This window comes from Pedobacter nototheniae (assembly GCF_032678625.1).
Lineage (GTDB): Bacteria > Bacteroidota > Bacteroidia > Sphingobacteriales > Sphingobacteriaceae > Pedobacter > Pedobacter nototheniae_A.
On the sequence record NZ_JAVTSO010000004.1, the window covers coordinates 57,672 to 115,342 of the forward strand.

The 57,671-nt window shown below is 37.4% G+C and carries 43 protein-coding genes (2 of these 43 cut by a window edge); 7 read left to right on the forward strand and 36 right to left on the reverse strand.

Going from position 1 to position 57,671, the window contains the following annotated elements; all coding sequences use genetic code 11:
* The 12 genes from R2Q77_RS13200 to R2Q77_RS13255 all read right to left on the reverse strand — a co-directional run.
* Positions 1-924, reverse strand: partial view of a PAS domain-containing sensor histidine kinase gene (locus R2Q77_RS13200; RefSeq protein ID WP_316804193.1) — the 5' portion only. Its footprint begins 168 nt before the window's first position; the window shows 924 of its 1,092 coding nt (coding positions 1-924); it begins with the start codon at positions 922-924; the stop codon falls past the left edge of the window.
* 215 nt (positions 925-1,139) lie between these two features.
* The gene (locus R2Q77_RS13205; RefSeq protein ID WP_316804194.1) at positions 1,140-3,188 is read right to left on the reverse strand and encodes a glycoside hydrolase family 2 protein; all 2,049 of its coding nucleotides are present in this window, start codon (positions 3,186-3,188) and stop codon (positions 1,140-1,142) included.
* 42 nt (positions 3,189-3,230) lie between these two features.
* Positions 3,231-4,685, reverse strand: coding sequence for an alpha-L-fucosidase (locus R2Q77_RS13210; RefSeq protein WP_316804195.1), 1,455 nt, complete (start codon positions 4,683-4,685; stop codon positions 3,231-3,233).
* A gap of 27 nt (positions 4,686-4,712) precedes the next feature.
* On the reverse strand, positions 4,713-6,305 hold the full coding sequence (locus tag R2Q77_RS13215) for a beta-N-acetylhexosaminidase (protein ID WP_316804196.1): 1,593 nt from the start codon (positions 6,303-6,305) through the stop codon (positions 4,713-4,715).
* Positions 6,302-7,690 (reverse strand): alpha-L-fucosidase, encoded by a 1,389-nt coding sequence (locus R2Q77_RS13220; protein ID WP_316804197.1) that lies wholly within the window; start codon positions 7,688-7,690, stop codon positions 6,302-6,304. The genes R2Q77_RS13215 and R2Q77_RS13220 overlap by 4 nt, the downstream gene beginning before the upstream one ends.
* Positions 7,691-7,777: 87 nt before the next feature.
* Positions 7,778-9,217 (reverse strand): hypothetical protein, encoded by a 1,440-nt coding sequence (locus tag R2Q77_RS13225; RefSeq protein WP_316804198.1) that lies wholly within the window; start codon positions 9,215-9,217, stop codon positions 7,778-7,780.
* 106 nt (positions 9,218-9,323) lie between these two features.
* Positions 9,324-9,602 carry a hypothetical protein gene (locus tag R2Q77_RS13230; protein WP_316804199.1) on the reverse strand — a complete coding sequence of 93 codons (279 nt, stop codon included), beginning with the start codon at positions 9,600-9,602 and terminating at the stop codon, positions 9,324-9,326.
* Between the two features lie 50 nt (positions 9,603-9,652).
* Entirely contained in the window at positions 9,653-11,419 is a 1,767-nt protein-coding gene (locus R2Q77_RS13235) for a RagB/SusD family nutrient uptake outer membrane protein (protein ID WP_316804200.1), read from the reverse strand.
* An 11-nt stretch (positions 11,420-11,430) separates the two neighbouring features.
* Positions 11,431-14,571: a TonB-dependent receptor gene (locus R2Q77_RS13240; RefSeq protein ID WP_316804201.1), complete on the reverse strand. Its 3,141-nt coding sequence runs from the start codon at positions 14,569-14,571 to the stop codon at positions 11,431-11,433.
* Between the two features lie 16 nt (positions 14,572-14,587).
* Entirely contained in the window at positions 14,588-16,336 is a 1,749-nt protein-coding gene (locus tag R2Q77_RS13245; protein WP_316804202.1) for a RagB/SusD family nutrient uptake outer membrane protein, read from the reverse strand.
* Between the two features lie 16 nt (positions 16,337-16,352).
* Positions 16,353-19,226: a SusC/RagA family TonB-linked outer membrane protein gene (locus R2Q77_RS13250; protein WP_316804203.1), complete on the reverse strand. Its 2,874-nt coding sequence runs from the start codon at positions 19,224-19,226 to the stop codon at positions 16,353-16,355.
* 29 nt (positions 19,227-19,255) lie between these two features.
* On the reverse strand, positions 19,256-20,068 hold the full coding sequence (locus R2Q77_RS13255) for a CHRD domain-containing protein (protein ID WP_316804204.1): 813 nt from the start codon (positions 20,066-20,068) through the stop codon (positions 19,256-19,258).
* A gap of 845 nt (positions 20,069-20,913) precedes the next feature.
* Between R2Q77_RS13255 and R2Q77_RS13260 the strand changes: the two genes are divergently transcribed.
* The 4 genes from R2Q77_RS13260 (at position 20,914) to R2Q77_RS13275 (ending at position 23,501) form a co-directional block, all read left to right on the forward strand.
* Positions 20,914-21,294: a hypothetical protein gene (locus R2Q77_RS13260; protein WP_316804205.1), complete on the forward strand. Its 381-nt coding sequence runs from the start codon at positions 20,914-20,916 to the stop codon at positions 21,292-21,294.
* Between the two features lie 79 nt (positions 21,295-21,373).
* Complete coding sequence (locus R2Q77_RS13265; RefSeq protein WP_316804206.1) at positions 21,374-22,270, forward strand: cation diffusion facilitator family transporter; 897 nt, start codon at positions 21,374-21,376, stop codon at positions 22,268-22,270.
* Entirely contained in the window at positions 22,267-22,842 is a 576-nt protein-coding gene (locus R2Q77_RS13270; protein ID WP_316804207.1) for a cytochrome b/b6 domain-containing protein, read from the forward strand. The genes R2Q77_RS13265 and R2Q77_RS13270 overlap by 4 nt, the downstream gene beginning before the upstream one ends.
* Before the next feature lie 128 nt (positions 22,843-22,970).
* Complete coding sequence (locus R2Q77_RS13275; RefSeq protein WP_316804208.1) at positions 22,971-23,501, forward strand: OmpA family protein; 531 nt, start codon at positions 22,971-22,973, stop codon at positions 23,499-23,501.
* Positions 23,502-23,572: 71 nt separating this feature from the next.
* On the opposite strand, the gene R2Q77_RS13280 is transcribed toward R2Q77_RS13275, so the two are convergent.
* The 18 genes from R2Q77_RS13280 to spt form a co-directional block, all read right to left on the reverse strand.
* Positions 23,573-24,040 (reverse strand): hypothetical protein, encoded by a 468-nt coding sequence (locus tag R2Q77_RS13280; RefSeq protein WP_316804209.1) that lies wholly within the window; start codon positions 24,038-24,040, stop codon positions 23,573-23,575.
* 55 nt (positions 24,041-24,095) lie between these two features.
* Positions 24,096-25,373, reverse strand: coding sequence for a DUF4861 family protein (locus R2Q77_RS13285; RefSeq protein WP_316804210.1), 1,278 nt, complete (start codon positions 25,371-25,373; stop codon positions 24,096-24,098).
* 152 nt (positions 25,374-25,525) lie between these two features.
* Positions 25,526-27,964, reverse strand: a complete 2,439-nt coding sequence (locus R2Q77_RS13290) for an outer membrane beta-barrel protein (protein ID WP_316804211.1) — start codon at positions 27,962-27,964, stop codon at positions 25,526-25,528.
* Between the two features lie 117 nt (positions 27,965-28,081).
* A complete protein-coding gene (locus R2Q77_RS13295) occupies positions 28,082-29,194 on the reverse strand; it encodes an energy transducer TonB (protein WP_316804212.1) in 1,113 nt (370 codons plus the stop codon).
* Position 29,195: 1 nt separating this feature from the next.
* Positions 29,196-29,564, reverse strand: a complete 369-nt coding sequence (locus R2Q77_RS13300) for a BlaI/MecI/CopY family transcriptional regulator (RefSeq protein ID WP_316804213.1) — start codon at positions 29,562-29,564, stop codon at positions 29,196-29,198.
* 107 nt (positions 29,565-29,671) lie between these two features.
* The gene (locus R2Q77_RS13305; protein WP_316804214.1) at positions 29,672-31,180 is read right to left on the reverse strand and encodes an arylsulfatase; all 1,509 of its coding nucleotides are present in this window, start codon (positions 31,178-31,180) and stop codon (positions 29,672-29,674) included.
* A 71-nt stretch (positions 31,181-31,251) separates the two neighbouring features.
* Positions 31,252-33,309, reverse strand: a complete 2,058-nt coding sequence (locus tag R2Q77_RS13310; RefSeq protein WP_316804215.1) for a sulfatase-like hydrolase/transferase — start codon at positions 33,307-33,309, stop codon at positions 31,252-31,254.
* A gap of 178 nt (positions 33,310-33,487) precedes the next feature.
* Positions 33,488-35,860 (reverse strand): ABC transporter permease, encoded by a 2,373-nt coding sequence (locus R2Q77_RS13315; protein WP_316804216.1) that lies wholly within the window; start codon positions 35,858-35,860, stop codon positions 33,488-33,490.
* A 335-nt stretch (positions 35,861-36,195) separates the two neighbouring features.
* A complete protein-coding gene (locus tag R2Q77_RS13320) occupies positions 36,196-37,137 on the reverse strand; it encodes a phosphatase PAP2 family protein (protein WP_316804217.1) in 942 nt (313 codons plus the stop codon).
* Between the two features lies 1 nt (position 37,138).
* Complete coding sequence (locus R2Q77_RS13325; protein WP_316804218.1) at positions 37,139-37,759, reverse strand: sterol desaturase family protein; 621 nt, start codon at positions 37,757-37,759, stop codon at positions 37,139-37,141.
* 3 nt (positions 37,760-37,762) lie between these two features.
* Positions 37,763-39,052, reverse strand: coding sequence for a DUF4833 domain-containing protein (locus R2Q77_RS13330; protein ID WP_316804219.1), 1,290 nt, complete (start codon positions 39,050-39,052; stop codon positions 37,763-37,765).
* Between the two features lie 9 nt (positions 39,053-39,061).
* Entirely contained in the window at positions 39,062-41,617 is a 2,556-nt protein-coding gene (locus R2Q77_RS13335) for a DUF5686 and carboxypeptidase-like regulatory domain-containing protein (protein ID WP_316804220.1), read from the reverse strand.
* Positions 41,618-41,992 (reverse strand): GtrA family protein, encoded by a 375-nt coding sequence (locus R2Q77_RS13340; RefSeq protein WP_316804221.1) that lies wholly within the window; start codon positions 41,990-41,992, stop codon positions 41,618-41,620. It abuts the gene before it with no gap.
* A gap of 4 nt (positions 41,993-41,996) precedes the next feature.
* The gene (locus R2Q77_RS13345; RefSeq protein WP_316804222.1) at positions 41,997-42,452 is read right to left on the reverse strand and encodes a phosphatidylglycerophosphatase A; all 456 of its coding nucleotides are present in this window, start codon (positions 42,450-42,452) and stop codon (positions 41,997-41,999) included.
* Complete coding sequence (locus R2Q77_RS13350; protein WP_316804223.1) at positions 42,452-43,774, reverse strand: inositol-3-phosphate synthase; 1,323 nt, start codon at positions 43,772-43,774, stop codon at positions 42,452-42,454. The genes R2Q77_RS13345 and R2Q77_RS13350 overlap by 1 nt, the downstream gene beginning before the upstream one ends.
* 27 nt (positions 43,775-43,801) lie before the next feature.
* Positions 43,802-44,791, reverse strand: a complete 990-nt coding sequence (locus R2Q77_RS13355; RefSeq protein WP_316804224.1) for an NAD(P)-dependent oxidoreductase — start codon at positions 44,789-44,791, stop codon at positions 43,802-43,804.
* Positions 44,788-45,909: a hypothetical protein gene (locus R2Q77_RS13360; protein ID WP_316804225.1), complete on the reverse strand. Its 1,122-nt coding sequence runs from the start codon at positions 45,907-45,909 to the stop codon at positions 44,788-44,790. Before R2Q77_RS13360 ends, R2Q77_RS13355 begins: the two co-directional genes overlap by 4 nt.
* Complete coding sequence (spt, locus tag R2Q77_RS13365; RefSeq protein WP_316804226.1) at positions 45,906-47,111, reverse strand: serine palmitoyltransferase; 1,206 nt, start codon at positions 47,109-47,111, stop codon at positions 45,906-45,908. Before spt ends, R2Q77_RS13360 begins: the two co-directional genes overlap by 4 nt.
* Positions 47,112-47,689: 578 nt before the next feature.
* Here spt and R2Q77_RS13370 point away from each other — a divergent pair.
* Complete coding sequence (locus R2Q77_RS13370) at positions 47,690-48,595, forward strand: helix-turn-helix domain-containing protein (RefSeq protein WP_316804227.1); 906 nt, start codon at positions 47,690-47,692, stop codon at positions 48,593-48,595.
* A 225-nt stretch (positions 48,596-48,820) separates the two neighbouring features.
* Complete coding sequence (locus R2Q77_RS13375; protein WP_316804228.1) at positions 48,821-49,825, forward strand: YncE family protein; 1,005 nt, start codon at positions 48,821-48,823, stop codon at positions 49,823-49,825.
* Positions 49,826-50,484: 659 nt separating this feature from the next.
* Here R2Q77_RS13375 and R2Q77_RS13380 read toward each other — a convergent pair.
* Genes R2Q77_RS13380 through R2Q77_RS13400 form a run of 5 tightly spaced genes read right to left on the reverse strand, consistent with a single transcriptional unit; the run spans position 50,485 to position 57,001 of the window.
* A complete protein-coding gene (locus R2Q77_RS13380) occupies positions 50,485-53,520 on the reverse strand; it encodes an efflux RND transporter permease subunit (RefSeq protein WP_316804229.1) in 3,036 nt (1,011 codons plus the stop codon).
* 48 nt (positions 53,521-53,568) lie between these two features.
* On the reverse strand, positions 53,569-54,495 hold the full coding sequence (locus R2Q77_RS13385) for an efflux RND transporter periplasmic adaptor subunit (RefSeq protein WP_316804230.1): 927 nt from the start codon (positions 54,493-54,495) through the stop codon (positions 53,569-53,571).
* Between the two features lies 1 nt (position 54,496).
* On the reverse strand, positions 54,497-55,744 hold the full coding sequence (locus R2Q77_RS13390) for a TolC family protein (protein WP_316804231.1): 1,248 nt from the start codon (positions 55,742-55,744) through the stop codon (positions 54,497-54,499).
* 49 nt (positions 55,745-55,793) lie between these two features.
* On the reverse strand, positions 55,794-56,588 hold the full coding sequence (locus R2Q77_RS13395; RefSeq protein WP_316804232.1) for a phosphatase PAP2 family protein: 795 nt from the start codon (positions 56,586-56,588) through the stop codon (positions 55,794-55,796).
* A gap of 2 nt (positions 56,589-56,590) precedes the next feature.
* Complete coding sequence (locus R2Q77_RS13400; protein WP_316804233.1) at positions 56,591-57,001, reverse strand: hypothetical protein; 411 nt, start codon at positions 56,999-57,001, stop codon at positions 56,591-56,593.
* Between the two features lie 204 nt (positions 57,002-57,205).
* Between R2Q77_RS13400 and R2Q77_RS13405 the strand changes: the two genes are divergently transcribed.
* The gene (locus R2Q77_RS13405; protein ID WP_316804234.1) at positions 57,206-57,343 is read left to right on the forward strand and encodes a hypothetical protein; all 138 of its coding nucleotides are present in this window, start codon (positions 57,206-57,208) and stop codon (positions 57,341-57,343) included.
* Here R2Q77_RS13405 and R2Q77_RS13410 read toward each other — a convergent pair.
* Positions 57,327-57,671, reverse strand: the end of a protein-coding gene (locus R2Q77_RS13410) for a HAMP domain-containing sensor histidine kinase (protein ID WP_316804235.1). 915 nt of this gene lie beyond the right edge of the window; only the last 345 of its 1,260 coding nucleotides appear in the window; its start codon lies beyond the right edge, outside the window; its stop codon occupies positions 57,327-57,329. The genes R2Q77_RS13405 and R2Q77_RS13410 overlap by 17 nt on opposite strands.

Here is a 57,671-nt window from a genome sequence, read left to right on the forward strand (position 1 = left end):
ATGTGGTTTTAAGTGATCTGGTATACCGATTCCATTATCGCTCACCGTAATCAACACGGTGGTATGATGGTCTTCAATATGTATTTTAATTTCACCATGATCTGCCGTAAATTTTATAGAATTAGAAATCAGGTTATTAATTACCTGTAAAAACTTCATGCTGTCTATATTCAAATACAGTTTATCTACTGAGCTGCTGAATTCAAAGCTTTTAACATCACTTAAGCGCGAACGCCTGTAAAACTGTAATACATCTCTAATTTCAGAAACAAGCTCAGCCCTTTCTTTTTTAATTTCGATTTCTGCTGATTTCAGGAACTCGTAATTAATCAAGCTTCTGATAAACAATATATTGCGCTCGCACATATCCTGAATAAAATTCAGGGATTTTAACATGTAATCGCTGCCAATTGCCCTTACTTCACTCTCGATGGATGATGCAGCCATTTTCATCATGCCTAAAGGTTCTTTCAAATCATGCGAAAGGATTTCGAGCGTTGTATTTTTCCGTGCATTAATTTGCTCAATATGGATTTTATTATGTTTTACAGCCGTATGGTCTTCAGCTATCCCTGCTACAATGATTTCTCCTTCCCATTCTAAGGGATATATGCTGATTCTGATGTATTTTTCAGTTCCATTGGCTACACAAATCCTGAATTCGTATTTTTTCGGACTAAATTCTTCCAGGCATTCTTCATAACAATCTTCTACATGCTGCCTGTCTTCACTATATACGCTATTGATTAAAAGTGCAGGAGATTGTACGACATCGTTTAAACTTAATTCCCAAATTTGTTCAAAGGCCTGGTTGAGGTAAATAAATTTGTTGTTCTTTACTTCATAAATAAAATAAGCGTCAATAGAATGTTCTCCCATTGCACAAAAAAGTTCTTTATTGATTGATGGTTTTTCGTATATCATAATATAGGAATGCTTTATTTTGCCTGATTATAAATTCACAGTTTGTAAGTATCAAATCACAAACAGCAGGTATTCTTAAAAGTTTTCTTTAACCGCCCTTTTATTGATAAATTATTACCCGTATAACATTATTCTACTAAGCGGCCAAAAACAATAAATCCTGAAAGTTTATTATAAATTACTTTCAGGATTTAAAATTCAGAAGAATTTAAGCATTATTTCAAATTCCAGGTTATTTCATCATTATAAACCTGGCCATTTGTATTGGCTTTGGTTTTAATTACGTTTTTACCTTTTTTCAGGTTAACATTTTCGAAACGATACAGAACACCTTCGGGTTTTGTGGCAGGCAATTTCTTCCCATTTATAAAAACATCTGGCGTACCTATATTAGAGTAAACTGTAATTTGGGTAATGGCATTTTTACGCTCAGTGGCACGGCGCTCCGTTAAATATAAAACCGGATTTTTGCTCCAATTGGCTTTATACCAATAAAAAGCATCTTTCTTTAGTTTTCTGTCGAAAGTTACCAAACCTTTCATATTACGTGCAGGCATGCTTCCCCTGTTCCACATTGGCGTGGCAAAATCAAACATATTCCAAATGTACGAAGCTGCTATATAAGGGTGTTTTGCAATAATGGGCCATTGTATTTCATGCGTTTTTGTTTCGTAAGTTTCGGGGTAAAATGGAGAACCGTAATCAAATGTATCTTTTAACTCGGCTTGTTCCTGTTGCTGAAAAACGTTTCCATCGGCGCCATATTCGGTAAGCATTACTTTATTGTCGGGATATTTACTTTCCAACCCTGAAGCCCATTTTTCCAAATCCCCGATTTTCCCTTCGTACCAGCCGTAATAGCGGTTCATGCCCTGGATATCCGCATTTAAATTAGTTGGCCGTGTCATTTCACCATATCCGCTTACACTTACGGTATATCGGTCAGGATCGAGTGTTTTAGCAATATCATCCAGGTCGCGCGTGAGTACTGCAGGATAATCGGCTATGGTTTTGCCATAAACCTCATTATGCAAACCCCAAACATAAATAGAGGGATGGTTAAAATTTTGTTTAATCAACTCATTCATTTGCTGTTTTGCATTTTCGCCTTCTTCTCCTGTGGATGTATTTACAAAAGGAATTTCTGCCCAGATTACAAAACCCATACTATCGCATTGCGAATACAAATATTCTGCCTGCTGGTAGTGGGCAAAACGAATGGTGGTGGTACCCATTTCCTTAATAATATCCAAATCTTCTTTATGCTGCGCATTGCTTAAAGCATTGCCAAACTGCCAGCGATCCTGATGCCGGGCCACGCCATACATTTTATATGGTTTGTTGTTGAGCAACATGCCCTTACCTGCAACAATTTCGAACTTACGAATGCCCAGCGGCTGGGTAACTTCATCAATAACCTCATTATTTTTAATAATTTGTGTAACTACTTTATACAGGTACGGGTTGTTAAAACCATCCCAAAGCGTTGGATTTGATAAAGTAAAATTCTGCGTAAAATTTTGCCTGCCTTGTGTAGTAACATGTTCCAGAGTTGTTTTTTCCAATACCAGTTTTCCATCTTTATTAAACACAGTACTTTTAAGCTTAATATCTTCAGCCAGCGGCGATCTGTTTTCTACTTTAACCAATAGGTTCAAATCTGCTGTTTCATTACTTACATTCTTTTGCGAAATATAAATACCCGGAGATGCATAATCAGTAGTACTAATGTTAATCTGGTTGGTTACTATTAAGCTAACCGGACGGTAAATACCACCATAAATTCCGAAAAGGAAATGGTTTACCGGAATAACATCTTTTCTGGCTGTATTATTGGCCTTAACTACAATTTTATTGCTTTTACCTAAAACAACAGCATAGGTAATTTCAACGCAAAAAGCGCTGTAAGAACCTTTGTGCGTACCCACCAATTTATCGTTAACATATACTTGTGCAACCTGACCGACACCTTCAAAACGCAGAAAAAGTCGTTTATTTTGATACTCATTACCAAAAACCATGTCTTTTTTATAAATGCCCTCACCTTCATAAAAGTTTTTGCTTAGCTGCATATCGGTTGCATTCCAGGTATGCGGTAAGGTAACTTTTTCCCAATTCAGGTTATGGTCGGCGGTATCTTTCGTTTTCTTAAAAGACCAGTCTGAATTGAAGGTAAGCGTTTTTCTGGATTGCGCATTTGCGGTTATTTGCAGTATAAAGCATGTTATAAAGAGTATTAAGTGTAGTTTCTTAAAATTTTGCATTTATAATAAATTATTGGTTTTGGGTTTTGATTAAAGTGGAGCTTATATTTTTGCTTTTTCGTAAGTACCGTTTGTACTTCCTGCTTTTTTATTCAAATCGAGCACAATTACAAAGGGTTTATGATCTGTTTGCGCCGAAGCATGAATAAAATATTGATTTTCGCTTATCTCTTCAATTTTTAACGCTGTATTTGGCTGTGCCATTAACGATGCCGTTTTTATAGCTGTTTTTGCCGGGAGTTTTACCCTGAAAGCCCCTGATACAGGAACATTGAAAACAATCATATACACTTTATTTGAACCCGTTTTGCTGGTAAAATAACCCCAATCTTGTTTCTCTAAACCTGCATACTGACAATTGTAAATAGCCTCGTTATTAATCTTCATCCAGTTGCCAATGCCTTCTGCTAAATCAAGTTCTTCTTTACGGATAGAACCATCGCCTTTTGGACCAAAGTTCAACACAAAATTACCACCCAGCGAAACGCATTTGGCAGTCATTTCAATTAATTCATTAACGGTTTTAATATGGCCGTTCCAGGCTTTATTGTAACCCCATTGATTTTCCGGAACCGTCATTACGCAATCCCAGTCGTTGCCATGTACATCCTCTATTTTATTTGGGATTTTACGCTCCCAGCCTTGTTCATAATCGCCCATCAGCCTTCCATTAGAATCGTTGTGCCGCTTACCATAATCATCTGGTCGGAAGCGACTTCCAATAATCATCCCTGGCCTTAAAGCCCGCATTTCTTTTTCAAGTTCATCCGCAAATGCTGCTTGTTTAACCCACGATTTATCCCAGGTTCCATCAAACCACAATCCTTTTGCGGTTGGGTATTTATTTAGAAGTTCGAGAAGCTGATTTCTGGTAAATTTTTTAAATCCTTCAAAAGCAATGCTATCTTCTTTCGTTTTAATCTCATATCTCCATCCTGGCTGGTTCCAATCCATTATAGAAAAGTATAAAATTACATCTATTCCTTCTTTATTATAGGCGTTTACCAATGGCCCGATAATGTCTTTTTTATATGGAGAATTGGCTACCGTATACTTGGTGTATTTACTTGGCCAAAGGCAAAATCCATCGTGGTGTTTGGTTGTAATGGTTACATATTTTGCGCCCATTTGCTTGGCCGTTTTTGCCCAGCTTTCGGCATTGAAATTGGTAGGATTGAATTTATAGATTAGAGAATCGTAGGTAGATTTAGGTATTCCATTCCATGAACGGATCCACTCTGCTGCACCGTTATAGGTTTTTCCATTCCATTCTCCACCTGGAATTGCATATAATCCCCAATGAATAAACTGCCCCAGGCCATATCCACGCCATTTAGTCATTACACTATCTGTACGTTTGCCAATGCGATGTGCACCGTGTTGCAAAGGAATTGTATCTGTTTTAACGGTTTTTTCCTGGGCCTGTAAAATACCTAAGCTGAAAACCGATATGCCAAGCATTAAGCAGGTTTTTTTTATATTAAAATAATTCTTCATATCATCAGGGATTGTGTATTGTTCATATTAGTCTTTATAATTTAATGGTAGTTTCTTCCCTCCTGCCGGTTCAGGATTTTCAGTCGGATTGAATGGATTGTAGTAGTATAAACCTGCAGCCCGGTAAAAAGGTAAATGTAATTTAAGGCGTTCCATAAAGTTGTCCAGGTTTTTATTTTCATTGCTCGTCCACGCGGTTTCTGCAAGTGCCGCCAAACGTGGAAAAAGTAAATAATCCAATCGTTTGTTATCTGCTATGGTTTCTGACCAAAGATTGGCCTGCACACCTAAAATATTGTTTTGATTAATATCGCTTAATTGTGCGGGGTTAAACTGATATACAGACTGTACCGGATTGAACTTCTTATCCCATTTGCGACCAAATTTATGTGTACTATCTTGTACAAAATCAAAATAAAAAGGCAATCTTGGACATATAATTGTTTTATAGCCTTTTGCCAGCGAAGCTTTTAAAACTTCAGGGTGGTCGTGTCTCCACCAAAACATAATGGTTTTATCTGCAGGCAAACCTGCATCAACCATTTCATCCCACACTAAAACCTGCGATTTCAGTTTATAAACAGAATCGGCCATTCTTTTCATGAAATATTTTTCGACTTCCTTTTCATCTTTCAAACCATATTTCATTTTTAAAGCCTGGATTTCAGGATTTATTTTCCACTTTTCATTTCCGAAACTCACTTCATCACCGCCGAGGTGAATTTTATTGGAAGGAAAAAGGATCTGTGTTTCTTTAAGAATATCATTTAAATAAGTGTACGTTTTTTCATAGCCTGGATTAAAAGTAAAATCAGGATGACCGGCAGAGCCACCACCAGAAAACTCGGGATATGCTTTATTGGCTGCAGTTGCATGTCCGGGCATATCAATTTCAGGAATAATCTGAATAAATCGTTCTGCAGCATAGGCTACAATTTCTTTAATATCGGCTTGGGTATAATATTGTGCGGGCAAATTTGGATTCAGGTAATCGCCTTTGCCGCCTGTTAGTGTGAGTTCAGGGTATTTAAGAATCTCTATTCTCCAGGCAGGCTCATCCGTTAAATGCCAATGAAAAGTATTCAGTTTATAAAAGGCCATCCAGTTTAAAATAGATTTAACTTTATCCTTTCCAAAGAAATGACGCGATTCATCGAGCATAAAGCCCCTCCAACTGTATACAGGTGCATCCTTGATGTTGCAACCCTGAATTACAGGCTGATTTGAACTTGCTGAGAGTTGCAACAGCGAAATTATGCCGTAGAAAATACCTTTATCACTTGAAGCCGTAATGGCTATTTCTTTTGAATTAACCGATAACTGATAAGCTTCATCCTTACTATTTTTAGCCTCGCCTACCAGTTTTAACACGATTGCCGGGCCTTCAATTCTGGTTTTTACGGAAAGCTTAATTTTCTTTTGTACTGCAAGTTCATTTTTTAAATATCGGGCAAGTTGATTAAGCTTAGGATTATTTACCACAATAGCGGTATGGTTATTCATTTCAAAAACACTTTTTCTTAGCACAAAAGATTGAGGCATCGGAATTAGTACCGGTTTCTGGCGGGCAAATGCAATTTGTGTTATAGCAAAAAAAGCAACAAGCAATAAAATTCTCATGGTTTCAAAGTTATTTTTAATACGTAAACAGGCACAGCAACATTTTGGTTATAATCAGCCGGTAGACTTACTTTTAATCCTGAATTTGACAAAGTCCAGCTTAATTTTTTAACGTTTCCCAGTAAAACCACTTTTTTAACTGAAACATTCTGGCTGTTTATTTTATCCAGAATTACTTCAGGCTTCTGCCAGCTTCTTAAAAATGCATATATCGCATTTTCTTTTGCTGTAAAATATACATCCGGTTTAATGGCCGATGGGGTACCATCAAAAACGGCATCTTTTATGGTATTTTTGCTATTGTTTAGTTCTGGCTTTTTAGTTTCAGAATTTTCTTCCGCAACATATTTCCATGGATGGGTATCATAAATGGCTTCGTGGTTAACAGACATCCACAGTCCAATTGTTTTTAATCTTGCGGCAGACCAGTTTGCAAAAGTTCCATCGCTCATTGGTCCAACGTTTAACAATAAATTACCACCGTTAGCTACAACTTCGACCAGGTGGCGCACTAAAACTTCAGGCGATTTCCACACACTATCGTGCCTGTTGTAACCCCAATTTTGCCCAATGGTAATACAAGATTCCCAGGCCTTTTTTGAAGAAGGTGTTAAGGTTTGTTCTGATACAGAAAAATCGCCATAGCCATTTCCGATACGGTTATTAAACAAGCAATTGGGTTGCAAACGATTAACCAACGCTTTTAATTCTGCACTTTCTGCTTTACTAATCATTTCAGGCGTATCAAACCACAATACACCTATTGGTCCGTATTTGGTCAGCAATTCTGTAACCTGAGGTTTAACTTTACGTTCGAAATAACGATTAAAAACTTTCGAATCTTCATCAGGATAATCCCAGGTATTGCTTCTGCCCGCTTTTACAGGCCAGTTGGTCGGCACATCAGGATCTGCCCAATCGCGGCCTAACGAATAATACAAACAGAGTTTAAGCTTATATTTTTTACAGGCTTTGGCCAGTTCCGCTATAGGGTCGCGCTTAAATGGTGTTCTCTTTACGATATTATAATCATTGTTTTCGGATGCATACATAGCAAAGCCATCGTGGTGTTTCGCGGTGAAAACAATATATTTCATACCTGCTTGTTTTGCTGTTTTAACCCATTGATCGGCGTCGAACTTAACAGGATTAAACTGATCTGCAATGTGTGCATATTCCTTAACGGGAATACGTTCGTATAACATGAAGTGCTCTCCACCTTTCACAGCATGCCCTTTCCAATCGCCCGCAGTTTGGGCATATAAACCCCAGTGTAAAAAAAGGCCAAATTTATCTGCCTTAAACCAGTCCATACGATTTGCCTGAGCAAACACACCCGTTGTTAAAAACGTCAGGAACAAGGCAACGATGTATAATTTCTTCATTAAGTAATAATTGTACGCACCGGAAAATTTCCGGTGCGTGATTTGTTTAATTTAGTAGCCTAACCCAGGAGTACTCCTGTTTGGATATTAATTTACGGCAATTACTTTAATTGATGATGCTTGATCATTAAAAGTAGATAAGAAACTGGTGCTTGAAGTTACTTCATAACTGGTTCCGGTAAAATTATCTCCATTATACAGAATTGCCTTTACGCCTAAACCCAATTTAACCGATGATATATCATTATCGGTAATGCCTTTTGCAATTAAGTTTGCCGTGGTGTAATTACCCACAGGAAGTTCTACAGCATAACCTCCATAACTTCCATTCTGATAAAACGTTGCTGATCCATTGGCTCCAATTTGCGGTACACCGTTTAAAAAAGAGAACGAATACGTTTTGCTTACCACGTTTCCATTCTTTAATAAAAGCTTAACGCGGATGTTATAAGGTTCGTTTGTTTTGTACTGAAGATCGTTAAGGGCTATATTTCCAGAGAAAGTATTGCCTGTAGCGGTATTAAACCTCCAGGTAACGGCATTGTAATCAGCATCGCTGCTGCCCAAATCAGGATCCATGTAAACCAATATATCGCTTACTTCTTTGTTGCTTGTAAAAGAACCTGTTACATTAAAAGATTGACTGGCAGAACTGTAACTAAATTGCGCATCAAATGTTGCCGTTGCAGCTTCGTAAGGAATTTCGGTTGGCAATGGATTTTGAAAAATCTCATTTCTATTTAAAATAGCTGCATCAACAGGGGTTAAAAATGTGGGTTGACCTTTGCTAAAGGTTACATTTCCATTTGCCATTAATGAAGTGCCCAGCGTTGGCCTTTCTGTTGTGTATTTGCCTGCATCATGCGGTAAATTTAAACCATGACCTAATTCGTGTAACATTCCGCCCAGGTAGTTAGAGGATGGATTGGGAATTTTATCGACCGCCATATTTACATTATCCAAAGCGAAACAATTTTTACCATATCCATAAAAAGGCTGGTCGCCACCATCTGTTCTCATCGGCAACAGAATTAACGTATGCGATGAATTAGAAAACTCGGCAGGATGCGCAGCTTTATATGTATTTATTTCTGCTAAAATTTTATTGGCCGATACACTCGAACTGTAAGGGTATGCGGATTGGCCAAACTGGGCTGGAATTTCTATAATATTAACCAGGTTTGTTGATGTATTGATGGGCAACCCCATATATTTATCATAGCCGTACCTCAACATTTCTGTATGAAACCAATCTTGAAAATGAATGAAGAGCGTGCTTAAACGTGTTTTATAATCAGGCAATGCCGGATTATCTGTTGGAACGAACATCACAATATTTAAATTTTTGGTATTGGTTGTAAATGAGGCCCCGCTACCAAGGCCCATGGCAGATCCATTTTTTTTAAGCGCCGGTACTTCTTGCTCTGCAACGGCTGCCTTTTTACAAGCGCCCATTAAAACGCCACTTGCGATGAACAGCATCACAATTAAAATGCGTTGTTTTCTTCTAATTTTAGTTGTTTTCATAGGTAATGAATTGGTTTTTAGTGATTGATTATTTATTTATTTCAAATTTTTATGGTTTAATAGCTTAATGGGTATATAATTAGTAATAGAAGTAAAATGCTCAGGCTTAATCTTTAAACCTTACTTTCAAAATGCGCACATTGTTATCCGGAACAGGAAGCTGGTTAGGTACATTTATTTTAAGTCCGTTTGTATCCTGGTGCCAGCTAATTTCAACCGGATCATTATCCAGCGTTACATCACTTACTTTCATAATCTCCGTGGTTAAAGACCTTACAATCAGCTCTCCTGTTTCAGCAGCCTTTAATAGTATCTGTACTTCGTCTTGTTTTCCGGAATAAAAAATCATTGGATTTACTTCCTTAATCGTTAATTCATTAGTCATGCGCAATTCAATATGTTTTTATAGATTGTGTTTTTATTCTTTTTAAAGCTTTACCAGCCAGGGTTTTGAATCAGTGTTGCTGCTTTATTAATTTCTGCTTGTGGTATAGGCGCAAAATACGCGCGTTGCTGCCAGTTCACCACCACGGCATTTCCCGGTGTATAGGTAAAAGTTCCGTTGGTTTCTCTGTTAACCAGCATCGATCCTGTATTCATCTTTTCTGTTATTTCTGCCGTCCTCCACCTTCGAGTATTGTACCAGAATAAACCTTCCTGAAAAAATTCTGTAACGTAATCTCCCTGAATTACCTTACGTAAATCGGCCTGCGAAATGCCGGCAGCAATGCCATAGCGATTATCACTACCAGGATCAATTCCGGAGCGTTCTCTTAATTTATTTAAATACGTTACGGCCTGTTCTGTTTGCCCCATTTCATTCAGTGCTTCTGCATAACCCATCACCATTTCTGCCAGTCGTATTACCGGATAAGCCCTGTTTGAATTTGCAACACCTCCCGGAGCAATAGAATCATTACACATCTTCCTGGAGTAATAACCCGTTCGGGTGTAGTAAGCCTGTATCCCATCGGCTGTCATGGCTCCTGTAGATTTGTTAAAATAAATATCTATCGGAACCAGTGTAGTACCCGAACCACTTTTCCAGATTGGGGCCTGGTTATAAATAATCGAATAATAAAAACGTGGCTCTCTGCCTACATAAGGATTTGCCGGATTATAACCTGAAGTTGGGTCTGTTATGGCCTTTCCGTTTTTCATACCAAAGTATGCTACGGCATTTTCACTTGGGTTGCTATAGCCACCTGATCCATTACGGCTTCTTGGAAAACGTAAAGATTCCAAAGCACTTCCACTCCAAAAATACGGGGTAATTAATTCTGGATTTCTACGGCCCTTTAAAAACATTTTCCAAAATCCGTGTCCAGGTCTGGTGGTGTTGTCAATTACCAAACTGTAATCAGGCATGTCAATTACCGCTTTCAAAGCATCAGCCGCTTTTTGCCACAATGCACTATTGTAATTTGCAGAATATGTGATATATGGAAGCATACCCGCATCTGAAGAAAAGGATTTGCCATTAAACAACGGACTTGCCGCTGTGAGTAAAATTCTTGCTTTTAAGGCTAAGGCCGATCCTTTTGTAGCGTGCCCATATTCGCCGGCATCCTGTGCTGAGGCTGCTGGTAAATCTACAGCAGCAGCATCGAGTTCGCTAACTACATAATCAACGCATTCTTTATAGGTATTTCGTTTAGAAATCAGCGGATCTTCTACATCAAGTGGTTCATTTGGCATAATCTGTATGCCACCATAAAAACGGATTAAACCGGTGTAAAAAAATGCGCGCAAATACTTTGCTTCTGCCATGAGGCGTTTCTTTCTGGGCGCAGAAATAGGGCTGTTAACTGCCTTCTGCATAAATAAGGATGCCTGTCTTATTTTTTTATAATAGGTTATCCAATAATTGTTAAAAGCATAATTGGCAGCCGTATAGGTACCTTGCATTACGCTTTTGGTTGGATCATCCCAATAGCCCATTGAAAGTGTGGTTTGGTCATCTAAGCAACCATATTCGTTATTTACAGGCGTCGTAATCATCGTATACCTTGCCGGAACCACATCCTGACCGGTAAAAGCGTACATATCTGTAATTAAAGCAGAAGTTAAGGCACTATCGGCAAAGACTTTATCCTCGGTAAGTGTTTCGGCTTTTTTATCCAAAAAACCTGCCTTTTTACAGGCTGAAAAAGCAGTGATGACTACTATAGCTAAACTGCCTAAAAGATATTTTAATTTCATATTATTTATGATTATAAGCCAAACTGAATTCCAAAATTGTAAATGCGTTGTTGCGGATATTCATTTAGATCGCCAATATTGGTTGTGGTTGAAGAACCGGTAACAGATTCGGGATCGATAAATACAGGTAATGCAGTGTAGATTAAGCCCATATTATATCCGTTGGCATAAACCCTGATGTTGTTTACATGGAGTTTTTTTGCAACAGAACTTGGTAAACGGTACCCAATTTCTACGTTCTTCCATCTTACATAATCTCCTCTTTTTGCCCAGTAGGTAGAATATGGCGAACTTGTAGAACCGCTTCCGCTTAATACCGGAAAGGTTGCGTTTTCTGCAGTAACCGGAGTCCATCTGCCTAAATTGTACGGAATAGACTGATTTTCAGGGCGGCTGTAGTTAATAATACCACGCTGAATATTAATCAGATATTTAAATGAGCTTTGAAATAAGGTACTGAAATCAAACCCCTTATACGAGAATCCAAAACTTAATCCTGCAATATATTCGGGCTGGTTTGTACCAATATAACCCATATCGTTCTGATCGATAATACCATCACCATTTAAATCAACCAGCTTAACCCCGCCCAAACTGGTATTGGATAACGGCGTTGAGGTTATAAGTTTTGGGCTGGTGTATAAATCGGCAAGCGACTGGTAAAGGCCTGCATCCTGATATGCAAATAAAGCCCCTACCGGCCTGCCCGTTAAACCCAACCAGGGATATCTTGCTGAGCCTTCATCTCTGAAAACCACTTTATTTTCTGAATGACTGATTTGTGCATTAACAAAATAACTTAGTTTGTTGGAAAGCGCATTGTCACGGTAAGTCAGTTCAAACTCATAACCTTTATTATCTACTATCCCCAGATTAACATAAGGCAATGATGCCCCAAATGAGGAAGCAACAGATGCTCTTTGTGTTAAAATATCTTTTCTTCGCTTTTTATAAAAATCTGCTGTAAAAGCTAATTTTCCTTTAAACATTTTTAAGTCCAAACCTATATTGGCGTCTTGCTGGGTTTCCCAGGTAATGTTATTGTTGGCTAAAGTAGGCTCAATTAAACCTGTAGAACTTGTGCCTGGCGTTTCTCCAAAAACATAAGGCTTTCCACTACCTGATGAGTATGTTTTCTCATAAGCATATACAGTAGTTCCTATCCCATCATTACCAACCATACCATAAGAACCTCTTATTTTTAAGTTATCAATAAACTTAATGTTGTTCTTAAAAAACGGTTCCTCGCTAATGTTGTACCCAACACTAACTGAAGGAAAAAACTGGTATAATTTACTGGACTGAAATTTATTGGAACCATTATAAGCGCCATTAAAATCAACTAAGTATTTTTGCTTAAAGTTATAACTCACTCTTCCGGTTATCCCCCTAACATTATAAGGATCGTAGGTAACCAAGGTATTGCTTACAATGGTTTCTTCTGATTTTGTAGTTTGATTTAACAGCGCAAGTGCACTTACATTATGCGATCCGAAACTCCTGTTATACTTTAAAGATGCCTGCAAATTAACCAGCCTGTTTGAACCCGTGTAACCACCAGTACGGGATAACTTACCCAAACGGTACAAATTATTAACCACAGGCATATAACTGTTTAAATTCGGGTCCCAATAATAGGTTGGTATTTCTGACGAGCTCCTGGTAAGGTTGCGGCTAAATTTATAATCGCTTGCATACGAAACTAAAAAGTTAGCAGCCAAGCCATCGGTTATAAAATTAAGCTTGTGATCTATTTGAGATACAAAGGCCAGGTTATTGGTGTAATCTCTATTATAGCCAGACCACCTCAAATTTGCTATTGGATTTATTTTGGTTGCACCACTGGTAGAACCCCCATAACTGCCATTCTGGTTGTAAGCAGGATAAGCAAATGCAGATAACTGCCCATTCCATAAATATTGTAAAGTTGGTGCCCCACCATTTCCCGGCGAATCGTTTGGTGAATTGGTTACACCAAACCTGCCCGATAAATCAAACCTGATGTGGAGGTCTTTTGTTGGATCCAAATCTACATTTGAACGGAAATTGTAACGATCAAAATTATAATTGGCATTATAACCCTCATCTTTGGTAAAATCCTTGTATAAACCACCCTGATTAAAATAGCCCAAAGAAACAAAGTATTTGGTTTTTTGAGTGCCCCCGCTAATGTCAAAATTAGTACGGTTTTGCATGCTGAATTTTTGGGTCAGTTCTTTCCACCAGTCTACAAAAGGGAAATTATAAGGATCATCTTTTAAGCGGTAATGTTCTAAATTATTGCCCCCAAAATACTTAGGGTATTGAGTAGCAGGATCAAGATATTGTTCGGATGTTGTTTCTCTTAATAAAGCTAATGTGGTATACCCGTCATTGGTATCAAAATTCATAGCAGAACTGTTTAAGCCTGTTTCCTGCCTGAAAGTTAATTGAGGCTTACCTGCCTGCCCTCTCCTGGTTTTAATAACCACAACACCATTGGCACCACGAACGCCATATAATGCAGTTGTGGAGGCATCTTTTAAAATGGTTAAACTTTCTATTTCATTCTGATCAATCATGCTGATCTGGTCTGAAGTAACCTCAATATCATCTACCACAATTAATGGCGTAGTTGACCCCTGATAAGTACTTATTCCCCTGATTTGAAAAGAGGCTCCGTCTTTACCCGGCTGCCCGCTTCTTTGCTGCGAGAAAAAACCCGGTAAGCGGCCGGCAAGTGAATTTTGCAAACTCGATGTAGGACTCTGTCTGATTTCCTTTCCTGTAATAGAACTAATGGAACCTGTACTGGTTATTTTATTGGTTTTCTCGCCAAAACCAAGGATTACAACTTCTTCCAGCCCTTTTGAATCTTCTGCAAGCGTAACATTTACGGTTGCTCTGCTGCCAACATTAACTTCCTTTTTCAAGTAGCCAATTGAAGAAAATATAAGAATTTTAGAAGCTCCTCTTAATGTAAGCCTGTACCTTCCATTTTCGTCAGTAACCGTTCCGTTGGCAGTAGCCTCCTTCTCGTAAATGTTGGTACCGGGTACCGGACCATTATCATCAGAAACAATTCCTGAAACAACCTGAGCTGTTTGAGCTAAGGCTGTATTTTTTAAAAAAAGGGCTAAGATTAGGCATAGCCCATATATATATCTTTTCATACGATTATTAATAGGATTACCAGTTTGGATTTTGAACCATTTTATTGTTAGCGGCAGATTCCTTAAATGGAATTGGAAACAAATACATTTTTGCGGCTTCGAATTTTGCTGGAGCCGCATCAACAATTTTATATGTTGTTGTACTTCCGTTCAAAGTTGCCTGGATGCCATGAAGTGTACCGTTTAATACATTTTCGGCAATTTTCCAGCGGCGGATATCCCAAAAGCGCTGCTCTTCAAAAGCCATCTCTACCCGACGTTCGTGGCGAATACGCGAACGCATATCCATTTGGCTTAGCCCGGCAGGAAGTGCCGGCATATTTACCCTGCTTCTAATTGCATTTATTACCGCATACACATTGTTATCAGGCCCAACAGCTTCATTCTGAGCCTCTGCATAATTCAAGAGTATCTCCGCATACCTGAAAATTGGAAAATTGTGGTTTTGAGCCGTATAAGAACTTTCACTGGTGGTTCCGGTCATGAACTTCCTCATGTAATACCCTGTCCTGGTTTCGCCGGATGTAGCATTACCAAAACCTTTTGGCCGATCCAATCCCCCATCATAGATTTGTACATTCCGGGTTAACCAGTAAAGCCCGTTAAAAGAAACAGAACTGGCCAAGCGCGGATCGCGGTTGTAATAAGGATTGGTAAGCGAGTAACCTGAAGTGTTATCGCCTATCATTTTCCCTTCAAAAGTTTCAAATTCATTAACCAGTTCTTGTGTAGGGTTGGTTTTACCCAAACCACCACGTGTGTAACCTATAGGTTCGTTATTGTATTCTACGCCGGTGTTGGTTGACTGTAAATAGGGTAAAATAATTTCGGCACTGTAGCGGTTAGAAAAAATATTCAAAAACTTATTTACACCGGCAACATAATTAGTCAGCGTTGCTGATGGAGCCAAAGCAGCCATATTGGTTGTTGTGTAATGTGCAGTTGTAGTAGCGGTAGATAATCCATAAACATACTTGCTCGCGGTAACGCTGTCCATTACGCTTTTTGCGGCAGCGGCAGCGGCAACCCATTTAGATAAATCATTTGACGGGTTATTTAACGGACTGGCCGCGTAGAGCATTAACCTTGATTTTAGCGCCAGTGCTGCCCCTGTGGTAAACCTTCCGAAATAAATAGTAGTATAACTGCTAGTTGTATTTGGCGAAATCAAAAACGGTAAAATGGCCTTAATTTCGGCATTTATATAGTCTACGCATTCCTGGTAACTGTTTCTGGCTAAATTTAAGTTACTGCTTAAGTCATAAACCTGATCGCCTATAATAGGCACACCGCCCCATCTTTTTATAAGTTCGAAGTAAAACATAGCCCTTAAACCTCTCGCTTCTGCTTTCCATCTTTGTTTAAAACCTGGTGTTTTTAAAGGAACCTGATCAATATTTGCTAAAAACTCATTTACCTTTCTAATTCCGGCATAGTTTGCATCCCAGGTATTATCAGGAAGATTTACCTGGTTAAAAGCACCGTTAGAATAAAACTGAACCACATCGGCTGTTGAAGATGGTAAGACGTCATCAGAACCGGCATCAAGCAGGTTATTTCCAATTCTGTTATACCCCTTTGGTAAGGCGGCATAAATGTTATTTAAAAACTCTTCGGCGTATTTGCCCAAAGAATCTGTTTTATCAAAAACCAAATCCTTGTTTGCGTTTTCAAGCGGGCCATCCTCAATCATTTTCTTACAACCCGTAGTTAACATTAAGAATGAAAAGAAGACGAATATTAGTGTATATATAAAATTTTTCATATCTAAGTTTTTTGAATTATAGTTTTAGAGATACGCCGCCATTAATTACCCTGTAATTTGGAAAGGCAGAAAGACCTGTTTCAGGATCGAAATATTCGAGCTTTGTCCAGGTAAGTGCATTATAGGCGTTAACGAAAAATCTGACTTTACTTAATTTTGCCTTTTTAAGCCATTTTTGTGGTACAGAGTATCCTATCTCCACATTTTTTAACCGGAGGTAATCTGCGCTTCTAACCCAGAAAGATGATACTTGCTGGTTATTGGTATTGGCACCTAAAGTTAACCTTGGTAAGGTAGCCGCCGTATTGTTTTCTGGTGTCCACCTGTTTTCTGTAGTATAATCCAATACATAACCGGTACTGTTGTAAAATGCAGACATTGAAACCGGATCGTAATAAATATCGCGGTTAATCCTGCCTTCAAGCAAGGCGCTGAAATCGAGGTTTTTATAGCCAAAACCAAAGTTAAAGCCAAAAAATACCAGTGGCTTATCTCCCGCAATTGCTTTCTGATCAAGGAAATTAATAATCCCATCACCATTTAAATCCTTGTATTTTAAATCTCCCGGCACCGGATTGTAGCCTGGTATATTCGCGGTTTTAGTTACGTCTTCTCCAACCTGGTAAAAGCCCATTGCCTCATAACCGAATGTTGCTGAAGGCTGGCCGGCCCTATACATCCAATTGTAAGGGTAGATGCCTTCGGCCCTGGAAAGTATTTTATTTTTTGCGACCGTAAAATTTCCTTTGGCGAAATAGCTGAAATCTCCCTTTTTATCGCTAAACCCAATTGAAGTTTCTAAGCCGGAATACCTGGTTTGCCCAGCATTAACCTTAGGATAAGTTAAGCCAAGCATTCCTGATGCATAGCCATTGGCAGGATCAATCAGCTCATCCGTATTTTTATTGTTATAATATGTAAGTTCGAGGTTTAACTTATCTTTAAAGAAACCTGCTTCCAAACCTAAATCATACTTAAGCGATTTCTCCCAGGTTATATTTGGATTATTTAAAGCATTTTCATAAGTACCGTTTACAGCAGTAGCTGTTGAACCAAAATTATAGTTTTCAGTCAGGCCAACTGTGTAATTTTGCAGATAAGTGTAATAGTTCGACGGATCTGCCCAAGCCGTTTTGCCAACACTTCCACGAAGTTTAAGAAAACTAAGTGTGCCTTTATTAAACCAATTTTCGTTTGAAACAACCCAGCCTAAAGCAACAGAAGGTAAAAAGCCCCATCGGCTTCCTTCCTGGTACCGGTTGTATCCACTGTACACCATTCCTAATTCTGCCAGGTAGGTTTTATTATAATTGTAGCTTGCTGTTACACCGGCATTCTGATAGATTTGATTGAGCTGGGAATATGAATCAATTAAGTTTGTTAAATTGAATGTACCAAGCACATTTAAACTGTGTTTTCCAAATACTTTATCGTAGCCTACAAGTCCGTTAAAAAACGATTGTTTATTTTGAGTATCTATGGTAGAAATGCCCTTGTTCGCTTCTATGGTTCCATCGCTGCCAATTTTAGTATAAGTTGTTCCGGCAGGTGTTGTTACCGGATAATAAACTGCAAAGTTTTTAATCCTGGTTGTTTTTTGCAGGTAATAATTATTAATGGATAACATGCCTTTGGCCCATAATCCTTTGACAAAATCATCTAATTTAAACTTTAAGCCAACATCTGCACTTAAAGTACGCTCATTATACCTGGTGTAACCCGAGTTTATGGTACTGCCTAAAATATTGGTTCCGTAAGTAACATTATTTATGGTAGTGGTATACTGGGTATTTCCTCCAAAGCTGCCATCTGCATTACGCGCAGGATAGCCCAATGGCGACACACCGTAAATACGATCCATAATTGTAGATGCACCAACACCAGGTTCATTGTTATTTTCAATGGAACCGAAAATATTTAATGAGAGTTGAATGTCTTCATTAAAATCTATCTGCGCATTGGTACGAAGGTTATAGCGCTTATAAAAATTGTTGGTTTCGTAAGGATTATTGCTATCTGTTAAAAAGTTTCCATCCTGTGCAAAATGTTCAACAGAGGTATAGTAACGATAGCTTTTTCCATTGCCGGAAGCATTAACGGCATAACGTTGCTGTGCAGTATTCTTTTTATAAATGGTATTGTACCAATCGTTATTAGGTTGTAAAAAAGGATTATTCGTTCCATTTTGGTAAGCAGCTATGGCTGATGCTGAATAAGCGGGTACGGCACCGGGAAAAGTATTTTTTTGTGCTTCATTATACAATTGCGCATATTGGGCACCATTGATAAAATTTGGTCTTTTAAACTCATTAAGAAAACCATATTGTGCTGAAAAATTTAATTCAAAAGGTTTTTCATCACTCTGATCCTTAGTGGTAATATAAATTACACCATGCGAGGACCGTAAACCATACATGCTGGTCGAAACCGCATCTTTCATCACGGTTATACTTTTTATATCCTCTACGTTAAAAGAAGTAAAGGCACGTACTACCCCGTCAACTACAATTAATGGCGATTGCCCTCTTAAAGTTAAAGAAGAAGCATCAAACATCGGACCTGTACGTCCCGAACTTCTGGAAGAGTATAAACCCGGAATTCGGCCTGCAATAACATTGCTAATGTCGGCCACAGGTGTTGTGTTAACATCTTCGTTATAAATAGTAGAACTGCCACTTACATTCTGAAGGTGTGATATGGTTCTGTTCCATAAATTAATATGCCGGTCCTGAATATTCTTTTTAACCGACATTGGATTCACGACCAAAGTGTCTTTCCTGGTTGTATCAGTTTGCTGCTGCCTGGAAAAAGCATTTAACCAGATACCCGAAAACATCAGCAATGCGAGTAAAAACCTGTAAATTTTCAACTTAATATTTTGATTGTTCATTTCATTAAATTTTGTTTGTTACCAGAAAATTATCGCAACGTTCCTTTAAGCAAACCCGCAGGATAAAGTTGCGAATGCACATCTATGTATAAAGGATCTGCTGTAATGCTTGCTGCCGGAACAGCTGTTGCCGGAAGTAAAATGGCCTTGTTAAAATCGGCAGCTGAAGAAACCAGCGTTAGAATGATGCTGTTATCTGTTGTTTTATGCAAATGAGCTGTACTTAATGCCTCGCCTGTAGGCAAACCATTTACTTCAACTTTATAAGCAAGAGAATTATCACTTAACAAGCGGATATAAGCTTTTCCGGTAGCCGTAGTGTTAACCGTGCTTGCATATTTACCCAAATCCACATCGGCAGAAAACTTAACCGTTTTATCGATTTGCCCGCGAACTAAACCTGCTGTTTGTTGGTTAGAATTGACCTGTAAATAAACGGGGCCACTTAAAAGACTTGTAATTGTTGCCGCGTTAAGGGTTACATTTCCTTTAACTTCACGATCAGTATTAAAAGCTGCATTCTGTAAATCGATAAGTACGGAGCCGTTTTCAGCAGCGTTCCCTAAAAAAAGTTTCGCCGAAGTTGGCGCATCACCATTATTAAGGGGATTAATAAAATAAATATCATAAAAAAGCTGATTGTTGTCCATCAGAAACAACATGCACACTGCAGCATCGGTACGGCCCGTAACAGCAGGAATATTGTTAGTAGTATTTAGCTCTACTTTCCACTGTTTCCGAATAAATACATCAGAGGTGTAAGTATCTTTTTTACAGGAAAAAAGACACAAAAGGGCTACTGCGAAGAAAACGCAGTGCATTTTTTTCGTTGAATTTCTCATAATTAGAGATTAAGAAAATTAAGAATGAAATAACCTGTTACAACGTGTGTAACTAAATTTTAATCAGATTAAAAACTCCTAATGGAGAAGCCCTGATCCAAATGTTTTTTTTCTAAAGACTTTAAAAGGAATAACACGTTCCCGGACTATCCATTTTACAGGATAAATAGTTAGTAAATTTGATATCATGGTTAAGTTGGTTGATTGAAAGCCAAGTTATTTATAACATAAGGTGAGGACAAAGAAAATAATCACGCAAACGTTTGATTTTTCATTTCAAACGTTTGAAACTTACATTAAAAGCACTTTTTCAATTAAAAAACTGCCCATTTAACTTAAAAAAATGCTCATTTTATTTAACTTTCTCATCAACTACTATCTCCATATACAAAATATTTTTTTTCGTTGGTATGGGTTAAGATATTTAAAGAAGTAACTCCTTCTTTTTAAGAAAATAATTACTTTAAATAAAACAATAATACACCTTTTTGTGTAGTCATTAAAACCACTTAAAATGCAGTAAAAAAGGCCATACCGTTCAGCAAATTATTTCAATGCATTAAACCCTGTAAATGTGTACTTTAAACACGAAGGTTTTAACTGATTCTATAAATACTGGAGCTGCATAAAAACACAATTAAACACACAAACGTTTGCGTAAATTGCTCCATTTGAATTTAAAATCTATGGCTTATTGGTATTGAACAAAAAATACTCGGCCTTATTTTTATTAAAGCTTCATAAAAAACTTAGCTGGTTTTAGTTTTATTCATGGCCCCGGTATTGGAAATTATTGTTAAAAGAATAGCGCAATTAATTTAAAATAGAATTGGTAATTTTACGTCGTGAAACAGGTTTTGCTCAATTTTCTTATTTTCTCTATCCTTTGGAGCAATACCACGCTTGGAGAATTTTTCAAGCTTCCTGTTCTTGCCGGGCATTTTATAGAACATAGGCAACGAGATCCAAAAATTACCTTCATTGTTTTTTTATCCATTCATTACTGGGGCAAAGATTTAAATGATCATGATGGTGACCGAGATATGAAATTGCCATTTAAAAAGATAAGCCAAAGCCACCATTACGTATTGTTTCAAAAGACTAACAAAACCTGGCAGGCACAAAACAAGCCCAAAATCATTTCCCGTAACCACGATATTCAGGATCACTTTTTTCAAAACAATTATCTTGATCAGCTTTACCGGCCACCACAAGTTAGCGTATAAAATTAACGGTCAAAGTATTTGTTAAACCACTATCTGTAAATAAAAAAACAGATAACTAACTTATTTATTAATTTCTTTTATGGATTCTATAAAACGATCGGCTTCGGCAGAAGCGATCAGAACGACCCAAATCGGGATCGTAATCAGTATTATTTTAATTTTTGTTAAGGGAATTTCTGGGCATTTAGGCCAGTCGTATGCTTTAATAGCCGATGCTACAGAATCTGGAGCTGATGTAATTAGCTCCGGATTATTATGGCTTGCCTTGAAATATGCGCAACGGCCACCAGATAAAGGTCACCCCTACGGGCATGGAAAAGCTGAACCTGTAGCTGCCGTATTAATTGGTTTATTTCTTTTATTGGCTGCCATATGGATTGCCTGGCATGCAATAGGCTTTATTCAAACCCCGCACGAATTGCCCAAGCGTTATACGCTCATTATCCTGCTTATTGTTATTGTAACTAAAGAACTGTTGTTTCGTTATGTATTTGCTATAGGAAAACGGATTAACAGCCACGCTGTACAAGCCGATGCTTACCACCACCGAAGCGATGCCATTACCTCTATTGCTGCTTTTGCGGGCATTAGTATTGCGCTGTTTCTGGGTAAAGGATATGAAGGTGCCGATGATTGGGCTGCATTGCTTGCCTGTGTTTTTATTGTATATAATGCTTTCAAAATAATCCGCCCTGCTTTTGCTGAAATTATGGATAAAGCACCTTCTGATGAGTTGATTGAGGCCATAAGCCACATCGCATCCTTACACAAAGAAGTTAAAAGGGTTGAAAAATGTTATGTACGTAAAATGGGTCTTGATTACTACGTAGATATGCACATTGAAGTAGATGGAAACATTAATGTGTTTGATGCACATGCAGTTGCTCACCAGGTTAAAGATGAGCTTATCGAATCCAACCTACACATTAAAAATGCTTTAATTCATGTTGAACCTTATTTAAATGAAGAATTATGAAGGCGCAAAAATTTAATCTTGCACACCGCCTGATCCATTGGGCAATTGCATTTACCATTTTATTTATGTTGCTTACTGTATTTTTAAGACTTGGCTGGATGAATAAGGATCACCTGGGTGAAATTGTTCAGCAGGATTTACAGAAAGCAGGAATTAAAATCACAAAAGATCAGGCTGCGTCCATAGGCAAAAATTTACGGCGTCCGATGTGGGCTTACCATACGCTTGCTGGTTATGTAATGATTGCTCTTTATTTACTTCGGGTTTCTTTAATTGCCATTCAGGGAATAGCCTATCCAAATCCATTATCAAAGAAAACATCTGGAAAGGATAAATTTAAAGGCTGGGTTTACCTCTTATTTTATGTTTTATTAGCCACATCGCTTTTTACCGGCTTTATGGTTGTAAATGGGCCCAAGAATTTAAAAGAAAGTATGGAATTTATACATGTAAAATCTTTATACTATGTTTTAACCTTTATAATTCTTCATATAGGTGGTGTATTACTGGCTGATTCGGGTACAGAAAGAGGAATAATTTCCAAAATGATTAGCGGAGTAAAGGTGCAATAAGATTTAAAACTGGTATTAGCCCGGCATAGAATGTAAGTTCTTTGATAAACTATCGTTATATAGGAAATCATTTAATTGCAATTGCTTAATTTTTATTAGTCTTGCAGTTATAAACACAAATTTAAAATATGAACATCCTGAAAAAACTTTCATTTACAGCACTCATCGCATTGTTTACACTTGGTATGTATTCTTGTAAAACAAAAAAGATGGTTGCCAAGCCAGATCCTGCGCCAGTTGCAAAACCTACTCCTCCTCCGGTTGAAGAAAAGAAACCCGAGCCTGTTAAAGAAGAAGAAAAACCTGCTCCGGTAGAAAAACCAGATTATAAATTTGAAAATATTCAATTTGAATTCAACTCATTTGTTTTAAAAACGGCTTCTTTTCCAATTTTAGATCAGGTAGTGACCGAAATTAAAAAAGACCCTTCGATCAAATTTGTTTTAAACGGTCACTCCTCTGCAGAAGGTACACCCGAACACAATATGTCGCTATCAGTAGATCGTGCAAATGCTGTTAAATCTTATCTAATTAATGCGGGCATTGATCCTAAGCGTTTTATTATTAAAGGCCACGGTGATAAAGAACCTGTAAGCAGCAACGGCACCGAAGAAGGTCGTACTTTAAACAGAAGGGTACAAATTAATGCCCAGATTTAAAATCTTATACAAAACAAAAAAGACCTTGAATTAACTTTCAAGGTCTTTTTTGTTTGATGGAAAGGCTAAGATTAATAACCAAAAACATCAAAAATAACGTCAGAACCGCCCGAAAATACAAGAGAGCTGATGAATACCAATAAAAGGTAAACCGGGATTAAGATTGCCAATGATGGTTTTCTGGATTTCCTTATAAAAAAGTAATAACGGATTGCAATTATAAGCACTGCTGAAGAAATACCTGATCCAATACCGTTATAAAAAATAGCAAATATGCCCCACCAGTTATGCCATTCATAAATTGTCCATAGGCCCATGCAAAATAATACACTGCACAAAATGAACAATAAAGCTTTAGGCAAATGCCGGCCAACTGCTCCATAAAGCACTAATATTACACCACCAATTAGCTCAAACATGATGAATATCATTTTATTGAGGCTGTACCTTTCAAAAAAACTATCGATAGCAAAAGATGAAATCAATCCAATAAAGAATAGGACGCAGCCAATAATTAAAACTACTTTACGGATGTTCATATTATCATGTTTTGAGGGTTAATTATTTTTTGATTGTTTAAAATTAGAAATTAGCTTATTTCCATTGCAAGCTAATTTTTGCATCATAATCGGCAGTCTGTTGTTGTAAAAATTGTTCAAAGCCAGCTTTCTCTTTAAATCTTTTATCTGTTGGTTCCCAGGCTGCATAAAAACGAAATGTGGCAAACTCCTTTTCAGGGATTTTAAGCGACACGAGGTAACTGTTTTTAATATCCTTTTCTGTTTCAGCCGATTTTCCTGTTGATATAAATTCGCTTTTTGAAGCCATTACGGCCAATCCTAAATTATCTTTATTTTCACTCTGGATGCCATAGCTGTAATAAACCCGGGTATTTTTTGAGTTTATCGTTGAAGCATCAATTTTAAACAGATCGGCAAAACCGGTAACCAGGCTTGCACCTTTTGGCGCTCCAACAATTTTAATTTTACTCTCATAAAAATACTGGCCTCCCCAAATACTAATTTCTTCCTCTAAAAAAATAGGATCATAACCTGCTGCAAAATTCCATTTTGGATATATCATTTTAAATTTAGCCTCTACTGGCCCATCGGCTATTTTCTGATAAATTACTTTACCCATATTTTTACCCCCCAGCCTGATTAATGAATCTTTGCCATTTTTAAGTTTCACATTCAGGGCTAAAGCACCGGCACTTAAAGAAGAGCCAACTTTATATACATCCATGCCCCAATCTGCCCGGTTGTGGTAAATAAGCGCAGGATTAGCACCTACCGTATCCATCATCATTGCCGAGGTGGTTTTACCCCAAATATCTTTGCCATTACGCACATCAAAGTATAACCTAAAACCTACTTTATCATTTTCCCAGGCAGGACCTTCAGTTAAAAACGGAGGTAGCTTGGTCTTAGAGAAATCTGTATTTGCTTGTCCTGCAGGAATTGAATCCAGGTTAATGGCAGGCGCAAAGGTATCGTCAGCATTTTTTCTGCGGTGCCTTACATGTGCCCTCGCTACGGCATCATTATTTTTCTGACTGGTTCCGGTAACCGTAAATTTAACTTTTTCCAGGGGCTTAAATGAATATAAAAACACAGCTTCATCCCAATTTCCATCAAAATTAAGGTCGTTGAACTGAACAAATACTGCCTTCCCTGATGGATCTGTTACGTTTAAATAAGTCGCTTTATTTTTACCACTTAATAAATTTTGTACCGAAAATCTTTTTATTACAATCAATTCATCCGTTCTTGGTTGCCCAACCGGATTAATTAAAGTAAGTTCTTTTTTCTGCGCAGAAGCAACTAAACAGAGGAAAAGAACGCAGTACAGATTAACTAAAAGTAATTTCATAAATTTTGGAAAATAATTAAGCATTTAAAAGCGACAAGATATAAAATCAATAATAATAAATTTGTAACGATTAAATGATGCAGTAATTATGTAGAATGATTTTTCCATTAGGGAGATTTTTCTGAGAAAATTTAAAAGAATAACAGCAAATTTTAATTTTCTTTCAAATTGGTCCGGATTTTTTCTTCTTCCGCCCCCTGGCTTCGTTTGGTATTTTTTATTGCACCCCCAAAGCTATAACTAAAGTTGATTTTTATTGCTCTCGTTTCGTATTGGTTAAGCCATTGCTGCTGTATTGGCCCTGAATTTTGCTGGTAACTATTTTTGAATGATTTAAATATATCCATAAAATTGAGTTGCAGCGACGCCTTTTTGGCCAAAAAAGTTTGTCGTATACCAGCGGTAAGCATGGCGTAAGCATCATTGGTTAGCGTTCTGTCGACACTTTTGCTCCTATAATTAAATAGAAACATTATAGATGTGTTTTTAGTAATATTGAAACTGTTGTAGGATGTAGCATTTAAAGCAAACATGCCGTTGTTTTCAAATAAACTTCCGTTAAGCATCCCTTTAAAACCCCTGCGCCATAAAGTTAAATTTGAACTGGTTGTCCACCACGGCAATATCTGCTTATTATAGGTTGCATAAAAGGCAAAGTACTGCGAATAGTCTGCATTTCCAGGCATCGTTGAAATAACATCATTTGCGTATGGAACAGTGACAGATGTAAAATCATCTACATTTAAACTGTAATTCCCGCCCAGGAAAAGTTGATTTTTATACCCGTAACCCATTTCTAAATTGTATGATTTTACCGGTAATAATAAGGGATTTCCTTGTTGAAGGTTATTAGAATTTATAATTCTTATTAATGGATTTAAATTTTCATAACCTGGTCTTTCAATTCTTTTATTCAGTCCAAAAAACAAACTATTTGAGGCGGATAATTTATAATCGGCGTGAAATGAAGGAAACAATTGAAAATACGCCCTGTTAAAATCCAGGTTATTCATTTGTCCGTTTCCTTTACCCCAGGTATATTCACCACGCAAGCCAAACTGATAAGAAAGTTTTTTCCCGGTGAAACTATAAGTGCCATAAAGTGCCGATACATTTTCTCTATAAGCAAAAGTATCGTTCTGAGAAAAATCAGTTACAAAAGCTTCTTGAACAACATTCAAAAACCGATTGGAATTAGTTGAAATTACATTACTTGATTTTATTCCGGCTTCCAAAAGCCTGCCCTTAGGTAATGGAAGGCTATAATCAATTTTTAGTGCATAAACACTAAATACCCTGTCCTGATAAAAAAGACTTGGCTGTGTTGTGCTGTTATTATTGCCAACATTAAAAAGAGTAGTGTTATTTGTTTGATTGCTGTAATTTCCAAAACGATAATAATCCAGGTCGGCTGTAAGTTGCCTGCCTGAAGTATCTACATCATGCTGTAAATGTAATCCTGACGAAAAATTGGTAGAACGTGTATCCACAAGGTTTAAAAAAATAGATTTGTTTAATAAACTGCCTGTTGCATCAAAATTAGATGTACCGGAAGATGCATCTTTTTTAAAATCGGCAAAACCGGGCCTGATGGATGCGGATAAAGTTGTTTTTTTTGAAAGATAAACATCCAATCCTAAATTAGGCGTGTAACTTGCATTGCGCCTTACGCTGTAAATATCTGATAAAGTGCGACCTGTAAATTGCCGCTCATCGCTAAAAAAATCTGACGTGATAAAATTGTTTACAAAATACTTGTTAAAAGAATAATCTGCATTTAATAAAAGGTTGAAATTTTTTCCTTTATAATTCAAATTTACTCCGCCATTGGTTTTTAAATATTTCCCGGCTCCTGCCCCGCCATAAACATTTCCATTTAAACCTGCCTTATAGTTTTTCTTTCTTACTAAATTAATAATTCCGCCATTACCCGCAGCATCGTACTTTGCCGATGGCTGGGCAATAAGTTCTACTTTTTGAATAGATGATGACGAAATTCCTTTTAAAAGCCCTGCAAGTGCTTCTGCTGATAACGTACTGGCTTTTCCATCAATATAAATCTGTACCGGCCGGCCGTTTAAACTTAAAACATCATCAGGTGAAACCTGCACACCCGGCAATTGATTCATGATATCCAAAATTGGTGCGCCTGATCCAAGTCCGTTTAAATTGACCACGAGTTTATCTGCCTTTCGTTCAATAAACGGCACAGAAGCAGTTACATTAACAGTACCCAGCTGTTGCATTTGCTGAATTAATTGTATTTTCCCCATGTCGATTGTACTTTCTGACGAAAGCTGCACATTTGTAGTGTAAGGTTGGTAGCCCATCATCAATACCTGAACGATATACTCCCCCGGTGCTACAGAAAATTTAAATCTTCCCAGATTATCGGATAAAATGGTTTTAATCAGTACCGAATCTGCGCCGCGTTTTAATTTAGCCTGCACAAAGGGTAAGGGAATTTTATTTTCGTCGAGTACTTCTCCTTTTATCTGGTGGATATTTTGTGCACGAAGTAATGCTGAACTTAAAATAAGAAGAACTACACAAGCAGATTTTTTTAAAATGAAAAATTTAGATAACGCCATAGCTGAATATTTGGGTTTTGATTTACCTCAAACATATAACTAATAAATTAGTCAAACAACTAATTTATTAAATAAATCAGCTAAATAGTTAGTTAATTTGTTTTTTCATTCTTAAAATTAAAAATTAAGTCCTATTTGATAGCTTGAACGAACAATCTGATTGTTTTGTATAGCCGGTTTCCATTTCGGACTCATTCTAATCATCCGCAATGCTTCTTCATCTTGAACATCACTTAAATGCTGCACAATTTTTTCGTTACGAACAGTTCCATCTAAATCTACTATAAAGCTAACGACAACCCTACCTTTTGCCTTGTTTACTTTAAGGGCTGATTTTTTTAAATAGGCCTCGAATGCTTGAAATCCACCCGGAAAAGAGGCCATTTTATCAGAAACACCTTTAACTATAGATTTATTAAAGCCTGCAGGTATTGACGATGATAATACAACGAGTAAAAAAAGTACCGGAACAACGAATAAATATTTAAATAGCATTGATTTTGATGACCTCCTTTTCTGCAACATGTTAACACGCATTTGCAGTTGAGTTTTGCCCGAAAATGCATTGGCTAAATCCGGACTTGCCTTAAATGTTTGGCAGAAAAGCATCATAGCATAATTTTTCTTACTTCCAGCTAATCTGGAGGCGTGCTCATCTGCTAAAAATTCATGCACATTTCTAATACTACGCTTATAGCTATAAATTATTGGATTAAACCAGTAAAAAACACCAATCATTTCCATGAGCAGCACATCAATGGTATGCAATTGTTTCGCATGGATAGATTCATGTTCATTAATTGCCTGATAGGATAAAAAACCAGGATCGATTACCTTAGTCCTCCAGAAAGTAAAAGCCAAACCTGGCACTGGTGGATTTATTAAAAACTTCTTAATGTGCATTAATTTCGTTAAAAACAAAAGACTGCTAATGGCCACACCCAACCAATATAGTATAAACAACCAGCGCATAGGATATTTAGCACTTTCTACAAAAACCTGATCTGCAATTTTAGAAGTAGAAATATAAACGGAGATTACATTAACCTGAACAGGAGCGATAACTTTGAAAACGGTGATAAATGGAATTAACATGGAAATTGCCAATGCAGAAAGCAGGTAGATTCTGTTTGCAATAAAAAAAGTGCTGTTTTTAAAGCACAACAAATAAAGCAGGTACAACGTAATCAAACATACATTAGACCAGATCAGGCACATTATAAACTGCATATTAATCTTTAATCTTATCTATCATTTTCAATATTTCGTCGGCATCTTTTAAATCTATTTTATTTTCTCGAATAAAAAAGGAGAACATATCCTGAACGGAATTAGAAAAATAATTACCTAAAAACTTATCCGCCTCATGGCGCATATATTCTTCTTTGCTAATAAGCGGATAATAGCGGTGGGTTTTACCGAAAGCTTCGTAAGCAATTACACCTTTACTTTCAAGGATTCTTATAATGGTAGAAACTGTACTGTATGCGGGCTTCGGTTCAGGAAGTTCGTGAACAATTTCTTTAACAAACGCTCTTTCCAGGCGCCAAAGTATTTGCATTAACTGTGCTTCAACCCTGGTTAAATCTTTAATATCCATAAACGTATTTGATGAGCAATAAATATACAACTAATAAATTAGCTACAACAACTAAACAACAAATAGTTATTACAAGAATTAAACCGAGTAATAGAATTTATGCAGGCTTATTTTTGAGTTTTCCCGATACTTATTTCGAGCAGCTTTTTAAGTTCTTCTACTTTTTCAGGGTATTTATCTGCCACATTATTTTTTTCTGAAACATCATCATTGAGGTTATAAAGTTGCGCCAACGGTAAGTTACCTGTTTCAATGCCAACTGCTTTATCATATGCCACACCTTTATTCGGTGTAATGTATTTCCAGCCATCTTTGATGATGGAAAGAGGTCCGCCCTGCAAAATCAATTCAGCTCTTCCTTTCCTGTCTTTACCTAAAAGCGCCTGTAACTGGTTTTCACTATCTTTTGCTTCGGTTAATTCAATCTGCTGATTAAGCATGGCGGCAAATGAACGGATAAGGTCTATTTGAGAGATCAGGGCGTTTGAAACTCCAGGTTTTACTTTTTGCCCCCAGTTTACAATAAAAGGCATTCTTGTACCACCTTCCAAAGCACTGTATTTCCCACCACGCAAAGTACCGGCAGGTGTATGTCCATTTAATTTTGTTACGGCATCGTCCTGATAACCATCATCCAATACCGGGCCGTTATCGCTGGTAAAAACAATGATGGTATTTTTTGCAATATCCTCTTTCTTTAACTGATCCATAAGTTGCCCAACCGTCCAATCCAACTGCAAAATAGCATCTCCTCTTGGCCCTAACCCACTTTTACCTTTAAACATAGTTGCTGGCATTCTTGGAACATGAGGTTCTGTTGTAGCAAAATAGAGAAAGAACGGAACATCCTTTTTCTCGGCAATAAAACCTTTGGCTTGTTCTAAAAATGTAAGCGAAAGCTCTTCATCTGTCCATCGGGCCATTTTTCCGCCAGCCATATAACCAATTCTACCAATGCCATTAACAATTGTATTATCGTGCCCCTGTCCGGGTGAGCTTTTCATTTTTAATAATTCTGGATGTTCTTTTCCTGTTGGATCATTGCCTACCCTATTTTTATAATCAACCGCAATAGGATCATTTTCTTCTAGTCCAATAACTTTATGATCTTTTAAAAAAACCGTCGGAACACGATCTGCCGTAGCCGGAAATATAAATGAGTAATCAAACCCCACTTCATTCGGGCCAGGTTTTATTTCTTTATTCCAGTCTTTTGTAACCTGATCTCCCAGGCCTAAATGCCATTTACCAATTATAGCCGTTTGATAACCCGCATTTTTAAATACCTTTGGTAAGGTTATTTCGTCTGTTGGAATAATCAGCGCGGCATCTCCAGGTAAAATACCGGTTCCCTTTTTACGCCAGGGGTAGTTTCCCGTCATCATTGCATATCGGGATGGAGTACAAGTTGCAGAAGTAGAATGTCCGTTGGTAAAACGCATACCGCTGGCCGCCAGTTTGTCTAAATTTGGTGTATTGATTTTTGTAGCACCGTAACAACTTAAATCGCCATAACCTAAATCATCAGCACAAATCAGGATTACATTTGGGTGCTTTTGTGCTACACTTTCCAAAAAACAAAGGGTTATAAAAAGGCTAAACAGGTATTTCATCATTAATAAATTATATTTGGTTGACTATGACTTTCGTTACTTAAAGCCTGTAAATTATGATTTTAATATGGGTCCTAATTAAATTGCCATAAAAATTGTTCTATAGGGAGTTGATTTCCGGCCACTCCAAATTTGATCTGCAAATCATTTTTAAAATCTTTATTTAAAGTATAAATTTTAACCGGATGAAACCCCTGCTCCAATACAACTTCGCGCTCCGTTTCTTTTCCTGTATAATTAAAGTCTGCATCCAGTATAGCCGCACTATGTAACCTTACAAAAGCCTTTTGGTTTCCTGTTAAAGTAAACACATATTTACCTGTTTTAGGCACCTTTAAATAAGCCGTAAATACAAAACACCCATCTTTTTTCACTTCATTAACCTGAAGCGAATTTGAATAGCCGGTTTGCGTGGCGTTCAAATCATCAGCCGCAATTACCCATGGAAAAGAACCTTCCACAAAGCGCCATTTCAAACCAGGTTTAGTTAGGCTACTTGGCACTACTGCCGGAATGGCTATTGAATCGTAGGGTCTTTTAGCATCGGCTAAGTTTGTTCTCACCTGAAGAACTTTATTCTTCATTATTAATTGTACATCAACATATCCATTTTTTTCGACAAGGTTATCGGTTTGTTTTGGATCTTTAATCACGTCGTAAATTTCAAAGTTATCGGTAGCAGATTTTATATTATAACGTACGCCAACCAAATCTCCAAAACGAATCATTTGCATTTGCCCGCGTTTTCTACCTTGCCTGTCTTTTTCAAATGCATCAAATTTTGGAGTATTGCCACCTTCAAAATATTCAGAATATACCAGGCTTTCTTTCTGATTTCCATTTTTCAAAAGTGATGGAAGTAAAGAAACTCCATCTGTTTTTGCGGGAGCAGCTATTTTAGCCGCATCTGCAAAAGTAGCGAGCCAATCTGATAGCATAGAAGGTGTGGTAACTACACTGCCCCGACGGATGTGTTTGCTCCATTGTGCAATAACAGGCATGCGCATCCCTCCTTCCCAACAATCGCGTTTTATACCATCAAAGGGGCCATAACTGCTAAAAAAAGTTGGCAAATTTGGAACATAGTTTTTAGGCAGATAAGATTCTATAGATGGTCCGTTATCTGATGAAAACACAATTAATGTATTGTCATTAATTTTTAAGTCTTTAAGCAGTTTTAAAAGGTCGCCCACGGCCTCATCAATTCTTCTTACTGCAGTTGCATAACGCTTGTATGTATCTGGCCACGGAATTTCCGGGGTTACAGGATTGTGGTCATCATCGTAAGTTGCATTTGCATAATCCGGGTGAATATAAGAATCAACCTCACCGGAAGCCGTGTTGATCATATGGCCTGATTGCCCCAGCCATTTAAGCCCTCCATTTACCCCGCCACCCTTCGGATAACCTTGCGTTGGCAATTCCAAAACCGCATGAGGTGCATCGTAGGCCAAATACATAAAAAATGGATCAGATTTATTTTTACTGCCTTCAAATTTTGTAATCCAATCCTTTGCTTTCGCCGTCCACAAATCTGTAGTATAACACTTTGCATAATCTGTTGATACTTCATTATAATTAGCCCAGATTTCTTTTTTACCTCTGTAAACACCTTCTACAGGGTAATGTTCATGTCCATCGGCATGTCGCATATAACCAAAATAATCATCAAAACCTCTTTTTAAAGGATGAGCTGGCCAGTTGGGTTTTTGCTTTTCGTCATCGCCCTGCAGGCCCCACTTTCCAATAGCTGTAGTGCGGTAACCAGCCTGTTTTAATACCGTGGCAGTGGTATGATTATTCTCCAGTGCTTTATCAAATTGATTATCCCTTACATTTGCATTTCCTTGATTAACACCCGTTAGCAAAGATGCCCTTGAGGGTGCGCAAACAGGTGCATTGGCATATTGTTGTGTTAAAATAGCTCCATTTGCAGCCATTTTATCCAGTTGGGGACTGAGTTCAAAAGGCAATGCTTTGTTCCCTGAAAGTTTACGCTGGTTTTGAAAAAATATGCCAACATCACCGTAACCCAAATCATCAACTAAAATGAAAATGATATTTGGTTTTTGCTGCGCATAGGTTGTTGCAAAGCAAACCCATAAAAGGACAGAGAAAATTACTTTTTTCATGAAGGTTGTTTGAACTTCAATATTAAGTAATTTGTAGTTATGCCTGCGTAAAACTTTGTTTACTTAATTTACAGCCCATTGCGCAAGCGTGCTTCCTCGCTTGACAAATAAATCAATTAAAAATTTCCTTAACAGAGGCCTTGGTAAAAGCCTCTGTTATTCTAATGCCATAGTAGAACTACTCGTATTTCAGTGCATCAACAGGATTGGCTTTTGCTGCTTTATAAGCCTGAAAACTAACTGTTAAAAATGCAATGATTGTTGTGCCTGCTATGGATATTATTATAATTGAAAAGGATATGGTGGTTCTAAATTCAAAACCTGTGAGCCACTTGTTCATCAGGTAATAAGCTAAAGGTACGCCAATACATGCTGCAACAAATACCATTTTTAGGAAGGAAACTGAAAGCAGGTTCATGATGTTACCAACTGAAGCGCCCAATACCCGACGCACGCCAAACTCTTTAGTACGCTGTTCGGCACTGTAAGCAACCAAGCCATAAAGCCCCATACAGGAAATAAATATGGCAATACCTCCAAACAGATTGGCCAGAAAACCCAGGATTTTTTCTGATTGCAATTTTTTAGTGTACAAATCATTCACAAAATTGATTTGTACAGGATAAGTTGGATTGATCTTTTTGGCAACACTTGAGATTAACTCAACATTTTTGCTTAAACTATTGGCTGGATTTAGACGCAGGTTGATGTTGCCACCTTCATTTTTACTGTAATTAATAACCATCGGGCGCCCTGAATAAAAAGGAGAATCCCAAATAAAATCTTTAAAAACACCGATTACTTTTAACTGGCTCCCAAAAAGGTTTACACTGGTGCCTAACGGGTTTTTGAGATTCATCATTTTTATTGCAGTGCTGCTCAATAAAATTGCTGCAGTATCAGAAGCAAAATCTTTGGAGAAATCGCGCCCTTCCAATAGTTGAACACCACTTGTTTTGGCAAAATCATACTTGGTTTGCAAACGGCTAAAAACAATTTCCTTACCCTTTTCTTCCATCCCATCCCATTTCAATCCATAAAACCAATTGCTAACACCAGTCATACCCTGCGAAGTTTGATTAACGGCGATAACTGCCCCTGTTTTTAGCGCTTCAGTTTTAAATAATTCAAACTTGTTAAACAACTCGCCATCCTGAGGCATTTCAGCAAGTAAATTCATGTTGTATCCTGCCGATTTATTTTTTATAAACTGCATTTGTTTATAAATGACCAGCGTAGCAATGATGAGCATAATAGCAAAGCAAAACTGAGTTACAACCAGCACTTGCCTAAGGCTTACCGGAATAAGTTTAGTTCGGGCGGTTTGCTTTTTTAAGGTTTGAATAGGTTTAAAAGCTGAAAGAAATAAAGCAGGATAAATACCAGACAAAAGTCCGGTTAACAAGGCTACAGCCAAAATGCCGAGCCAATAGCCAACATTGGTATAACCAATTTCAATATCAATTGCCAAGAGGTTATTAAATACAGGTAAGCTGGCTTCAACGATCATAGAGGCAATTATGGCTGCAATAGTCGTTAACACCATGGCCTCGGTTAGAAACTGTATAACCAAAGAATTTCTTGTTGCCCCTATTGTTTTTTTAATGGCCACTTCCTTTGCCCTACGCTCTGATTTGGCGGTGGCCATATTCATAAAATTAATACAGGCCACAAGTAAAATACCAAAAGCCAGCGCAACAAAAAGATAAACCCGTTCAATATTTCCACCCACACTTTTGCCATTTAAAAATTCGCCATACAAATGTTGATCAGCAAATGGATATAAAAAATTTTCAGCTTTTTCATTCTTATAATTTTCGTTGAACAGCTTTTTTACCTTGGCATTAATCAGGTTTATATTTGTCGGATTATTAACCCTTGCCATTGCTAAAAAATTAAAATTGCCCCAACCCGGATTTTTCAGATAAGCGTTTATACTTTCAAAAAAAGACCAGGGCATTAAATAATCAAACCTGAGTGAGGTGTTGGCCGGAAAATCTTTAATTACTCCTGTAACCTTTAAATCGAATGCATCTTTATACCGCACTGTTTTGTTCAGCACATCTGTACTCCCAAATAAAAGCTTTGCAGTTTGTGCAGTTAGTATAATAGAGTTGGGTGCGTTAAGCGCAGTTGTTGGATTACCAACGATAAAATCATAGTTAAAAACTTTCAGTACTTCCGGATCAGCAAAAAAATCCATCTTTTTAAATACCGATTCTTTATTGGCAATAAGCGACTGATCGCCACCACCCATCCTTGCAATTACATCTATTTCGGGAACTTTAGCCTTTATAGCCATTGCTATTCCATCGCCCGGCGAGCCACCGGTACTGGTGACTTTTCCGTTTGCATCCTGAAAATTGGTCATTACCTGATAAATTTTATCCGAATCTTTAAAGTGACGGTCAAAATTCATTTCATATCTAACATACAAAAGCAAGAGTAAACAAGCTGATAAACCAATTGCTAAACCAATAATATTAATAACAGAAGAGGTTTTATTTCTCCAGAGATTACGCAAAGCTATTTTTAAGTTGAGTTTGAACATGGCAATAACGATTTATAACTAACTATGATTAGCATCCAGAGCACTAAGTTTATGCCAATTACAAAAAACTGCTTATTCAACTGTTTATAAGCTATTTAATACGCAAATCGTTTATAAAATTGTTCATTAACGAACGGTAAGTGTACAATATTGAACGATTGAAATTAATTTAAATACAGCTTACCGAGATGAGTTTTCTTATCGATGATAAAAAAGAAAATATTCAGCGTTGCATCCTTAAGTTTTGTTTATTTCGTTACCCAAAGAAGTAAAACTCCGCCGACAACGGATCATCTACATTCTTCTCTCCAGAATTTTGAATTCAGTATAAAGTTTTAAGCAGAAATGTTTTTAATCAAGTTATTACAAAACTGTTTAACCGGTGTTCGTTTAATTAAAAAATTAAAAGTTATAATCCCAATTGTGGCACAGGTAATGCCTGCAGCAACATCAAGAATATAATGGTGGCTGGTGTACACTGCCGAAAACCAAATACCAATCATTACCGTAAAAAAGAAAATGTTTACTGCACCTAACTTATTTTTTAAGCCGTAATAAAGTACAATTACCGGATAAGAGGAATGTAATGATGGCATTGCTGCAAAAACGTTAGAACCTTTACTGTATATCCCCTGAAAGAGTGTGGTATTAAAATAATGATCGAACCTAACCAAACCCGCTGTATTACCAGGTGTTTTAGCAATAAAGTTAAAGCCATGCTCCTGCACATACCATGGCGGTGCTGCCGGAAAAGCATAATAAACGACAAAGCCTAAAAGGTTTACCCAAACAAAAGTAAGGGCAAAATATACAAACTGCTTCCGATTATAAAAGAATAAATAAGTGGCAAATGCCAGCGGTACAGGCACCCACATCAGGTAAAAAAAGCCTGTTATTACATCCAGGGAGGCGATACTGTTTAGCTTCCAATATTCGTTGGGTGTAAGAATGAGCTGGTGAAAATGGATTCCGAATAATTTTTTCTCTAATTCGTAAAGGCTTTGGATATGAACTTCGCTAAAAAGATAATTTGGGAAGGCTTTCATGTAATCGTACAAAATCCAGTAAACGATGAAGATGGAAAAGCCTGTAATAAACTTCCGGGTTCCTTTTGATAAATAAAAAAGACTGTTAAAAATAAACACCAATACCAGCTGATCTATTTTGAAGCCAACAAGTAAGGCAGACAGCAAAATATATCCGATAGAAATTGAAGCTGTTAAATAAACATCTCTCCACTTAAAAAACCCTTCCTTTAACTCAATTTCATGCTGCATATTATTTTTTGTCAAAATTTGATCTGAAAATATGGTCCCAAAAAGTCCAGCTTACCCCGTAACCTTTTGTAGAATCTGAATAATGGTGGAGCATATGGTGCTGTTTCAGCCTTTTCCAAAACCCGCTTTTAAAATTAGCATGGTGTAAGGCATAATGAACCATATCGTAAAATAAATATCCGATCATAAAACCTGCAAAGAAAGGATAAACCCTGCTTTCAGGCAAAAGCCAGTCGAAAAGAAAATAAAAGCCAAGTGCCATCGGAATACTAGCGGATGGAGGCATTACCAGCCTTTTATTATCATTCGGATAATCGTGGTGTACTCCGTGAAATATAAAGTGAATCTTTTTACCCCACTCAACAGTTGGCTCGAAATGGAATACGTAGCGATGCAGTATATACTCTGTAATGGTCCAAATGCCTAAACCAATCAAAAACCAAATGGCGAAAGTCTGCAAAGGCATTTCGATCAGAAAAAGTGCTTTCCAGAAAAGAAATGCGATTACCGGAATATAAACAATCAAAGGCACATAATACCTTACCTTAGATAAGCTTTCGAGGAAATCATTTTTAAACATCCGGATGGATGCTGATGAATTTGAGACAAAATTCCTTTTCATAATTTAAACTTTAATACGCTCAACAAGCAATTTAGAAGGATCGGCCGCATCATAACCTTTTAATTCTACATATTTTACATTCGGTAACCAAAATGTGCCGCCTTCAATTCTTAAAAAGATACGTTCGATCTGCATTTTTTTATTGTTTACGGTTACGTAAACGTGGTATTTTTTATCAATTGCAGATTTATTAAGGTACATTGGCAGTTTTTTATGGGAGGTAAAGCGGAGTTCGAACTGCCCGTTCCCAAGTGATTTGCTTAAAATACCATATGCAAATTTTCTTTGAATGTAGCCCAGTTCCTTTTTTTCGCCGTTATCTCCATACCGCATCCAAAACACATTTATAGGCTCATTTTCATTCACTTCTCCATGCTTATCAACGTTTAACTGGCAAATAATTGTATTGGTATTGGGATCACGCTGCAAGTAAAACAGTTGGTTGCTAATGCCTTTAGGTGTAGGAAAAGTAATTGGCGAAGGATCACTGTTTTGCGCAACAGCCTTAAAGCCAGAAATGCTAAAACTACCAAAAATAAGCAAAAACCCAATAATCAGCGCTGCTTTATTCCGCGAAATACGTTCTGCCTTTTCTTGTGCCTCTAATCCCTTTTTGGCTTCGAGCAGGCGCTTAACTGCGGTGATATTGGTTAACAAAGCCATAATGGTAATGGGCAATGTAAAAATGGTCATGGTTTCAAAAATATGAAAGGATATACCCGGTGCATAAATTTTATAATCGCCGCCAATAAAATGACTGCTTACACCACAGGCAATGGCAAAAACACCAATGGTAACCACACGTTCAGGACGCTGCATTAAACCACCCTTACATTCTACGCCTAAGCCTTCTGCACGTGCCCTTGTATAACTTACCATCATAGAGCCAATTAATGCAATAAATGCAAATAACGAACTTAAAAAGTAATGGTGTGCGATTAAATAATAACAAATACCCAGGAACATAATCATTTCGCTGTAACGGTCTAAAACCGAATCGTAAAGGGCACCAAATTTAGAACTCATATTACCCAGTCGCGCTACCTGCCCATCCAGCATATCAAAAAGCCCGGCAAAAAGAACCAATGCACCACCCCAGCCAATATAGGAAAGGTCGCCACGGTTGGATTTCTCGGCTCCAAGTACAAAAATAACTGCTACACCAATATTTAAAATTAAACCTATAGTGGTTACCGCATTAGGCGTTAAACCTATTTTAATTAATCCCTTTACAAAAGGATTAATGACTTTGTATATGCCTTGTTGCAGGCTGTCTCTAAATTTTGCTTTCATAAAGTAGTTTTAAAAATCAAGTTTTATCCTTGCCCGGATGCCCCATTCAGAAACTTCTGGATGGTTTAGGTAGTTAAATCTTTTAACCAGATCAACCCTTAAAAATTTAAAAATATTGCCTACACCCACACTACCTTCCATATAGGGGTCGTTACCCAATGCATAGGTCCTAACCGAACCATTTTCGTAAACTGGCAATTGGTACAGTCCTGGGTTATAAGCCGGATTATTTTCGTTCCTCAAGCCGCCATAAAGTGCTTTAAAAGAAACCACCTCTCTAAGTTTTAACTTTTTAAGTAAAGGCAGTTTATTAAAAAAGAACCCATTAAAATTATGGTCGATGTTAATGCTCACATAATGATCACTTACAAATTCCAGAAAATTCATCAGGTTGTACGAATTAAGCTGGTAAGCATAAGTTTGGTTGGCCCGGTGAATGTCCAATAGTGGAAACGGTACTTTTCCGGCAATATAACCGCCCTCAAAAGTTACATCGCTATAGCCTAACTGCGAAAGATAAAAACGCTTATCAATACTGCCCATCAGGCTATGGTAATTGTATTCGCCACCTAAAACACCTTTTAAGCCTGCGGTATATTTTAAATTAAAAACCGGATAACGATCGGCAATTGGTGAGCGGTAAATTTTACCTTGAATAAACTTTTCATTGGGTGCGTAACGCAATTGTACCGAAACCTCGCTCGTTGTTAAACGATCTACTAAACCGCCTGTAGAAGTTTGATAGTAAAGACCTCCAGCCGGCGTTTGGCTCCATTTTTTTAATCCTATGCTATAAGAAAAATGGTTTTCAAATTCTTTAACATAATCAACACGGTAAAAATCATTGTACAGTAACATATCATTTACCCCTCTTTTAAAGGATAGCAAAAAATTATCTTCCTGCACAAACTGTAGCTCTTGTCCGGGTATTTTGGTATCGCGCTGAAAGCTTGCCCTCACGTAATTTTGAGGAAACTCATAAATAGATTTGTTGTTAAGCGAATACGTTGCTGAAAGGAAAAATTTCCACTTTTCATCCTTAAAACCGTAAGCCGCATAATTTTCGAAATAATAACGTTTGCTGAGTTGAGGGGTGGTACGACCGCCCAACCGCAAACGTAAGCCTTCTACATTATTAAAACTGTAAAAGGTATTTACCGGACCTATTTCGTAAGGGCCTAAATCCTGATAGCCTGCAAATAGAAGGGTAACAATTTTCATTGTCCTTTTAAAAGATGGCAGGTTTTGCAGCGTATCTATATTGTGGTAAATTTTAAGCTGATCTTTGGAAATGCTATCCAACCTGTTTTGTTGCCAAAAAAGATCACTTTTCTTAGCGGCATCAGCTAAAATAACTGTATTTTTTCCTTTTAAAAGTGTATCCGGCAACGGCGTATCGTATTGATAAGCTTTAAATGTTACGGTACGTTCGCCGGTAAAGCCCAGGCCTTTTGTTTTACCAATGCCAAAATCGGCAAGCAAATTACTTTTGCTTAAACTGTATTTCCCTTTAGCATTTGGCTCAAAATCAAGATCGATTTTTAAAGCCCTTACAAAGTTTAAGTTTATATTTTTATTTACACTCATGGCTACACCCGTAACGGCATAATGGCTGTCGTTGGTTACATAAATCCTTCCTTCAAACAACATATCGTTCGTGTTGCGTGGCGTAAAAGAAAGTTCAATGAGCTGAGGTTTCTGGTTTTTTAAGGTATCGGTAATAAAAAATTTATAAAATGCCGGTGCACCATCTGCTACAGGACTCAAAAACTCATTGCTCATAACTGAAATGTTGTTTTTATAAATATCAATGTCCTGGTACATGCGGTCGAAATAAGTTTTCATTCCTTTATTATCGATATAACGATTGTCAAATTCAACTTGTTTTTCGGCAACGACTACCGTTTTGTTTTTTTCAGGGAATTTACTGTAGTAATTATCAGAAAGCTTCTCCTGTATATAAATTGGCAAAAGGTTTTTACCTCCAATTAATGTCGAATCCTGCTCCTGAAAAAGAAACTGATAGTTTCTAAATATCTTTTTATTTTTAAATTTATCCGATACGTTGCTTAAGGAGAACAGCATTTTCTCGTATTGCCTGTACGATATTGTATTGTAACTTTTAATTCGGTTTTCTTCTTTATGTGCTATAACCTGCCTGATGAGTTCTACTGCAGGATTATCTTTATTTCGGTATTTTACCTTTTTGCCGGCAACGATAACTACCTCGTCAAGCGATTTGGCATCGGGTTTTAAGTTTACATCAATCTGTTGGGTTGTACCTGGTATAACTGTTTTTACCAGCACCTGATAACCTACATAATTAAAACTTAAAGCACTTTGAGCCTCGTTACTGCTGATGCTGTAGTTTCCATTTAAATCGGTTTGTGTACCAATTTTGGTTCCGTTAAAAAATACCGAAACATAAGGCAATGTTTCTTTTGTTGCTGCATCACGGACGGTTCCTGAGATAGCTGTTTTTTGGGCAAAAATACTCCCGCTTAACATTACATTAAGGACCACAAATAAAAAGGTTCGGAATGAAAAAATATATTGACGTTTCATTTAACGGATAAAAATAAACTGCTTTTGCATGATGTAATTGTAGGTTGTACCCATTATAACAGATGCCAGTACCTTTGAGAGCACATAATTTAAATTAAAGAAGTGTGTTAATACATATACGCCGGTTGTTACCAGCAATAAATTGCCCAGCCAAACAATTATGTACTTAACAATTTGTGCTTTTATGTTTTCGGAAGTTGCTGAAAAAACCCATTTTCTATTTACAGTAAAATTGAAAATACCACCAGCCACTGTTCCTGCAATACTTGCGGCAAGGTACCATAAGCTTAAAAGGTTTACACCTGCAATGGTGACCAAAAAATCAATCAGCGAAGCCATTACCGACGATGCCTGTGCCTTTAGATAAGTAATCATATGGCTATACTAATTTGAGCACGATAACAAGCTGAAGAATTAAATTGGCGTACACCCCTGCTAAAATATCATCAGCCATAACGCCCCAGCCGCCTGGCAAGGCTTCTAAACGGCGTATAAATAATGGTTTCAGGATGTCGAAAAACCTGAAAAGGATTAATCCTAAAAGGATATACTCCCATTTTACCGGCACCCACAACAAAGTGATACACATACCGGCAATTTCATCAATTACAACCCTTCCATGGTCTTTCCCCCAAATTGCTTCTACTTTATTTGCACTTATTATGCCCTGAATAACCAATATAACCGTTATTACAACTGCCAATATATGCGGGTAATGATAACCGGTTTGGAAAAGGTACCAGCAGGCACAGGCAGCAATAGCAGCGAAAGTACCTGCACCCTTACCAATGTACCCAATTCCCAAACCGGTTGATATGATTTTATGAAATAGCACTATGCCGTTTCTAATTCTTCTTCATAATCCTGACCTAAATGCGTGATTAGATCTTCACCCATAATGTAGCGTAAGGTATTTTGAAGTTTCATTAACTGTTTAAAAATGTCATGTTCTGCATTTAATCCAGGTAAAGTTTGTGGCGATTTTAAATAGAAAGATAACCACTCCTGAATGCCTGACATATTTGAACGTTTTGCTAAATCAATAAATAAAGCTAAATCAAGCACAATTGGTGCAGCTAAAATTGAATCGCGGCATAAGAAATTAATTTTAATCTGCATTTTATAACCCAACCAGCCAAAAATGTCGATGTTGTCCCAGCTTTCTTTATTATCACCGTGAGGCGGGTAATAGTTGATGCGAATTTTGTGGTACATGTCACCATATAAATCCGGGTTAGATTCTGGTTTAAAAATTTCATCCAATACACTTAACTTAGAAACTTCTTTAGTTTTAAAGTTATCCGGATCATCTAATACTAAACCATCTCTGTTGCCTAAAATATTATCAGAGAACCAGCCATTAACGCCTAAAGCACGTGCACTTAAACCTGGCGCTAAAATGGTTTTCATTAATGTTTGTCCGGTTTTAAAATCTTTTCCGGCAATTGGTGTATTGGTTTCTTTAGCCAGCTCTAAAAGTGCGGGAATATCAACTGTTAAGTTAGGTGCACCATTTGCAAAGGGAACACCCAGTTTAAGCGCTGCATAAGCATAAATCATACTTGGTGCAATGCGTTTATCATTGTCTTTTAAACCTTGCTCAAAAGCTGCAAGTGTTTCGTGTACTTCAGAAGGTTCAAAATAAATTTCAGTAGAACCACACCATACCATTACTAAACGGTCGCAATTATTTTCTGCCTTGAAGTTTTCAATATCAGCAATAACAGCTTGTGCCAGTTCGTAACGATTTTCTATATCCTTAACAAATTTGCCATCAAGGTTTTTTACATAGTCTTTATCAAATGCCGCACGCATGGGCTTAATGGCCTGCAGCTCTTCGCGTACATCGCGTAATAAATTTGCATCTAATACCCTTGCATTAAGTGCCGCTTCATAAACATTATCTTCATATACATCCCAACCACCAAAAACCAGGTCTTCAAGGTTAGCCAAAGGCACAAAATCCTTAATCTTAGGTTGCTTATTTTCGGTTCTTTTACCTATGCGGATGGTTCCCATTTGGGTTAACGAACCAATAGGCTTAGACAAACCTTTTTTAATAGCAGCTACACCGGCAATCATGGTAGTCGCTACCGCCCCAAGTCCAGGCATTAATATACCCAGTTTACCCTCAGCTGATTTTACTTGTTCTTTCATTTTACTTTATTTTAACTGTCTAATTATTTATAACCAATTGTTGTTCTTATACCATTTTATGGTTTCACCAAGCCCCTCTTCAAGCTGGTATTCGGGTATAAAACCAAGATCTTTTTCTAAATTTTCAATATTTACCGCCCAATTTACTGCGGTGAGTTCTTTAATTTTATCTACGTTTAAAGCAGGTATTTTGCTAAATAGCCCATAACTGCGTTCTAAAACCCAGGCCAATCCCTTAATCATTTTAACAGGCACATTTAACGTAAAGGTTTTCTTACCTAATGCTTTTCGCGCATAATTTGCCAAGGCCGATCGATCATAAATTAAGCCATCAGAAATGTTGTAGGTTTTATTCACCACGGTTGATCCCAATGCTTTTACTATCGTTCGCGCCAGGTCAGTTACATACACAAAACTGAGCTGTTGCTCTGTATCACCGATGTAAAGTTCTAAGCCCGAGCTTATGCTTTTAAGCAGGATGAAAATATCTTTTTCACGCGGCCCGTAAACTGCTGTCGGACGAAATATGATTAGCGGTAATGCTTTAATCTGGTTCAGGTAAGTTTCGGCAAGGGCTTTACTTATTCCGTAATTTGTTACCGGATTAGAAGAACTGCTATCCAGCAATTCGCCATTCTTTTCTTTTAAAGGACCAATTGCGGCCAGGCTGCTTACAAATACAAATTTTTCTATTTTATGTGTTGCTATCGAAGCTGCTACTGCCAGGTTGCGTGTATAAACAGCATTAATATGCAGGTATTCCTGTAAGTTTTTAGCCTTTGTTATTGCTGCAGCATGAATAATGTAATGGTATTTTTTCTCTTCAATATCTCTTTTTAAAAGATACATAGATTCAAAATCCAGTTCTACATAGTTAATGTCTAAATTTTTAAGGTGATCCTTTGAACTCGATCTTCGGATGCTTGCATAAACTTCCATACCGGATGCCAGTGCCGATTCTATTAAATGGTAACCTACAAATCCAGTTGCTCCAGTAATTAATACCCGCTTTTTCATATCGATTTTTCGAGGATCCGGTATTTCCGGTAAAGTTTTCCACCGATGTCTTCTATCGGCTTATTAATCATATCATTATGATCAAGCGTCCAGCTGGCCTCTGCATACTGCATCTTTTTAGCACTAAAACTTTTAATGATATTTCCGTATAAACAGGCTTCTATGCCCATTTTGCGATAACCATCAATCACACCAAGCAATAAAATACGTATACCGTTTATTTTCTTTTTATTCATCAACAGTTTTAAAAGCCCTGTTGGAAATAAGCGTCCTTTTTTTATCTTAATTAAAATCTGGTTAATGTCTGGAATAGCCAATGCAAAACCCACTATTTTCCCATGTTGCTCGGCAATAATGCAGAAGTCAGGATCCAGGATCATTTTTAAATCCTTTGCTGTATAATTAAATTCCTTATCTGTCATCGGCACAAAACCAAGGTTTTTATCCCAGGCCTTGTTGTATACTTCCCGAATTGCATCACACTCCTGCTGAAAATTTTTCATGTTAATTTTGCGGATAATGATGCTATTTCTTTGTAACCGTTCCTCGATTTTATTTAATAAACCAACAGATCGTTCGCTATAATTTCCAGCGGTGTATCGGTATGCCCTTAAATCAACATTTTTATTAAAACCAATTTGCTCTAAAAGTGGCAGGTAGTAAGCTGCATTATATGGCATCATGGCTACTGGCGGCCCGTCGAAACCTTCTATTAAAAGTCCGCAAACCTCGTTGGTAGAGAAATTAACAGGACCTAAAATTTTTGTTAAGCCTTTTTTAGTAAGCCAGTCCTCTACAGCCGTCATTAATAACTGAGCCACTTCGGCATCATTTATACAATCGAAAAAGCCAAAAAAACCTTCCTTTACCTCATATATTTTATTGTGGTTAGTGTTGTTTATGGCTGCAATACGCCCAACCACTTTATCGTTATCGTAAGCTAAAAAAAGCTGAATTTCAGAATGATCATAGAAAGGATGTTTACCTGGAGTAAGCAAATCGCGTTGTGCTATAAAAAGCTCAGGCACATAATTCACATCATCCGCGTATAATGCATGCGGAAAATCAATAAATGCTTTAAGGTCTTTTTTGCCACTAACTTCTACTGTTCTTTTCATGATTGCGTACCTACAAGGTTTGAGTTAACGGTTTTAAATGCCTCACTTAATTTTTCAATAGCAGTTTCTATTTGCTCAAAACTGTGTGTTGCCATTAGTGAAAAACGAATTAAAGAAGAATCAGAAGGTACTGCAGGTGAAACCACCGGATTTACAAATACTCCATTTTGCTGCAGAATATTGGTAATCATAAAAGTTTTGGTATTGTCTCTGATGTAAACCGGTATAATCGGACTGTTGGAGTGCCCGATATCAAAACCTGCTTGTAACAATAATTTCTTAGCATATTCTGTGTTTTGCCAAAGCTTATCGATGCGTTCGGGTTCTGATTCTATAATATCCAGGGCAGCAATAACACTGGCAACTGCCGATGGTGGCATACTTGCACTAAACATTAATGAACGTGCGCGGTGTTTAATAAATTCAATGGTTTCTGCGTCTCCGGCAATAAAACCGCCTAAAGATGCGAGCGACTTGCTAAAAGTGCCCATAATTAAATCTACCTTATTATTGAGGTTAAAATGAGAGGCCGTACCTGAGCCGTTAAAACCGATAACACCCAAACTGTGTGCATCATCCATCATAATATTGGCACCAAATTCATCCGCAATTTTCACCATTTCAGGAAGGTTTACCAAATCGCCTTCCATGCTAAAAATCCCATCAGAAACAATCAGTTTTGCCGCATCTTCTGGCAATCTGCTCAGTTTCCTGCGCAAATCCTCCATATCGTTGTGGGCATATTTTATGGTTCGGGAAAATGACAAACGGCTTCCATCTATAATCGAAGCATGGTCGTATTCATCCAGAATGAGGTAATCGTTCCGATCCAGTAAACAGGATATTACCCCCAGGTTAACCTGAAAGCCCGTACTAAAAAGTACGGCGGCTTCTTTACCTACATATTCGGCTAAACGGCTTTCCAGGTGCAAATGAATATCCAGTGAACCATTTAAAAACCTTGATCCGGCACAGCCAGTGCCATATTTATCGATTGCCTTTTTAGAGGCTTCTTTAATTTTAGGGTGGTTAGTTAAACCTAAGTATGAGTTTGAGCCAAACATCAATACTTTTTGCCCATTAATGACTACTTCAGTATCCTGAGCTGATTCAATTGATCTGAAATAAGGATATAATCCTTTTTCCTTGATAATCGAAGCATCTTTAAATGAAGCAATTCTATCTTGTAATTTTTTACGCATCCCAGTGCAGTTATTCGGCAGAGCCCTATTAAATTCTATCCGGAAAGTTGGCTTTCCCCCTTAAAACCAAGATCATTTTCATTGAATTGAGCCAACTAAAGCTGGTAACAGTAATTAAATGATTTGATTATGCAATTTTAACGCGGGTTGAGGTTCAAAAAAAGGTTTAAATGTGGGAAATATTGGTCAAAAAGGTGGATTGCTGAAATGTGACATTTAGATGAATTGACCTTCTGACCTCCTGACTTATTATTTAAAATGGTAAAATTTAAAAATTAAATTTAGAAAAACCCTTATTTCTACGTAAATTACAGCATAAAAGAAATAAAACTCTACAAAACAACAACTTATGCGAAACGAAAAAGTTAATCAAAATTAAAAAATGCATCAACGTTTAGTCATTTTAAAAAATTGCTATTTTATAATTTACAACAAATATTACATTTGTTTTTGAGGAAAAATAACAGGTAAAAGGAGTAGGATTTTGTGGCTAAAACGGTGCTTTTTAAAGTCTTGAAAAAGTATAAAAAGTAGAAGTTAAATCTGTTAAAAAATGGTTACGAATCACAAATAATTTTATGCAACAACATCTAATTAACATGCCCGGTACGCTTAAAAATTTCGATGAAAAATCATTTTTGAATGAGGATTTAAACGTTACACGGCACGACGGACAAATCCCCAGGCCTTGCAATGAACCTTTCAGGGCAGCTTCATACTCACTTATTTTAATTTTAAAAGGAAAGCTTAACCTAAAAACCAATTTTGTTTCCGACAGTCTGAAAGAGCGGGATATTGTATTTGTTTTTCCGGGCTCAATACATGAAATTGAACAACAGGAACAGGTTTCTTTTGTAAGGATTGGATTTAATGGCGAATACCTGAAAAAACAAGGCGTATTTTTAAGCAGCGCAGAGAGTTACAGATTATTCCGTGAGCATTCTACACACAAGTTTTCCTTATCTAAGGAAGAGTTTAATGACATTTTAAATGATATCCTGGCCTTACAAAAAAAACTAAAACTACCCGCCAACACACCTTATATTAAGGATATTATCCGCAACAGCTTTTTAGAAATATTGTATGATATATTTTTGATTAACAATAAAAGAAAAACATTTATTCCGATTAAACACGATAGTAAATCCGAGCTTACTACTCGTTTTTTAACGTTACTTTCGGAAAACTTCCGAAAAGAAAAAAGGGTTCAGTTTTATGCTGATGCTTTATGCATTACTTCCAGGCATTTATCGCAGGTTGTAAAACAGGTTACCGACAGAACTGCCGGAGAACTGATTGATGAAGTGGTTATTGGTGAGGCTAAAATTCTTTTAACCGGGCACATTTTAAATGTTTCTGAAGTTTCTGAAGCGCTTAATTTCAGTAATTCTTCGTTTTTTGGAAAGTATTTTAAGAAAAACACAGGCTTCTCCCCTTCTGAATACAAAATGGCCAACAACATTGCCCAAACGCCTCCATTTTAGCCCAATCTTAAAAAAGCTGCATCATAAGCATAATTTCTCTCGAATTCTGTTATGCAACAGAACAGGTTTATATTTGTGATACTGCTTTTGCTGATTAGAATTTTAGCACTTCTGTAACGGATTTGAGTATGGTATTTACCGAGTGCTCAAAGGCAGGATATTGCGTAAATAATTAATCTTCAGGATTGCTACAGAGTGTTTTGTTTTATTTAAGAAAAAAACTTCATGAAAAACAAAATTCTAAGTATTGTAGTCCTTTCTGCATTAAGTTTTTCTGTATTTGCACAACAGAAAAGTGGTTTACGTATTCTTGGTGTACATAAGATTAACAGTGATGGCGGCTGGGACTATTTAAACGTAGACCAAAAAAATAAAAATATTTTCATTTCACATGGCAACCAGGTTAATATTCTGAATAGTAAAGGCGATTCTGTAGGGATAATTGCAAACACGCCGGGTGTGCACGGAATTACATTTGCAAATACCTTAAACAAAGGTTATACCAGCAATGGCAAAGATGCCTCCTGCACAATTTTCAACCTAAAAACATTTGCTGTTTTAGGGCATATTGCTGTAGGACAGAATCCTGATGCTTCATTTTATGATGATTTCTCAGGAAAGGTAATTGTATTTAATGGTAAAAGTAAGGATGCAAGCATTATTAATCCGCAAAATGACCAGGTCATTGCAACCGTTCCGCTGGGTGGTAAACCCGAAGCTGGCGTATCTGATGGGAAAGGCAAAATTTACGTTAATATAGAAGACACTAACGAAATTGTATGTTTTGATGCGGTTAATTTTAAAATATTAGCCAGGTATAATCTTCCTGGCGGAGAAGAACCTTCAGGGCTTGCCATTGACCGTTTGACGTCGAGATTATTTACAGTTTGCTCCAATAAAAAAATGCTTATCCTGGACGCAAAATCAGGCAAACTGATTACATCTCTACCCATAGGCGAAGAATGTGATGGGGTTGTTTTTGATCCGGCTACTCAAACAGCTTACAGTGCTAATGGAGAAGGAAACATCACCGTTGTAAAAGAAATTTCAGCAGATAAATTTGTAGTTCAGGAAACCATAAAAACAGCTACTGGTGCAAGAACAATTGCAATGGATTATAATCTTCATCGTTTGTTTTTACCTACTGCAGACCTTGAAAAAGCAACTATTTCAGGACAACGTCCAAAAAGAATTCCGGGAACGTTTAGGATTTTGGAACTGGGTAAATAAAATTGTTTAACCTTCTGTCATTCTGAGCGTAGCGAAACCAATCAACCTTTGTCATTCTGAGTGCAACGAAGAATCTCTCTATCTGTACATCTTCTAAAGAGATCCTTCCTTTGTCAGGATGACAAATTGGGGTTGAAAATTTTACCTTCTGTCATTCTGAGCGCAGCAAAACCAATCAATCTTTGTCATTCTGAGTGCAACGAAGAATCTCTCTATTTGCACAGCCGATAATGAGATCCTTCCTTCGTCAGGAGGACAAATTGGGGTTTAAAACTTTAACGTTCTGTCATTCTGAGCGCAGCAAAACCAATCAACCTTTGTCATTCTGAGCGTAGCGAAGAATCTCTCTATTTGCACAGCTGCTAATGAGATCCTTCCTTCGTCAGGAGGACAAATTGGGGTTTAAAACTTTAACGTTCTGTCATTCTGAGGGCAGCAAAACCAATCAACCTTTGTCATTCTGAGCGTAGCGAAGAATCTCTCTATCTGAACATCTGTTAATGAGATTGTTCCTTCGTCAGGAGGACAAATTGGGGTTTAAAACTTTAACGTTTTGTCATTCTGAGCGTAGCGAAGAATCTCTCTATTTGCACAGCCGCTAATGAGATCCTTCCTTCGTCAGGAGGACAGGAAATCATATTTAGTGCAGGACGAAAAAACTAAAGTACATACGTATTAAAATAGAATTTCCTGATTAAACTTGGTAATGCAATTAATAGTAAAGGCAGTGCTACAATAAATCCTCCGATTACTGCAATAGCAAGTGGCTGATGTAACTGCGCGCCTGCCCCTATACCTAAAGCTAAGGGTGTAAGGGCAATAATGGCCCCAAGTGCCGTCATTAATTTGGGCCTTAGCCGGGTTGAAATTGCATAAGTAATGGCTTCATCTACCGTTTTATCCTGTAGGGATTCTTTAAACTGGAGAAAGGTAAAAATTGCGTTTTCACCTATAATGCCTACAATCATAATCAAGCCGGTATAACTGCCAACGTTTAAAGGCGTATGGGTTAAAAAGAGAGCAAGATAACTCCCTGAAATCCCCAAAACGGAAATCAATAAGATTAAAAATGCAATTTTGAAATCCTTAAACAAGAACAGAATTACACTGAACACCAGTAAACTTGAGGCGATTAGAATAGTCAGCAATTCAGAAAAAGATTGTTGTTGTTCTTTGTAAGCACCTCCATATTCAACATGGTAGCCCGAAGGCAGATTAACTTTGGCATTAACCGCGGTTTTAATGTCTTTCATAACACTACCTAAATCTCTGTTATCCAAGCGGGCGGTTATAACACCAATTGTTTGCAGGTTTTCACGCTGTACTTCTGCACTACCGGATTTTAACTCCACTTTAGCTAAATTCTGGATAGGTACCGTTGTTCCGTCTGGTAAAAATATTTTTAAATTATTAATATCCGAAACGGCAAATTTCCGGCTTCCGGCATACACCATACGGATAGGTGAAAGTTGTTGTTTATCATATAAATCGCCAATCACATTTCCTTGCATAGCCGTTTGCAATTGAGTTTGAAAGGCTGCAGGCGTAATTCCATATTGAGCCAGCATAGTAAAGTTTGGCTGAATGCCAACTGTTGGCCCTGAAAGCACAATTCCGTTAAAAACATCAGCCGTTCCATTCACTTTTGAAAGAATAGCAGCTATTTGCTTAGATAACTCCTGTAATTTTTGCTGATCGTTTCCATAAACCTTAACCTCAATTGGCTGGGTTGAGCTCATTAAATCTCCAAGCATGTCTCCTATTACCTGGCCAAAATCGATCACTAAAGCTGGCTGAGTACGTTCTATCTGCGTTCTGATTGTTGAAATAACCTCGTCTGTACTTTTACTTCGGTTTGGTTTTAGCTGAATCAGATAATCGCCGGTATTGGGTTCCGTAATAAAAAAACCCATTTGTGTTCCTGTTCTTCGCGAATATGCCTGTACATCTGGAATTTTGACCAGTTGTTTTTCTACTTCCCGGAGCATACGGTCGGTTTCTTCTAAAGAAGTTCCTGGAGGAGAAGCATAATCTAAAACAATACTTCCTTCATCCATTTCGGGTAAAAATCCGGTTTCGAGCCTGGGGAAAATCAATACAATTGAAACAAGGAGTAAAAGCATAAAACCAAACGTAAAATATGGCCTCTGGATAAAATAAGGCACCCATTTTTGGGTTTTAACTTCATGTACGATTTCTGTTTTACCTAAATTTTTGTTTTTTGATTTTGGTGTAAGCATTAAATAAATTACAGGCAAACCTATCCAGGTTACAAAAAATGAACATACCAGGGTAATAATCATGGTATTGGTCATTACCTGAAAATACGAACCGGCTACCCCAGTCATTAAGATAAAAGGAACAAAAATTACGATTGTACTAATAGAGGAGCCGAGCATAGCGGGGAAAAGATAAGCTACCGCTTTGCTTAATAATCTTACCGTTGGTACTTCGGGGTGTTCTTCGTGTGTACGGTGAATTTGCTCCACCACCACAATTGCATCATCAATAATTAAACCTATGGCGGCGGCAATTGCGCCTAAAGTCATAATGTTTAGCGAATAACCAATTACATACAGCACAATTACAGTTAAGCAAAGGGTAACCGGAATGGTAATGAGTATGGTTGCACTGGCTTTTAATGACCGAAGGAAAATAATGGCAACCACAATGGCTAATGCCAAACCTATCCACAAACTGTCTCTCACGCTTTTAACAGATTCGTTTACAAAATCTGCCTGTACGTAATATGGTTTTATGCTTACACCTGATGGCAAAAGATGCTGAAGTTGAGAAATTTTAACTTCCATTTGGCTGGAAAGATCGACCAGGTTTGCATTGGGTTGTTTAATTACCGCAATCAAAATTCCATCTTTACCATTCGCATTAATGCGTGTATATTCAACACTTTGCTGAATGTTTACTTTTGCAATATCATTAACCTTTATAACCCTGTTGCCTTTTCTAATTAAAACCAGTTCTTCCAGATCATTTTTGGTTTTAACGGTGGCATCGGTTACAGAAAGGTATAAAAAGTTGTGATCGGAAAGATAACCATTTGATTTTATAAAATTTGTTTGCGCCAATGCGTTACTCACCTGGTCGGGAGAAATGCCTAAGGACTGCATTTTCTGAATATCCAGTTCGAGCCAGAATTCTTTATTTTTACCGCCTATTACCCGAATCTCGGAAACACCTGCCACCTGTGAAAGGAAAGGTTTTACGGTGTAAGTTGCTATTTTTTTAAGTTCTACCGGAGAATAGTTGTGACTTTCTAAACTGTATCCGCTTACCGGAAGAATAGATGGATTCATTTTTTCTACGGAGATGTTTACGCCTGGTGGTAAGGAAGCGCTGATTTTAGCAATTTGAGATTCAATACGCTGCTGACTTAAATCTATATTTGCACCAGGATTCATAAAGGCTGAAAGTTCGCAACTCCCTCTACTGGTGGTACTTCTAACCAACTGGAGATCGGGAACTTGCTTTACCGCATTTTCTAATGGGCGGGTAACCTTAACCACCATTTTATCAACAGGTTGCAGTTCTGCATCGGCGATAATTTTAATCTTTGGAAAAGTAATTTCAGGGAAAAGCCCGGTTTTAAGTTGCTGAAAGGAATAAATTCCTCCAACAATAATAATTACCAGCACAGCCAGAATTGGATTTTTATGTGAAATAAAAAAGTTTTTCATCTGCTTAAAATGTAAGTTGGATGATGGTAAATGGATCCGCTATCATTTCTAATTCTGAATTTTAACTTTAGCTGTATCGGCAATGCCATAATTACCAACTGTAATTATTCTATCTGTTTTACTAAATACGGGTTCTAATATTTCCGTTGAACTGCTGCCCTCAATACCCTTTTTTACTTTAACTTTTACCGCCGTAGAATCGTTAATCATTTTCATTACCCAAAACTCCTCTTCAGTTTCATTGGATAGTACCGCCGATTTTGGCAGAACCTGGGCATTGCTATGGTTAATCTTCGTTAATCTAACTTTAGCAATTAATCCTTCGGGGATTTCTTTTGTGGCAGAAACTTTAATAATATACCGCTGAGTTTGCGCAGCCGAATCAACCGAAGGCAGCGTTCCCGAAACGGAGCCGTTTAGCTTTGTTCCATCAGGGAGTACAATTTCAAGTATTTTATTCTGACTGATCATCTGGTTAAGTTCGTAGGGAAGATCCAGCAGAAAAACCAAACTGTTTCGATTGCTTATGGTTGCCAACGACTCCCCATCCTGCACGTAATCTCCTTTCTGGTGGTTAACCTGTACAATAACACCTGCCTGATTTGCCCGGATATTAGATACTCCAGAAAACTTAAAACCGGGGTCGAGTTTATTCACCGTATTGCCAATCGATTTTGCTTCCTTTGTAATTAAACCAAACAGCAGTTGTTGCGTTGCCACCTGCTGTCCTGGTTTTGCATTGGCCCTTTCTACATAACCATTGATATTTGCCTTAACATAGCTTTTTTCCAGATAGGCAGAAACTGCCGAAAACTCTGCATACTCCGCCAGCGAACTGTCTTTAATACTGGTTATCTGAACGGGGGTTACCGGTGAAGGTGCATCTGTTGCATCAGCCGGCACAGATTGGCTGCAGGAAGAAAACACCAGTAAAACCGAGCAAATGGTTAGTATGATTTTTAGATCATTATTCATGTTATTGGTTCCAGTAATTGTATTGGTTAATTAATTTTAAACGGTTAATATTTGTTTGTCTAAGCAGATTCTGTGCAGACATATAGTTATTAATGGCAATTATAAAATCAACTACTTTAAGATCGCCGGTGCGCAGCAATTTACTATCCACATCAATTAAACCCTTACTAAAACGGATTTGCTCTTTAATTTTCCCGAAAAGTGCATCTGTTTCAACAATCTGCTGCCTGATTAAGTTCAGCTGTTGCTCCTGCTGCCGTACAAAAAAGCCTTTATAATCTGCAATTGTATTTGATGAAAGTTTAAGCTTATCATACTGCATTTTTTTCTGGTGTCCATCATATATAGGTACTGAAAATGTAAAACCAACACTGCTTCCAAAATTCCGGTAAGGTTGCAAGGTTAATGATGAACTGTAACCACCGTTTACATAAACCCCAAGTTTTGGCTTGTAACTCAAATCGATGCTGTTTTTCAGGTTAATATTCTTTAAGCTGTCCAATTCAAAACGTTTGGTAAAGAAAAGCCTGTCCTGTTTAAACAATTCTGTTTCCAGTCTTGGTTCGGCAAGTTTTACGGTTATGGTATCCTTTATGCCCGCAAGGTAATTCAAAGTGCCATAATCATTTTTAAATTGAATTTCCGCTTGCTTCATCACCAATTGTTGCTGCTGCAGGGTAACCAAAAAAGTTAAATATTCAGATTGCTTGTAAATATTGCTCCGGGTTAATGTTTTAAACAATTGTTCTTCTTTTTCTAAAAGAGAAACAACTTCACGGTTAAAATCTACCTGTTCCTGGCTTGCATAAGCCGTAATGTACTGATCGGCAACAGATCTGTTTAAGTCGTACAACGATAACTGGCTGGCATATTTAATGGAATCGCTTTGAATTTTTATGCCCTCCAGCTGGTTGTTAATTCGTTTTTTATTTAGCAAATCGTAATTAACATTTAACAAAGCCTCGAGTGCCTGGCCATTTGTAATAATTCCGTCGTATCCATAACCACGGATAATAGGCGCATACATTCCTGCTCCTGTACCTGTAACTTGTACGCGGCCAGTTGCACGCACAATCAGGCTGTCGATCCCTGCAGATCTTTTCTGGTTTTCAAAATCTTTAAGTACAGGGCTGGTAGATTTTGCCTGTTTTAAAAAAAAATCGAGGTTTTTAACCGGAGACTGAGCCATTGCCCGCGTAGCTAAAACCGTAAGAATGCCGATGGAGAGATATTTAAAGACGACGTTCATTTTTAAAATTTTAAACCTGAATATTGATAGAAGATAAGTGTAAAGGGCACTAAAACCTTCCGGAAAACATTAAACCTGTATTTCCTTGTTGATGAAAAGGCATTAAGGTAAAATTACCTGTGTTTTTTGTTGTAAAAATTCTTTTAACGTATGGATAAACAAGATAAGCAATTTTTGTTGAAGCAATTCCAAATCCTGCTCCTGCAACAACATCACTAAACCAATGTTTATTATTGTACATACGCAGGGTACCGGTAGCTGTTGCAACAAAATAACCTGCATAACCAATCCATGGGTTTACATCTTTATACTCCTGGTGCAGAAATTCTGCGGCCATAAAAGCCGAGGCCGTATGTCCGGAAGGAAAAGAATTAGTTCCCGATTCATCTGGCCGCATTCTGCCTACGCCTTGCTTTACAAAATGAGTTGATACACCCATAATTGCAGCCGAAGTAACATATAACATGGAGGCATCAAACAAATTATGTTTTCCTTTTATACCTGAAAGATTTAGTGCATAAACTGCTGCTGCCGGCGCAAATTGCAGGTAATCATCTACATGCGCCGCAAATAAAGGGTGATCTTCCTGAAGTTCGGCCTTGGTACTCACATCTAATTGCTTAAGTGCACCATGATCGTAAACGGCGGCAAAGCCGTAACCCATCAGTACAACTGGGGCAATAAATACTGCCGGCCGAAATTTATTTTTAGGAATTTCAACTTTTGTATTCCATCTGCCCTTTGTGGTATCCGCGGGGAAAGTTTGAACCGTATCTGTCTTTTGAGCGAAACAGGTAGCGAATGTTGATGCAAGCAGCACACTGGCAAAAAATATTTTGTACATTTTTAAGGTTTTACCAGGTTTCCAGCCCCATCAAATAATAAGTCTTTTCCTTTTACTTCAGCTTCATAAAGAATTGTACCATTAGCTTTGGTAATTTTTGCCGCTTCAGCAATCTTCATTCCTTTTAACTTTGTAATTACCTGAACCGGCAGTTCTGAACTTTTAATTTCAATTTCTGACTCTAAAAGAATTCCCTTTGCCGAATATAACTCTGAAGCATGCTTACCATTTAAACGAAAACCCGCTTCGTAATCTTGCTTCTCCATTTCCCAGGTTACATTTGTTATTCCGGGATGTAGTTTAGCAAATGCTGTTTTTGCCTGAACGGATACTTTTGCTACGCTTATCTTTTGTGCTTGTGCGGAAATAACAATGCCACCAACTAAGATTAAAATTCCAAAAATCTTTTTCATCTGTTTATTTATTGTTTTTTAACGGTGATAAGTTGTAATCAAATCTATAATTGAATTATGGAGGAATTCTGTAGTTAAAAATGAATTTTATAGCCAAAAAATAATCTTGATGATAAAAGAAATAACCCAGGCTTGAATACTGTCCTAAGTAACATTGCCTGAATTTTTAAGCAATAAATAAAGGCTTGATTTGCATGGTAAAACATGCTTTTTGCTCAATCAGTTTATAGCACACAGCTGCCCATCAGCATCAACGAGCTGGCCGCAATGGCAGGCATTATACAAGACAATCCGGAGTACGAGTTTGCAATGATTATCGCAATATTTAGTGATTTAACTTAAAATATACCGTAAAAACATGTGTATCCAATGCTTGGGTATACTGAATATCGAAACCATACAGGTTACAAATTTGCTTGGTAATGGCTAAACCCAAGCCCATACCTTCTGATTCTGTTGATTTAGAGAACCGATCAAAAATGCGGTTGTTTTGTTGCATGCTTTTCCCCGTATTGGCTACCACTAATGTCTTTGAATTTAGCTTAATGCTAATCTGTCCGCCCGGTATATTATGTCTTACCGCATTACTAAATAAATTATTTAATAAAATATCGGCCAGATAACGGCTCATTTTTAGGCTGGCTGGCTCCAGTTCTTCTTTTAGCGTTAA

Excerpts from the sequence above, each read along its gene's own strand:
- R2Q77_RS13370 (WP_316804227.1), top strand. The coding sequence starts at position 47,690 with ATGCAACAACATCTAATTAACATGCCCGGTACGCTTAAAAATTTCGAT.
- R2Q77_RS13310 (WP_316804215.1), bottom strand. The coding sequence starts at position 33,309 with ATGAAAAAAGTAATTTTCTCTGTCCTTTTATGGGTTTGCTTTGCAACA.
- R2Q77_RS13285 (WP_316804210.1), bottom strand. The coding sequence starts at position 25,373 with ATGAAATTACTTTTAGTTAATCTGTACTGCGTTCTTTTCCTCTGTTTA.
- R2Q77_RS13305 (WP_316804214.1), bottom strand. The coding sequence starts at position 31,180 with ATGATGAAATACCTGTTTAGCCTTTTTATAACCCTTTGTTTTTTGGAA.
- R2Q77_RS13330 (WP_316804219.1), bottom strand. The coding sequence starts at position 39,052 with ATGAAAGCAAAATTTAGAGACAGCCTGCAACAAGGCATATACAAAGTC.
- R2Q77_RS13205 (WP_316804194.1), bottom strand. The coding sequence starts at position 3,188 with ATGCAAAATTTTAAGAAACTACACTTAATACTCTTTATAACATGCTTT.
- R2Q77_RS13255 (WP_316804204.1), bottom strand. The coding sequence starts at position 20,068 with ATGAGAAATTCAACGAAAAAAATGCACTGCGTTTTCTTCGCAGTAGCC.
- R2Q77_RS13395 (WP_316804232.1), bottom strand. The coding sequence starts at position 56,588 with ATGTACAAAATATTTTTTGCCAGTGTGCTGCTTGCATCAACATTCGCT.
- R2Q77_RS13400 (WP_316804233.1), bottom strand. The coding sequence starts at position 57,001 with ATGAAAAAGATTTTTGGAATTTTAATCTTAGTTGGTGGCATTGTTATT.
- R2Q77_RS13290 (WP_316804211.1), bottom strand. The coding sequence starts at position 27,964 with ATGGCGTTATCTAAATTTTTCATTTTAAAAAAATCTGCTTGTGTAGTT.
- R2Q77_RS13385 (WP_316804230.1), bottom strand. The coding sequence starts at position 54,495 with ATGAATAATGATCTAAAAATCATACTAACCATTTGCTCGGTTTTACTG.
- R2Q77_RS13335 (WP_316804220.1), bottom strand. The coding sequence starts at position 41,617 with ATGAAACGTCAATATATTTTTTCATTCCGAACCTTTTTATTTGTGGTC.
- R2Q77_RS13275 (WP_316804208.1), top strand. The coding sequence starts at position 22,971 with ATGAACATCCTGAAAAAACTTTCATTTACAGCACTCATCGCATTGTTT.
- R2Q77_RS13350 (WP_316804223.1), bottom strand. The coding sequence starts at position 43,774 with ATGAAAGAACAAGTAAAATCAGCTGAGGGTAAACTGGGTATATTAATG.
- R2Q77_RS13210 (WP_316804195.1), bottom strand. The coding sequence starts at position 4,685 with ATGAAGAATTATTTTAATATAAAAAAAACCTGCTTAATGCTTGGCATA.
- R2Q77_RS13245 (WP_316804202.1), bottom strand. The coding sequence starts at position 16,336 with ATGAAAAATTTTATATATACACTAATATTCGTCTTCTTTTCATTCTTA.
- R2Q77_RS13355 (WP_316804224.1), bottom strand. The coding sequence starts at position 44,791 with ATGAAAAAGCGGGTATTAATTACTGGAGCAACTGGATTTGTAGGTTAC.
- R2Q77_RS13215 (WP_316804196.1), bottom strand. The coding sequence starts at position 6,305 with ATGAGAATTTTATTGCTTGTTGCTTTTTTTGCTATAACACAAATTGCA.
- R2Q77_RS13380 (WP_316804229.1), bottom strand. The coding sequence starts at position 53,520 with ATGAAAAACTTTTTTATTTCACATAAAAATCCAATTCTGGCTGTGCTG.
- R2Q77_RS13375 (WP_316804228.1), top strand. The coding sequence starts at position 48,821 with ATGAAAAACAAAATTCTAAGTATTGTAGTCCTTTCTGCATTAAGTTTT.
- R2Q77_RS13240 (WP_316804201.1), bottom strand. The coding sequence starts at position 14,571 with ATGAAAAGATATATATATGGGCTATGCCTAATCTTAGCCCTTTTTTTA.
- R2Q77_RS13405 (WP_316804234.1), top strand. The coding sequence starts at position 57,206 with ATGCTTTTTGCTCAATCAGTTTATAGCACACAGCTGCCCATCAGCATC.
- R2Q77_RS13390 (WP_316804231.1), bottom strand. The coding sequence starts at position 55,744 with ATGAACGTCGTCTTTAAATATCTCTCCATCGGCATTCTTACGGTTTTA.
- R2Q77_RS13300 (WP_316804213.1), bottom strand. The coding sequence starts at position 29,564 with ATGGATATTAAAGATTTAACCAGGGTTGAAGCACAGTTAATGCAAATA.
- R2Q77_RS13315 (WP_316804216.1), bottom strand. The coding sequence starts at position 35,860 with ATGTTCAAACTCAACTTAAAAATAGCTTTGCGTAATCTCTGGAGAAAT.
- R2Q77_RS13360 (WP_316804225.1), bottom strand. The coding sequence starts at position 45,909 with ATGAAAAGAACAGTAGAAGTTAGTGGCAAAAAAGACCTTAAAGCATTT.
- R2Q77_RS13230 (WP_316804199.1), bottom strand. The coding sequence starts at position 9,602 with ATGACTAATGAATTAACGATTAAGGAAGTAAATCCAATGATTTTTTAT.
- R2Q77_RS13225 (WP_316804198.1), bottom strand. The coding sequence starts at position 9,217 with ATGAAAACAACTAAAATTAGAAGAAAACAACGCATTTTAATTGTGATG.
- R2Q77_RS13235 (WP_316804200.1), bottom strand. The coding sequence starts at position 11,419 with ATGAAATTAAAATATCTTTTAGGCAGTTTAGCTATAGTAGTCATCACT.
- R2Q77_RS13325 (WP_316804218.1), bottom strand. The coding sequence starts at position 37,759 with ATGAAAAGGAATTTTGTCTCAAATTCATCAGCATCCATCCGGATGTTT.
- R2Q77_RS13250 (WP_316804203.1), bottom strand. The coding sequence starts at position 19,226 with ATGAACAATCAAAATATTAAGTTGAAAATTTACAGGTTTTTACTCGCA.
- R2Q77_RS13265 (WP_316804206.1), top strand. The coding sequence starts at position 21,374 with ATGGATTCTATAAAACGATCGGCTTCGGCAGAAGCGATCAGAACGACC.
- R2Q77_RS13280 (WP_316804209.1), bottom strand. The coding sequence starts at position 24,040 with ATGAACATCCGTAAAGTAGTTTTAATTATTGGCTGCGTCCTATTCTTT.
- R2Q77_RS13295 (WP_316804212.1), bottom strand. The coding sequence starts at position 29,194 with ATGCAGTTTATAATGTGCCTGATCTGGTCTAATGTATGTTTGATTACG.
- R2Q77_RS13320 (WP_316804217.1), bottom strand. The coding sequence starts at position 37,137 with ATGCAGCATGAAATTGAGTTAAAGGAAGGGTTTTTTAAGTGGAGAGAT.
- spt (WP_316804226.1), bottom strand. The coding sequence starts at position 47,111 with ATGCGTAAAAAATTACAAGATAGAATTGCTTCATTTAAAGATGCTTCG.
- R2Q77_RS13220 (WP_316804197.1), bottom strand. The coding sequence starts at position 7,690 with ATGAAGAAATTATACATCGTTGCCTTGTTCCTGACGTTTTTAACAACG.
- R2Q77_RS13270 (WP_316804207.1), top strand. The coding sequence starts at position 22,267 with ATGAAGGCGCAAAAATTTAATCTTGCACACCGCCTGATCCATTGGGCA.
- R2Q77_RS13340 (WP_316804221.1), bottom strand. The coding sequence starts at position 41,992 with ATGATTACTTATCTAAAGGCACAGGCATCGTCGGTAATGGCTTCGCTG.